The 57,671-nt window shown below is 68.6% G+C and carries 51 protein-coding genes and 1 tRNA gene (1 of these 52 running past the window's edge); 26 read left to right on the plus strand and 26 right to left on the minus strand.

Translation table 11 applies throughout. From position 1 onward, the window contains the following. Positions 1-70: 70 nt before the first annotated feature. Positions 71-994, plus strand: coding sequence for a LipP1 family hormone-sensitive lipase (lipP1, locus tag BST38_RS09320; RefSeq protein WP_083143011.1), 924 nt, complete (start codon positions 71-73; stop codon positions 992-994). Here lipP1 and BST38_RS09325 read toward each other — a convergent pair. Beyond that, on the minus strand, positions 959-2,209 hold the full coding sequence (locus BST38_RS09325; protein ID WP_083143012.1) for an NADH:flavin oxidoreductase: 1,251 nt from the start codon (positions 2,207-2,209) through the stop codon (positions 959-961). The two genes, lipP1 and BST38_RS09325, sit on opposite strands and share 36 nt — an antisense overlap. 101 nt (positions 2,210-2,310) lie before the next feature. Here BST38_RS09325 and BST38_RS09330 point away from each other — a divergent pair, with 101 nt between their 5' ends. Both BST38_RS09330 and BST38_RS09335 read left to right on the plus strand, forming a co-directional pair. Beyond that, on the plus strand, positions 2,311-2,652 hold the full coding sequence (locus BST38_RS09330) for a hypothetical protein (RefSeq protein ID WP_083143013.1): 342 nt from the start codon (positions 2,311-2,313) through the stop codon (positions 2,650-2,652). Continuing rightward, a complete protein-coding gene (locus BST38_RS09335) occupies positions 2,645-3,271 on the plus strand; it encodes a Dabb family protein (protein WP_083143014.1) in 627 nt (208 codons plus the stop codon). Before BST38_RS09330 ends, BST38_RS09335 begins: the two co-directional genes overlap by 8 nt. 8 nt (positions 3,272-3,279) lie before the next feature. Here BST38_RS09335 and BST38_RS09340 read toward each other — a convergent pair whose 3' ends face one another. Together BST38_RS09340 and BST38_RS09345 are read right to left on the minus strand one after the other, a co-directional pair. Further along, positions 3,280-4,167 (minus strand): SDR family NAD(P)-dependent oxidoreductase, encoded by an 888-nt coding sequence (locus BST38_RS09340; protein WP_083143190.1) that lies wholly within the window; start codon positions 4,165-4,167, stop codon positions 3,280-3,282. 31 nt (positions 4,168-4,198) lie between these two features. Further along, a complete protein-coding gene (locus BST38_RS09345) occupies positions 4,199-6,118 on the minus strand; it encodes a flavin-containing monooxygenase (protein ID WP_083143015.1) in 1,920 nt (639 codons plus the stop codon). A 102-nt stretch (positions 6,119-6,220) separates the two neighbouring features. Here BST38_RS09345 and BST38_RS09350 point away from each other — a divergent pair, with 102 nt between their 5' ends. The 8 genes from BST38_RS09350 to BST38_RS09385 all read left to right on the plus strand — a co-directional run bounded on the left by BST38_RS09350 (position 6,221) and on the right by BST38_RS09385 (position 15,675). Continuing rightward, positions 6,221-7,837 (plus strand): acyl-CoA synthetase, encoded by a 1,617-nt coding sequence (locus BST38_RS09350; RefSeq protein ID WP_083143016.1) that lies wholly within the window; start codon positions 6,221-6,223, stop codon positions 7,835-7,837. Positions 7,838-7,848: 11 nt separating this feature from the next. Further along, positions 7,849-8,955: a zinc-binding dehydrogenase gene (locus BST38_RS09355; protein WP_083143017.1), complete on the plus strand. Its 1,107-nt coding sequence runs from the start codon at positions 7,849-7,851 to the stop codon at positions 8,953-8,955. Between the two features lie 15 nt (positions 8,956-8,970). Beyond that, positions 8,971-10,404: an aldehyde dehydrogenase family protein gene (locus tag BST38_RS09360; protein ID WP_083143018.1), complete on the plus strand. Its 1,434-nt coding sequence runs from the start codon at positions 8,971-8,973 to the stop codon at positions 10,402-10,404. Positions 10,405-10,492: 88 nt separating this feature from the next. After that, positions 10,493-10,972, plus strand: coding sequence for a polyketide cyclase (locus BST38_RS09365; RefSeq protein WP_083143019.1), 480 nt, complete (start codon positions 10,493-10,495; stop codon positions 10,970-10,972). A 5-nt stretch (positions 10,973-10,977) separates the two neighbouring features. Continuing rightward, entirely contained in the window at positions 10,978-11,856 is an 879-nt protein-coding gene (locus BST38_RS09370; protein WP_083143020.1) for an SDR family NAD(P)-dependent oxidoreductase, read from the plus strand. An 11-nt stretch (positions 11,857-11,867) separates the two neighbouring features. Then, positions 11,868-12,815 carry an alpha/beta hydrolase gene (locus tag BST38_RS09375; protein ID WP_083143021.1) on the plus strand — a complete coding sequence of 316 codons (948 nt, stop codon included), beginning with the start codon at positions 11,868-11,870 and terminating at the stop codon, positions 12,813-12,815. Positions 12,816-13,012: 197 nt separating this feature from the next. After that, positions 13,013-14,089, plus strand: coding sequence for a hypothetical protein (locus tag BST38_RS09380; RefSeq protein ID WP_083143022.1), 1,077 nt, complete (start codon positions 13,013-13,015; stop codon positions 14,087-14,089). 5 nt (positions 14,090-14,094) lie between these two features. Next, a complete protein-coding gene (locus BST38_RS09385; protein ID WP_083143023.1) occupies positions 14,095-15,675 on the plus strand; it encodes an FAD-binding protein in 1,581 nt (526 codons plus the stop codon). Here BST38_RS09385 and BST38_RS09390 read toward each other — a convergent pair whose 3' ends face one another. Both BST38_RS09390 and BST38_RS09395 read right to left on the minus strand, forming a co-directional pair. Beyond that, on the minus strand, positions 15,676-15,963 hold the full coding sequence (locus BST38_RS09390) for a ferredoxin (protein WP_083143024.1): 288 nt from the start codon (positions 15,961-15,963) through the stop codon (positions 15,676-15,678). After that, positions 15,963-17,117, minus strand: coding sequence for a 3-ketosteroid-9-alpha-monooxygenase, oxygenase component (locus BST38_RS09395; protein WP_083143025.1), 1,155 nt, complete (start codon positions 17,115-17,117; stop codon positions 15,963-15,965). The genes BST38_RS09390 and BST38_RS09395 overlap by 1 nt, the downstream gene beginning before the upstream one ends. A 101-nt stretch (positions 17,118-17,218) precedes the next feature. Here BST38_RS09395 and BST38_RS09400 point away from each other — a divergent pair, with 101 nt between their 5' ends. Continuing rightward, positions 17,219-18,925 (plus strand): 3-ketosteroid-delta-1-dehydrogenase, encoded by a 1,707-nt coding sequence (locus BST38_RS09400; protein ID WP_083143026.1) that lies wholly within the window; start codon positions 17,219-17,221, stop codon positions 18,923-18,925. Here the strand turns inward: BST38_RS09400 and BST38_RS09405 are convergent. Further along, a complete protein-coding gene (locus tag BST38_RS09405) occupies positions 18,922-20,199 on the minus strand; it encodes an HNH endonuclease signature motif containing protein (protein WP_083143027.1) in 1,278 nt (425 codons plus the stop codon). The genes BST38_RS09400 and BST38_RS09405 overlap by 4 nt on opposite strands. Before the next feature lie 94 nt (positions 20,200-20,293). After that, complete coding sequence (locus BST38_RS09410) at positions 20,294-20,965, minus strand: PadR family transcriptional regulator (protein WP_083143028.1); 672 nt, start codon at positions 20,963-20,965, stop codon at positions 20,294-20,296. 125 nt (positions 20,966-21,090) lie between these two features. Here BST38_RS09410 and BST38_RS09415 point away from each other — a divergent pair, with 125 nt between their 5' ends. Genes BST38_RS09415 through BST38_RS09435 form a run of 5 tightly spaced genes read left to right on the plus strand, consistent with a single transcriptional unit; the run spans position 21,091 to position 25,616 of the window. Further along, the gene (locus tag BST38_RS09415) at positions 21,091-21,597 is read left to right on the plus strand and encodes a flavin reductase family protein (RefSeq protein WP_083143029.1); all 507 of its coding nucleotides are present in this window, start codon (positions 21,091-21,093) and stop codon (positions 21,595-21,597) included. Beyond that, positions 21,594-22,163 carry a hotdog domain-containing protein gene (locus BST38_RS09420; protein ID WP_083143030.1) on the plus strand — a complete coding sequence of 190 codons (570 nt, stop codon included), beginning with the start codon at positions 21,594-21,596 and terminating at the stop codon, positions 22,161-22,163. The genes BST38_RS09415 and BST38_RS09420 overlap by 4 nt, the downstream gene beginning before the upstream one ends. A 58-nt stretch (positions 22,164-22,221) precedes the next feature. Beyond that, on the plus strand, positions 22,222-24,426 hold the full coding sequence (locus tag BST38_RS09425; RefSeq protein WP_237160714.1) for a S15 peptidase family protein: 2,205 nt from the start codon (positions 22,222-22,224) through the stop codon (positions 24,424-24,426). A 10-nt stretch (positions 24,427-24,436) separates the two neighbouring features. Next, a complete protein-coding gene (locus BST38_RS09430) occupies positions 24,437-25,219 on the plus strand; it encodes an SDR family oxidoreductase (RefSeq protein WP_083143032.1) in 783 nt (260 codons plus the stop codon). Between the two features lie 13 nt (positions 25,220-25,232). Then, a complete protein-coding gene (locus tag BST38_RS09435; RefSeq protein ID WP_083143033.1) occupies positions 25,233-25,616 on the plus strand; it encodes a carboxymuconolactone decarboxylase family protein in 384 nt (127 codons plus the stop codon). Positions 25,617-25,624: 8 nt separating this feature from the next. Here the strand turns inward: BST38_RS09435 and BST38_RS09440 are convergent, their stop codons facing one another. Both BST38_RS09440 and BST38_RS09445 read right to left on the minus strand, forming a co-directional pair. Continuing rightward, positions 25,625-26,920 (minus strand): EAL domain-containing protein, encoded by a 1,296-nt coding sequence (locus BST38_RS09440; protein WP_083143034.1) that lies wholly within the window; start codon positions 26,918-26,920, stop codon positions 25,625-25,627. Between the two features lie 10 nt (positions 26,921-26,930). Further along, entirely contained in the window at positions 26,931-27,626 is a 696-nt protein-coding gene (locus tag BST38_RS09445) for a FadR/GntR family transcriptional regulator (protein WP_083143035.1), read from the minus strand. A gap of 155 nt (positions 27,627-27,781) precedes the next feature. Here BST38_RS09445 and BST38_RS09450 point away from each other — a divergent pair, with 155 nt between their 5' ends. From BST38_RS09450 to BST38_RS09465, 4 genes are all read left to right on the plus strand, one after another. Beyond that, entirely contained in the window at positions 27,782-29,158 is a 1,377-nt protein-coding gene (locus BST38_RS09450) for an SLC13 family permease (protein WP_083143036.1), read from the plus strand. Positions 29,159-29,342: 184 nt separating this feature from the next. After that, positions 29,343-30,566, plus strand: a complete 1,224-nt coding sequence (locus BST38_RS09455) for a CaiB/BaiF CoA transferase family protein (RefSeq protein ID WP_110781706.1) — start codon at positions 29,343-29,345, stop codon at positions 30,564-30,566. Beyond that, complete coding sequence (locus BST38_RS09460; protein WP_083143037.1) at positions 30,563-32,065, plus strand: carboxyl transferase domain-containing protein; 1,503 nt, start codon at positions 30,563-30,565, stop codon at positions 32,063-32,065. The genes BST38_RS09455 and BST38_RS09460 overlap by 4 nt, the downstream gene beginning before the upstream one ends. 155 nt (positions 32,066-32,220) lie before the next feature. After that, positions 32,221-32,688 (plus strand): hypothetical protein, encoded by a 468-nt coding sequence (locus BST38_RS09465; protein WP_083143192.1) that lies wholly within the window; start codon positions 32,221-32,223, stop codon positions 32,686-32,688. Between the two features lie 24 nt (positions 32,689-32,712). On the opposite strand, the gene BST38_RS09470 is transcribed toward BST38_RS09465, so the two are convergent. Then, positions 32,713-33,342 carry a TetR/AcrR family transcriptional regulator gene (locus tag BST38_RS09470; RefSeq protein ID WP_083143038.1) on the minus strand — a complete coding sequence of 210 codons (630 nt, stop codon included), beginning with the start codon at positions 33,340-33,342 and terminating at the stop codon, positions 32,713-32,715. 127 nt (positions 33,343-33,469) lie between these two features. Here BST38_RS09470 and BST38_RS09475 point away from each other — a divergent pair, with 127 nt between their 5' ends. From BST38_RS09475 to BST38_RS09485, 3 genes are all read left to right on the plus strand, one after another. Beyond that, the gene (locus BST38_RS09475) at positions 33,470-34,369 is read left to right on the plus strand and encodes a metal-dependent hydrolase (RefSeq protein ID WP_083143039.1); all 900 of its coding nucleotides are present in this window, start codon (positions 33,470-33,472) and stop codon (positions 34,367-34,369) included. 185 nt (positions 34,370-34,554) lie between these two features. Further along, complete coding sequence (locus tag BST38_RS09480; RefSeq protein ID WP_083143193.1) at positions 34,555-35,859, plus strand: histidine phosphatase family protein; 1,305 nt, start codon at positions 34,555-34,557, stop codon at positions 35,857-35,859. 216 nt (positions 35,860-36,075) lie between these two features. Continuing rightward, the gene (locus BST38_RS09485) at positions 36,076-36,906 is read left to right on the plus strand and encodes a L,D-transpeptidase (protein WP_083143040.1); all 831 of its coding nucleotides are present in this window, start codon (positions 36,076-36,078) and stop codon (positions 36,904-36,906) included. 926 nt (positions 36,907-37,832) lie between these two features. On the opposite strand, the gene BST38_RS09495 is transcribed toward BST38_RS09485, so the two are convergent. Further along, positions 37,833-38,312: a CAP domain-containing protein gene (locus BST38_RS09495; protein ID WP_083143042.1), complete on the minus strand. Its 480-nt coding sequence runs from the start codon at positions 38,310-38,312 to the stop codon at positions 37,833-37,835. A 182-nt stretch (positions 38,313-38,494) separates the two neighbouring features. Next, positions 38,495-38,568, minus strand: a tRNA-Met gene (locus tag BST38_RS09500). Between the two features lie 206 nt (positions 38,569-38,774). Here BST38_RS09500 and BST38_RS09505 point away from each other — a divergent pair. Next, on the plus strand, positions 38,775-39,575 hold the full coding sequence (locus tag BST38_RS09505) for a M15 family metallopeptidase (RefSeq protein ID WP_083143043.1): 801 nt from the start codon (positions 38,775-38,777) through the stop codon (positions 39,573-39,575). A gap of 31 nt (positions 39,576-39,606) precedes the next feature. Here the strand turns inward: BST38_RS09505 and BST38_RS09510 are convergent, their stop codons facing one another. The 10 genes from BST38_RS09510 to BST38_RS09555 form a co-directional block, all read right to left on the minus strand. Continuing rightward, positions 39,607-41,445 (minus strand): sugar phosphate isomerase/epimerase and 4-hydroxyphenylpyruvate domain-containing protein, encoded by a 1,839-nt coding sequence (locus BST38_RS09510; RefSeq protein ID WP_083143044.1) that lies wholly within the window; start codon positions 41,443-41,445, stop codon positions 39,607-39,609. Positions 41,446-41,485: 40 nt separating this feature from the next. Then, on the minus strand, positions 41,486-42,103 hold the full coding sequence (locus tag BST38_RS09515) for a 3-oxoacid CoA-transferase subunit B (RefSeq protein WP_083143194.1): 618 nt from the start codon (positions 42,101-42,103) through the stop codon (positions 41,486-41,488). Between the two features lie 65 nt (positions 42,104-42,168). Further along, a complete protein-coding gene (locus BST38_RS09520) occupies positions 42,169-42,858 on the minus strand; it encodes a 3-oxoacid CoA-transferase subunit A (protein ID WP_083143045.1) in 690 nt (229 codons plus the stop codon). Beyond that, entirely contained in the window at positions 42,855-44,036 is a 1,182-nt protein-coding gene (pcaDC, locus tag BST38_RS09525; protein WP_083143046.1) for a bifunctional 3-oxoadipate enol-lactonase/4-carboxymuconolactone decarboxylase PcaDC, read from the minus strand. The genes BST38_RS09520 and pcaDC overlap by 4 nt, the downstream gene beginning before the upstream one ends. Next, on the minus strand, positions 44,033-45,247 hold the full coding sequence (locus BST38_RS09530; protein WP_083143047.1) for a lyase family protein: 1,215 nt from the start codon (positions 45,245-45,247) through the stop codon (positions 44,033-44,035). Before BST38_RS09530 ends, pcaDC begins: the two co-directional genes overlap by 4 nt. Next, positions 45,244-45,813 (minus strand): protocatechuate 3,4-dioxygenase subunit alpha, encoded by a 570-nt coding sequence (gene pcaG, locus BST38_RS09535; RefSeq protein WP_083143048.1) that lies wholly within the window; start codon positions 45,811-45,813, stop codon positions 45,244-45,246. The genes BST38_RS09530 and pcaG overlap by 4 nt, the downstream gene beginning before the upstream one ends. Further along, the gene (gene pcaH / locus BST38_RS09540; RefSeq protein ID WP_083143195.1) at positions 45,810-46,604 is read right to left on the minus strand and encodes a protocatechuate 3,4-dioxygenase subunit beta; all 795 of its coding nucleotides are present in this window, start codon (positions 46,602-46,604) and stop codon (positions 45,810-45,812) included. The genes pcaG and pcaH overlap by 4 nt, the downstream gene beginning before the upstream one ends. A 21-nt stretch (positions 46,605-46,625) precedes the next feature. Further along, positions 46,626-47,969, minus strand: a complete 1,344-nt coding sequence (locus tag BST38_RS09545; RefSeq protein ID WP_083143049.1) for an MFS transporter — start codon at positions 47,967-47,969, stop codon at positions 46,626-46,628. A 41-nt stretch (positions 47,970-48,010) separates the two neighbouring features. After that, the gene (locus BST38_RS09550) at positions 48,011-48,910 is read right to left on the minus strand and encodes a shikimate dehydrogenase (RefSeq protein ID WP_083143196.1); all 900 of its coding nucleotides are present in this window, start codon (positions 48,908-48,910) and stop codon (positions 48,011-48,013) included. A 58-nt stretch (positions 48,911-48,968) separates the two neighbouring features. Beyond that, positions 48,969-49,610, minus strand: a complete 642-nt coding sequence (locus tag BST38_RS09555) for a TetR/AcrR family transcriptional regulator (protein ID WP_083143050.1) — start codon at positions 49,608-49,610, stop codon at positions 48,969-48,971. Between the two features lie 466 nt (positions 49,611-50,076). Here BST38_RS09555 and BST38_RS09560 point away from each other — a divergent pair, with 466 nt between their 5' ends. Next, entirely contained in the window at positions 50,077-51,045 is a 969-nt protein-coding gene (locus tag BST38_RS09560) for an autoinducer 2 ABC transporter substrate-binding protein (protein ID WP_237160720.1), read from the plus strand. A 25-nt stretch (positions 51,046-51,070) separates the two neighbouring features. Here the strand turns inward: BST38_RS09560 and htpG are convergent, their stop codons facing one another. The 4 genes from htpG to BST38_RS09580 all read right to left on the minus strand — a co-directional run. Then, on the minus strand, positions 51,071-53,026 hold the full coding sequence (gene htpG, locus BST38_RS09565) for a molecular chaperone HtpG (protein ID WP_083143052.1): 1,956 nt from the start codon (positions 53,024-53,026) through the stop codon (positions 51,071-51,073). 82 nt (positions 53,027-53,108) lie between these two features. Beyond that, positions 53,109-54,497 carry an FAD-binding oxidoreductase gene (locus BST38_RS09570; RefSeq protein WP_083143053.1) on the minus strand — a complete coding sequence of 463 codons (1,389 nt, stop codon included), beginning with the start codon at positions 54,495-54,497 and terminating at the stop codon, positions 53,109-53,111. A 166-nt stretch (positions 54,498-54,663) separates the two neighbouring features. Beyond that, positions 54,664-55,284, minus strand: a complete 621-nt coding sequence (locus BST38_RS09575; RefSeq protein WP_083143054.1) for a hypothetical protein — start codon at positions 55,282-55,284, stop codon at positions 54,664-54,666. Between the two features lie 175 nt (positions 55,285-55,459). Further along, positions 55,460-57,671 carry the 3' portion of an ATP-binding protein gene (locus tag BST38_RS09580; protein WP_110781707.1) on the minus strand. It continues 1,226 nt past the right edge of the window, so the window shows 2,212 of its 3,438 coding nt (coding positions 1,227-3,438); its start codon lies beyond the right edge, outside the window; the stop codon is at positions 55,460-55,462.

Below are 57,671 nucleotides of genomic sequence, written 5' to 3' on the forward strand. Positions count from 1 at the left end.
CGCGCCTGCGCGCCCGTCATCGTGTGCACCGCGGGGAAGCCGCCGCCCGCGAGAACGCCCTTCAGTACGCATGACGCTCGACCCCCAGATCGCCGGGCTGATCGACGCGCTCGACGGCGGCTTCCCCGCGGTGCACACGATGACGGGCGCGCAGGCGCGCGCGACGATCCGGTCCCGGTTCACTCCGGCGCCGCGGCCCGAACCGGTCGCGGCGGTGCAGGAGTTGCGGGTGCCCGTCGACGGCACGTCGATCCGGGTCCGGGTCTACCGGCCCGCGGGTGAGGGGGCCGTCCCCGCTCTGGTGTTCGCCCACGGTGGCGGGTTCGTGTTCTGCGACTTGGAAAGCCACGACGGGCTGTGCCGCAACCTGACGAATCGGCTTGGCGCCGTGGTGGTCTCGGTAGACTACCGGCGCGCACCCGAGGACCGCTGGCCCACCGCGGCCGAGGACATGTACGCCGCCGTCCGGTGGGTGGCCGACAACGCGGCCGAACTCGGCATCGATGCCGGCCGCATCGCGGTGGGCGGCGACAGTGCGGGCGGTAACCTCGCCGCGGTCACCGCACTGATGGCACGCGACCGCGGCGGACCGGCGCTGCGCGCCCAGTTGCTGCTGTACCCGGTGATCGCCGCGGACTTCGACACCGAGTCCTACCGGCTGTTCGGCCAGGGGTTCTACAACCCGGAGCCCGCACTGCGCTGGTACTGGGACCAGTACGTGCCTGAGCTCGCGGACCGCCGGCACCCCTATGCCGTTCCGCTGCACGCCGAGCTGGCCGGCCTGCCGCCGGCGGTGATGGTCACCACCGGCCACGATCCGCTACGCGATGAGGCGTTCGCCTACGCGCAGGCACTCACCGATGCCGGCGTCGCGGTGACCCGATGCGAATTCGGCGGCGCCGTACACGGTTTCATGACGATGCCGATGCTCGACATCTGCCACGAGGCGCGCCGCCGCTCAACCGAGGAGCTGGCCGCGCTGCTGCGCGGGTAGCGGCGGTGCGGGTAGCGGCTGAACCGCGCCGTACCGCTGGTCCGGGTCGAGCACGCAGTGCGTGCGGCCGAACACCGTGACCATGCACTTGTTGTTGTGCGTGCAGCGGCTGCGGGTCTGCGGATCGGCGGCGATCTTGTTGACCAGATCGGGTTCGCGCAGCAGTGCGCGGCCCATCGCGACGAAGTCGAACCCCTCCCGCAGGCCGGTGTCGATGTGGCTGCGGTCGGTGATCCCGCCCAGCAGCACGAGTTTGGTGTTGCGCATGACCGGGACGAACTGCCGTGCCGCGTCGAGCATGTACAGGTCCCGGTACGGATACACCCCCATGGTCTGCTTGCCGAACAGCCGCACTGCGGGTCGCAGCGCCGGCGGCATCACGGTCGCGAACTCCCGGACCGGGACATCACCGCGGAACAGGTACATCGGCTTGTACACCGACGACCCCTGGGTCAGCTCCAGCGCGTCGAGGTTGCCGTCGGCGTCGAGCAGCGCCGCGGTGCGCAGCGCCTCGTCGATCCAGATGCTTCCGGGCAGACCGTCGTCCATGTCGAGCTTGGCGATGACCGCGATCTGATCGCGGACGGTGGTGCGCACCCGTTCGGCGATCTCGCGGACCAGCCGGGACCGGTTGTCGATGGACCCGCCGTAGGAGTCCTTGCGTCGGTTGATCAGCGGGCTCAGGAACGAGCTCGGCAGGTACAGATGGCCGAAATGCAGTTCCACCGCGTCGAATCCGGCGTCGACGGCGATCTGCGCGGCGGCGGCGAACTGGTCGATCACCGCGCTGATCTCCGCACGGGTGATCTCTCGGCAGTACGCGAAGGACGTCGGGTTCACGAACCGGCTCGGCGCCAGCGCCGTGACGCCGGTGAGCTTCTTCGGCGCCACCACTCCCGCGTGGCCGAGTTGCGCCGAGATCGCCGCACCGGCGTCGTGGACGGCGCCGGTGAGCCGCCGCAGCCCCGGCAGTGCGGCCTCGTTCATCACGATCTGCCCGGGGGCGCTGGCACCCTGCGGCGAGACGCAGCAGTAGGCGACCGTGGTCATCCCGACGCCGCCCTCGGCGAACGTCCGGTGGAAGTCGATCAGGTCGTCGGTGACCAGGCCCTGCGGGGAGCGGCCCTCCGAGGTGGCGGCCTTGATCACCCGATTCCGCAGGGTCACCGGGCCCAGTGAGACCGGCTGGAACGGATCGGGAGGATTCTGCGTCACCTCACCAGGCTGGTCCTGTCCCGCGGTCGGCGTCAATGGCGGTCTCCCGATGTCCGGGAACGCCGCCGCGGCCACCGCCGCGCTGCCCCTAACCTCGCGCCATGGCTGAGGTTTACGTCGTCGACCGGGTGGTGACCCGCCCCGGTTGTGCACGCAGTTTCGTCGACCGGTACCTGGCCGAGTACGCCCCGGGCGCGGTCACCCGCGGGATGCGGCTGCGCGACGTCCTCGTCAGTCCCCCGATCTGGTTCGAGGATCAGCCCAACACCGTGACGATCACCTGGGTGCTGCCCAGCCCGCAGGCGTGGTGGCAGATGACGTGGCAGGGGCGTCCCGATCCGGCGCTGGCCCAGTGGTGGGACAGCGTCGGCACGCTGGTCAGCGACCGCACGCGCAACGTGGCCGCGGCCGCGGGCGACGTCGACGGGCTCTGCGATGTTTAGCGTCGTGCGACTGCTCGACGTCGACGAGTCCGCGCGCGAACGCGTGCTGGCCGACGTCGACGCGGCGGCCGCCCGCACCGGGGCGCACCGCAGGCTGGTGGCGCCGACGCTGTCCGGATCCCGCAACGGCGGCGACATCCTGGTGCACCTGCGCTTCCACGATGAAGGCGAATGGCGCCGCGGCGCCGCCGCTTTCGAGGAGACCCTGCGCGACGACGCGATCACCCGGGTCAACGGCGCGGCGTATCCGGGAGAGCCCCGGCAGGCCCACCCCGGCCCGTCCGGCGTGTACCGGGCGTTGCTGTTGCGCGTGACTCCGGGCACCGACGCGGAGACGGGGAGCCGATTCGAGGACGAGCTGCGGCTGATGACGCGCTATGTCCGCACGATCACCGCGTGGCAGCTCAGCCGTGCGCTCGATCCGGTCGGAGATACCGGCTGGACGCACGTGTTCGAGCAGCAGTTCACCGACGAGGCCGGGCTGATGGGCCCGTACTTGATGCACCCGATCCACTGGGCGGTGGTGGACCGCTGGTTCGATCCCGAGACCACCGACGTGATCATCCGGGACCGGGTCTGCCACAGCTTCTGCGAGCTGGCGGCCCCGATCCTGGACTGACCCCGCTGCTACATCCCGGCGGGCAGGATGTTCGGGTTGGCGGCGGCCGGCGGCTCCAGCGGCGGCAGCACCGTGGTGCCGTCGAGCGAGTGCACCGGAAGCTTCTGCGACCACGGGTAGTGCAGGCTGAACGCGACCAGACCGGTGCGCTCGGCCGCCGGGCGGTGACACATCGCGAGCACCGTCTCGGCGAGGTACTCCACCGGTTCGGTCGGGAACGTGTCCGGGATCAGCGCCGACGCCCCGGGGGTGCGCACCGCGCTGGACGGCCCCACCGCGTTCACCGCGATGTCGGCGTCGAGCAGTTCGGCGGCCACTCCCTGGGTGAAGCGGTGCAGCGCGGCCTTGCACGACGCGTAGATCACGTCGCCCGAGGACTTGTTGTAGTCGCGGTAGGGCCGCGCCGGCGCCAGCCCGGTGACCGATCCGATGTTGACGATCCAGCCCTGCCCCTGGGCCCGCATGTGCGGGATCGCGGCCTGGGTCAGCACGAACGGGGTGCGCAGATAGTGCTCGACGGTGCGGTCGAAGGTCTGCATCGACATGTCGGCCACCACCGAGTAATCCGCGAATCCGGCGTTGTTGACCAGGATGTCGATCCGCCCGGTGCGTTCGACGACCTGCTCGACGAGCGCGGCTCGCTGCTCGGCGTTCTCCAGATCGGCGGCCAGCCCGAAGGCTTTCCCGCCGGCCTGTTCGATCAGCGCGATCGTCTCGTCGATGGTGCCGGGCAGTGCCGCCGAGACCCCGGCCCGCACCGATTCCGACGGCTCGTATGCGCGCGCGGTCACCGCGACGGTCGCGCCCTCGGCGGCCAGCCGCTGGGCGATCGCCCGCCCGATCCCGCGGCTGCTGCCGGTCACCAGTGCGGTTCTGCCGTTGAGTTTTCCGGTCATCGCTGCATTTTCGGTCATCGCAGTACTCCGGTCATCTCAGTACGAAGTCCTCTTCTATCGGTGCCCGGTGCTGCTGCCAGAGGTCGACCAGCCGGAACGGGGTGGCCACCACGACGCGGCCCGAGCCGGACCGGTAGTAGGTGTGGGCGTTCGGGGTGTGGCACCACACGGTGCGGCTCATCGCGTCGTCGATGCCGTCCACGTAGGACTCGAAGGCCTCGCGGGTCACCTCGATCGTGGTCGCACCGCGCAGCGCCATCAGCTGCAGGCACTCGATGATGTAGTGCGCCAGTACCTCCATCGAGAAGTTCGCTCCCGCACCGTGTCCCGGGCTGTAGTTCGGAGCCGACGTGATGAACAGGTTCGGGAACCCCGGCACGGTGCCGCCGCGGTACGCGCGGGGGCTGTCGCCCCACTCGTCGGCGAGCTTGCGGCCGTCGCGGCCGCGGATGTCCACGGTGGACAGGAAGTCGAGGTGGTAGCCGGTGGCGTAGATGATCACGTCGAGGTCGATCTGGCGTCCGTCGGCGGTCACGATGCCGCGGGCGTTGATCTCGGCCGGCTCGGCGGCCTCGACGTCGACATGATCGCGGGTCAGCGCCGCGTAGTAGCCGCCCGGATCACGGATGATCCGCTTGCCGTACGGGGCGAAGTCCGGCGTCACCTTCTTCGCCAGTTCGCTTCCGGCGCCGAACATCCGATCGATGTAGCCCAGGCACAACTGCAGCAGCACATCGTTGGCCGGAGAGATCGACAGGTGCTCGGCCGCCCACTCCGGATCCTGCAGGATGACCTTGTAGTTGTTGTCGGCGGTCCCCCAGTACGACTTCAGCCGGTGCCATTTCGCGTAGTACGGCAGGTGCGTGCCCAGGTAGCGGCGGTGGTCGGGGACATCGTCGGTCAGCCGTTTGCGCGGCGCCACCCAGTGCGGCTGGCGCTGGAACACCGTCAGATGCTCGACCTCGTCGACGCAGGCGTCGACGATCTGCACCGCGGTGCAGCCCGCGCCGATCACCGCCACCTTCTTGCCCGCCAGATCCAGCGACGAATCCCATTGCGCGGAATGCACACTGACCCCGGCGAACGTATCGCGGCCCTTGACGTCGGGCCACCGCGGCCGGTTCAGGTAGCCGGCCGCGGTGACGACGACGCTGGCATGGCTGACCTCGCGCACGCCGCCGCCGTCGACGGTGTGGATCTCCCACTGGTTGCGCGCCTCGTCCCACCACAGCGCCTCGACCTCGGTGCGGAAGCGGATGTGGTCGCGCAGCCGGTGCTTGTCGGCCAGCGCGACGAGGTAGGACTGATATTCGGCGCCCTGCGGGTAGTAGTTCGTCCAGCCCGGGTTCACCTCACGGGACAGCGAGTAGTACGCCGACGGGGTGTCGACCCCGATCCCCGGGTACGTCGTCGTCAACCAGGTACCGCCGACCTCGTCGTTGCGGTCGAAGATCTGGAACGTCACACCGGCTTCCGCGGCCGCCAGCGCGACCGCGATCCCGGCGATACCCGCACCGATGATCGCCATCGACGTGGTCTGCGGGATCTCCACGGTGCGCGGCAGTGTCGGCTGCGACGGGCGGAAGCCGCCCTGCTCCAGCAGCAGGTCGACCTGTTCGTCGTCGACCTCCGAACCGAGCCCCCAGCGCAGCAGTTGCGCGAAGAAGTCGCGGTCCACCGCCCTCTCGGCGGCGTCGGGCGACGGCGCGGCAAGTGCGGCGACGATCTCCTCGGCCAGCGCGGCGAGGGTTTCCCGATCGGTGACACCGACCTGCTCGGGCGGATCGGCGACGAACTCGATCTTGCGCCCGAACCGCTCGAGCACACCGGCGTCGCCGGTGAGCTGTGCCAGCACGCAGAGCAACACCCCCGCATCGGCCAGCATCAGGTTGGCGCGCAGTTCGGCGGGGTCGTAGCCCGGCCCGGAGGCCGTTTCGGTGACAGCGGTCATGGCACCGAGTATCGCCAGCGCACCACCGGGGCGGACATCGCGCTGTCTACTGAGCGGGAGAACACCGGCACCGCGGGCGCGGGCCGCCCCTACCCTTCGGGCATGCAGTCCGCAGAGCTCGCCGCTGTCGTCGCGCGCGCCCGCAGCCACAGCGTCGGGGACATCCCCCGCCGGTCCGCCCGGCGCCAGCCGGACAAGACCGCGATCATCGACGAGGCCAACGGTGTCGAGCTGACCTTCGGCGAGTTCGACCGGATGGTCGATCGCGCCGCCGCCGCATTGGCCGACAAAGGTTTTCAGCCGGGGCACCGCATCGCGCTGTTGTCGCGCAACTGCTGGCAGTACGCGGTGCTGGCGTTCGCGACCGCACGCGCGGGGGTGGTCCTGGTGCCGGTGAACTTCATGCTGACCGCCGAGGAGATCGCATACATCCTGGGCCACAGCAAGGTCACCGGGTTCATCGTCGAAGACGAACTGACGCCGACCGCCGAGGCGGCGATGCGCTCCGCGGGACCGCTGTCCGCGAAGGCGGCGCTGATCGCACCGGGCCGCACCGCGCCCGCCGGCTGGGACGACTTCGGCGCGTGGCTGGACACCGACTCCCCCGCCCCGCGGCCCGACATCGCCGATGATCAACTGCTGCGGCTGATGTACACCAGCGGGACCGAATCCCGGCCCAAGGGCGTGATGCACACCAGCCGCAGCTTGATGTGGCAGTACATCAGCACGATAGTCGCCGGGTCGATGTCCGGTGACGACGTCGAGATCCATTCCCTGCCGCTGTATCACTGCGCACAGCTCGACAACTTCCTGGCCACCGACATCTATCTCGGCGCCACCAGCATCATCCTGCCGCGCCCGGAACCCGAGCTGGTGCTGCGCACCATCGAGCGCTACTCGGTGACCAATTACTTCGCGCCCCCGACGGTGTGGATCAGCCTGTTGCGCAGCCCGGTGTTCGACACCGTCGACCTGTCCAGCCTCGGCAAGGGCTACTACGGGGCGTCCCCGATGCCCACCGAGATCCTGCTCGAGATGCGTGAGCGGCTCCCGAACCTGCGGCTGTGGAACTTCTACGGCCAGACCGAGATGGCTCCGCTGGCGTCGGCGCTGGCACCCGCCGAGCAGGACGCCCACGCCGGGGCGGCGGGGCGACCGGTCGTCAACGTCGAGACGGCGATCCTCGACGAGGACGACCTGCCGGTGCCCACCGGGGTGGTCGGCGAGATCGCGCACCGCAGCCCACATCTGATGCTCGGCTACCTCGACGACCCGGACAAGACGGCGGAGGCGTTCCGCGGCGGCTGGTTCCATTCCGGTGATCTGGGCTTCTACGACGAGCACGGACTCCTGCACGTCGTCGACCGCAAGAAGGACATGATCAAGACCGGTGGCGAGAACGTCGCGAGCCGCGAGGTCGAGGAAGTCCTCTACCGCCACAGCGCAATCCAGGAAGCAGCGGTATTCGCGCTGCCCGACCCGGTGTGGGTGGAGGCGGTCACGGCGGCCGTGGTGCTGCGCGACACCGTCACTGACACCGCCGCCGACACCGACGCCGTCACCGAAGAAGACGTACTGCGCCACTGCCGCGAGCACCTCGCCGGATTCAAGGTTCCCAAGCGGGTGTACTTCGTCGACTCGCTGCCGAAGAACCCCAGCGGAAAGCTCCTCAAACGCGATCTGCGCGAGCAGTTCCGCACCCCGGCTACCGAACACTGAAGGGAATACCCGTGTACACAGGCCGTATCGCGCGTTTCGACGCGCCCGGCACACCGTTTCAGATCGACACCGTCACCCTGCCCGAGGTGGGGCCCGGCGAGATCCTGATCCGGGTCACCCGCACCAATATCTGCGGGTCCGACCTGCACGCCTGGCACGGCACGTTCGCCACCCGAGGTCTGGGTGGGCAACTGCCGACGGTGCTCGGTCACGAGATGGTCGGGTCGGTCGAGGCGCTCGGCGACGGAGTGTCCGCCGACTCCAACGGTGCCCCGCTGCAGCAGGGCACCCGGGTGGTGTTTCCGTACTTCTTCGCCTGCCACACCTGCCGCAACTGCCTGGCCGGGCGACGCAACGCGTGCCTGAACCTGAAGATGGCGATGCTGGGCCGCGCCGACGAACCGCCGTACTTCGTCGGCGGCTACGGCGACTTCTTCCTGTTGCCCGCCGGTGCCGTCGTCTACACCGTGCCCGACAGCGTGTCCGATGCGATCGCCGCGGGCGCCAACTGTGCGCTCTCCCAGGTGATGTACGGGCTCGACCGCGTCCAGCAGGGCCTCGGTGAGACCGTGGTGGTCCAGGGTGCCGGCGCGCTGGGCCTCTACGCGATCGCCGTCGCCAAGGCGCGCGGCGCCGCGCAGGTGATCGCGGTCGACGGCATCCCCGACCGGCTGGAGCTGGCGACCGCGTTCGGCGCCGACGCCGTCATCGACATCAACGAAGTCGGCACCCCGAAGGATCGCACCAAGGCGGTGCGCAAACTGACCGGCGGCCACGGAGCCGACGTCGTCGTCGAGGTTGTCGGGCATCCGTCGGCGATCGACGAGGGTCTACAGATGCTCGGCCAGTTCGGCCGCTACGTCGAGATCGGCAACATCAACATCGGTAAGACCTTCGAGTTCGACCCGTCACGGTTCGTGTTCTCCAACAAGACGATGGTCGGTGTCTCGCTCTACGATCCGGCGGTCCTGGCGCAGGCGCTGACCTTCCTTGCCCAGCACCAGCATTCACTACCGCTGGACCGGCTCGCCGCCGCCCAGTACCGGCTGGAGGACATCAACGACGCGTTCGCGGCCGCCGAGGACAAACGCGACGTGCGCGCCAGCATCCTGCCCTGACGAAAGCAGACTCTCATGCACAACTATGACCGCACCGAACTGTTCATCGACGGGCAGTGGATCACCCCGAACGGGACCGGCACCGTCGAGGTGATCGACCCGGCCACCGAAGAGGTAATCGGCGGAGTTCCGAGCGGGACCGCCGACGACGTCGACGCCGCGGTCGCCGCGGCGCGCCGGGCCTTCGATCCGCTCGTCTCGGTCGCCGAGCGCCGGGAACGACTGGCCAGGGTGATCGACGCGATGCAGAAGCGGCTCCCCGATATCGCCGAGACCATCACCCGCGAGATGGGCGCACCGGTGCGGATCGCCCAGAGCGTGCAGACCCAGGTGCCGCTGGCCGTCGCCCGCGGCATCGCCGACGTGCTGGAGAAGTTCGAATTCGAAGAGCGCGTGGGCAATTCCCTGGTCGTCCGCGAGCCGTACGGCGTGGTCGCCGCGATCACCCCGTGGAACTACCCGCTCTATCAGGTGGTGGCCAAGGTCATCCCCGCGATCGCGGCCGGCTGCCCGGTGGTACTCAAGCCCAGCAACGAGGCGCCGCTGTCGACGTTCGAGTTCGTCGAGGCCATCCAGGCCGCCGGCCTGCCGCCGGGGTCGGTGAACCTGGTGACCGGGCCGGGCCGGGTGATCGGCGAGCACATGGCCGCCCATCCCGAGGTCGACCTGGTGTCGTTCACCGGCTCCACCGACGTCGGCGCCCGGGTCGGTGAACTGGCCGGCAAAACCGTCAAGAAGGTCGCCCTGGAACTGGGCGGCAAGTCGGCCAACGTGATCCTCGACGGCGCCGATCTGGCCACCGCGGTCAAGGTCGGTGTCGGCAACGCGTTCCTCAACGGCGGCCAGACCTGCATGGCGTGGACCCGCATGCTGGTGCCGCAGTCACGCTACGCCGAGGCGCTGGACATCGCGGCCGCCGCCGCGGCGCGCTACACCGTCGGTGACCCCTGGGATCCCGGCACCCGGATCGGCCCGTCGGCCTCGCGCTCGCAGTTCGAGACCGTGCTCGGCTACATCGAACGCGCGCAACGCGACGGGGCCCGGCTGCTCACCGGTGGCGCCGAGAAGATCCGCGACACCGGCTATTTCGTCGCCCCGACGATCTTCGCCGACGTCGACCCGCTCTCCGAACTCGGTCAGGAGGAGGTGTTCGGACCGGTGCTGGCGATCATCCCGTTCACCGACAGCGACGACGCGCTGCGCATCGCCAATGCCACCCCGTACGGCCTGTCCGGCGCGGTGTGGGCCGCCGACGACGACACCGCGATCGCGTTCGCCCGCGCCGTGCAGACCGGCCAGCTCGACATCAACGGCGGCCCGTACAACCCGGTCGCGCCGTTCGGCGGGTACAAGAAGTCGGGCATCGGGCGCGAACTCGGCCGGTACGGCTTCGAGGAGTACCTGCAGACGAAGGCGCTGCAGCTGCCGGCCCCGAAAGCGTCGGCGTGAACGGGTCCGTGGTCGTCACCGCGACCGGTGTTCCACTCATCGGACGCCGGTGTGTGCCAACCCACACCGGCGCAGTTGACTCACTGTCATGAGCAACGAGATCACGCTGTCCGAGGTTCAGGAGTTCATCGCCGGTTTCTGGTACCACTACGACCAGGGCCACTTCGCCGAACTCGCCACCCGCATCGGCGACGAGATGGAGTACCTGAGCAGGTCGGACTCGGGCAACTGCCCGTTCGAGGAGCTGCTGGCCGCCGAGCTGCACGGCGGCAAGGCCACCCTGGAGTGGCTGACCCAGCACCGCAACGAGAACCCGTACCCGCTGCGCCACCACGCCACCAACATCTTCCGCACCGGCGTCTCGGGTGAGGTCACCACCGCGCGCTTCTACCTGTACGTCAACCAGGTGACCAACAACGTGCCGTTCGACGTGTCCAGCGGCGTGGTCGACGTCGGTATCCGGCGCGGCGAGTCCGGTCTGGTGTTCACCTCCATGAGCGTGGTCCTCGACGCCGAGGACTCGATTCCGTTCGCCGAGTACGCCGCGAAGAACGCGGCGAACGCCTGACCACGGTGAGCGCACGCGACACCTTCGCAGGCGGCGTCGCCGTCATCACCGGGGCGGGCTCGGGTATCGGCGCCGGCCTGGCCCGCCACGCCGCCACGCTGGGAATGACGGTGGTGCTCGCCGACATCGACGCCACCGCGGCCGCGCGGCTGCGCGCCGAACTCGTCGACGGCGGCACCGAGGCGCTCGACATGGTCTGCGACGTCCGCGATTCCGATGCGGTCGAGGCCCTCGCCGAGCGGGTCTACCGCGACGTGGGCCCGGTGCGGCTGCTGGTGAACAACGCCGGCATCGAACAGTTCGGCTATCTGTGGGACACCCCGGTGGCGAACTGGAACCGCATCATGGACATCAACGTCGGCGGCGTCTTCCACGGCGTCCGGGCGTTCCTGCCGCGGATGATCGCCGCGGGCACACCGGCGTGGGTGTGGAACATGTCGTCGATCGGCGGGGTGGCCGTCGTCCCGCTGCAGGCGCCGTACATCGTCACCAAGCATGCGGTGCTGGCGTTGACCGAATGCCTGCGACTCGAGGTCGACCACGCCGGCCACGATCACATCCGCGTGCAGGCGGTGCTGCCCGGTGCGGTGGTGTCGAACATCTTCGAATCGGCGGGCGGCGTCGACCAGCAGAACAACGCGGCGCAGGCCGCCGCCGAATCCCAGCGTGCCGCGATGCTCGACATCAAGGCTGCCGCAATGGATCCGGTCGCGGCAGCCGAGGTCGTGTTCGAGCAGGCGGTCGCCGGCGACGGCGACGCGTTCTATCTGCTGACCCAGCCCGAGTACGTCGGCTCCGCGATGACCGAACGTGCCCGCGTGCTCAGCAACCAGGAACCCCCGAGACTGCGCACCAAACCACGTTTCGATCCGGCCAGGCATTGACAGGCGCGCACGTGTCCTCGCCCGCACTGGATCCCGACGCGGCCGCGCGGGCCGCGTCGTTCGGGGAGCTGCCGCCGATGCGCACCCGCGGGTTGGCCGCGGTACGTGCCGGGCTGGAGAGCGCACCGCTGCCCGAGAACATGCCGCCGATGGCGTCGGTCGACGACTTCACCGTCGACGGTCCCGGCGGTCCGATCCCGGTCCGGATCTACCGCCCCACCCGTGCCGACGGTCCGGCACCGGTGTTGATGCATTTCCACGGCGGCGGTCTGGTGATGGGCTCGAACCACTCCTTCGAACCGATGGCGCGCGAACTCGCGGCGGCCAGTGGTGCCGCGGTGGTCGCCGTCGACTACCGCCTCGCCCCGGAGTGCCCGCCGCCGGCGCAGTTCGACGACTGCTACGTCGCCACCGAGTGGGTGTCGCGCAACGCCTCCGAACTCGGTCTCGACGCAGAGCGGTTGGCGGTCGTCGGGGACAGCGCGGGCGGTTCCCTGGCCGCTGCCGTCGCGCTCGCCGCCCGCGACCGCGGCGGCCCGCGGCTGTACGCACAGGTGCTGCTCTATCCCGGACTCGACCGTGACATGGCCGCCGAATCGATCGTGTCCATGCCGGATGCGCCGATGCTCGCTCACGAGGACATCCTGTACATGCACGAGCTCGCCGACAGCGGCGGCGGGGCACCGCATCACCCGTATCAGGTGCCCGCCTACTGTGCGGATCTGCGCGGGCTGCCCCCGGCGATCGTCGCGACCGGAGGCTGCGACCCGATCCGGGACTGGGGCGAGCGGTATGCCGCGCGCCTGCGCGACGCCGGTGTGCAGACGACGCTGACCCGTTATCCCGGAATCTACCACGGATTCATGATGCGCTCGGACACCACCGCGCGCGGCAGGCTGGCGATGGCCGAGACCGGGGCGCTGTTGCGCGCCAAATTCGCCTACCCCCTGCCGTTCTGACTTTCCCCGCGAGCAGACACCAACTCGCACGACACGCCCGCGACTCGCCCGAGTATGCGTCTGCTCGTCGGGCGTATCGCGGCGGCGGTCGCCGCGAAAGTTCGTCCCGATCAACGGTCATCGCCCCGTCGGGGTGCCGTCGCGGCTGCGACCATCGCCGCAACGCGATGAGACGTGCCAGGTAAAGGAGAACCAAGATGCTGACCGACGAACGCCGCAAGGCACTGTCCGATGTTCTGCGGCCCGTGGCGCCGCCTCGCGAGATCGACGACGTCTACACCGCCGACCAGAAGCGGCGACTGCTCGACGTGGTGCACGACCGCGGCCCGTGGAAGCTGATCATCGCGCAGCACTTCGCGTCGGCCGACGAGTTGATGGCGACGATGAGCGGCATGTTCCCCGAGGGTTTCGAACCGTCGATGGACCTGTTCCTGACCCCGACGTTCCGCGGCTATCTCGCCAACTACGGTGCGGTGCTCTACCCCGAACTGCACGACTGCTTCTACAACGAGACGTTCCTGAACCAGGCCAAGGACTACTGGGGCGCGGAGTACGCCAAGCCGGAGTTGATGCTGTTCAACATCAACGGTCCATGCGCGAATCGTGATCCGGGACATCTGGATTCGCCGAGCTTCCGGGGTGTGCGGCACGAGAACGCGCCGACCTGGCTGTGCAGCGTGATGGGCAAGTCCGGACTGTTCAACGATTACCTGATCAAGATGGCGCAGGTGATCACCTGGTTCTCCCTCGACGAGGGCAGCGGCTTCACCTACTGGCCGGACGGACCGCTGGAGGCGCCCAAGCGGGTGCTCCCCCCGATCAACAACCGTGGCGTGGTGGTGCAGAACGAGATGATGGTGCACCGCGGCGAGGCCAACGGCCCGCTGGAACAGCAGATGCCGGCCGGTCTGGCGTTCGACACCGTGTTCGCCGGAGATCCCGCCGACCGCGACCAGTGGGTGCTCAAGAACGGCGACGACGTGATCGCCCGCCACCACACCGACGACCTGCGGTTCCTGGTGCACTGGTCGGCCGAGGTGTTCTCGGACTTCGACGAGCTGAAGAAGAACATGGACGGCTCCGACGACCTCACCATCGACAAGGCCATCGACATGCTGGTCGACAACCTGAACAAGCAGGGCGTCACGCTCGACATCCCGGCCGAGCCGCTGCACGACGCCGCGTTCATCGGTGCGCTCAACGCCGCCTACGACATCGGCGGGCCCACCGCGTACCCCGAGGAAGCCCCGCTGAGCGCGTTCCAGCTGACCTGATCGGCATGGGCTCCGATTACGACGTCATCGTGGTCGGCTTCGGCGCGGCAGGCGCCGCCGCCGCGATCGAGGCCGCGGACCGCGGCGCCCGGGTCCTCGTCCTCGATCGCGGTTACGGCGGCGGCGCGACCGCGCTGTCCGGCGGGATCATCTACGCCGGCGGCGGCACCCAGGAGCAGCGGGACGGCGGCTACCCCGACACCGTCGAGAACCTCCGCGCCTACCTGAAGCAGGAAGTCGGTGACGCGGTCGGCGACGAGACGCTGGATCGGTTCTGCGCGCAGAGCCCGCACCTGATCGAGTGGCTGAAGGACCAGGGCGTCGAGTTCCGCGGCGGCAAGGTGTCGTCGTACAAGACCTCCTACCCCACCGACGACTTCTACCTGTACTACTCGGGCAACGAGAAGGCCCACCCCTACGTCGAGTACGCGGCGCCGGCCCCGCGCGGGCACCGTGTCCTCGCACGCGGCATGAAATCGGGCAAGGTGCTCTTCGAGCGGCTCAGCGCATCGGCGAAAGCCAAGGGCGTCACCGTGGTTCCGCTGGCGCGGGTGCACGAGCTGATCAAGGACGACGGCCGGGTCGTCGGCGTCCGGTACCGGGTGCTGGACCGGACCCATCCGCACGCCACACGGCACGCGGCGCTGACGAGGGCGACCGCGAAGCTGGGCACCTGGATGCCGCAGATGGTCAAGGGTGCCGCCGCCGAAGTCGAACGGGTCTGGGCCACAGGCGCTGTGGACGCCGAAGCACACGCACCGTCGGTGATCCTGGCCGCGGGCGGGTTCATCTACAACCGCGACTGGGTGACCTCACACGCACCGCAGTTCGAGAAGATCTCGCCGCTGGGCACCGCCGGCGACGACGGCGCCGGGATCGCGCTGGGCCTGGCCGCCGGCGGGAAGACCAACAAGATGGGCAATGTCGCGGCATGGCGCTTCCTGGCCCCGCCCAGCGCATTCCTGGAAGGTCTGACCGTCGGCGCCGACGGACGCCGGATCGCCAACGAAGACCTCTACGGCGCCACCCACAGCAATGTGCTGATGCGGCAGTTCGGCGGCACCGGGTGGGCGATCTACGATGCGGCGACCTGGCGGAAGATCAAGAGCCAGATCGTCACGCAGACACAGCTTTTCCAGCGCCTTCAGCTGATCTATCTGTTCACCACCGGACACCGCAGAAGCGCCACCCTGGACGGGCTGGCCCGCAAGAACGGGATCGACCCGGCGGGGCTGCGGCGCACCGTCGACGAGTACAACGACGGTCTGGCGCGTGGCACGGGCGACCCTGCCCGCAAGGACCGCGACCTGTGCGCGCCGATGAGGACCGGGCCGTTCTATTCGATCGACATCTCGGCCGCGTCGTCGATGTTCTATCCGGTCCCCGGACTCACTCTGGGCGGGCTCGTCGTCGACGAGGGCACCGGCGAGGTCGCCCACCGAGACGGCGGCACCGTCGCGGGCCTGTACGCGGCCGGCCGCACCGCGGTCGGGATCTGCTCGAACAGCTATGTCAGCGGATTGTCGTTGTCCGACTGCATCTTCAGTGGCCGGCGGGCGGGAGCCCACGCGGCCGGCGGCCGGTAGTCAGGTCCGCGCCGGCGCGCTGTCCACGATCGGCACCTCGCCGTTGAGCACGGCGTCGGTGACCGAGTCCCGCAGTGCCGAGCACGCGAGGAACAGACCCTGCTCGCCGTGGGCGGCCAGCTTGCTCGCGTCGTGGCGCTCCTCGCAGCGCGCCGTCGCCGCGGCGTTCCACTGCACGCTCGTCTGATCCCAGGTGCTCTTGCGCACCAGCACCTCGGCGGCGCACCGGTGGCACGTCACCGGCACCATCGGCGCGTCGGCGAGCCTGTTGTCCGGGCGCACCGCCATCAGGACGTCCCGGTGGCCAGTTTCGGAACGCGACCGGCGGCGATGTTCTCCTCCACCTCGCGCATCCAGGACTCCCGCGGCCTCGTGGTGTCGATCTCGAATTCGAACCGGTCGGTCATATCCGGTGTCACGTCCTCGACGTCGACATAGAACTGCTCGTACCACCGGCGCAGCTGGTACACCGGACCGTCCTCCTCGACCAGCAGCGGGTTGTCGATCCGGGCCTTGTTTCGCCAGATCTGCACGTCCTGCTCGAAGCCCATCTTGACGAAGTCGCCGAGCGCGATCGCCGACTGCATGGCGACGTCCTCGGGCAGGTCCGCCGACTTCTGCACGGTGATGCCGTACTGCAGCACAAAGGAATTCGCGTCGATCGGGTAGTGGCAGTTGATCAGTACGGTGCGGGTGTCGCCGTGCTCGTAGTGGTAGGTCAGGTCGTCGATCATGAAGGACGGCCCGTGGTAGGAGGCCAGCGACGAGGTTCCGAGCAGCTTGACGCCGCCCTCGACCGAGCCGAGATCGGGCCGACCACCACTGGTCATGAACTGGGTGGCGACGTGTCCCTCGAAGATGTTCTTGAACTGGGTCGGCAGTGACCCGTGGATATAGAAGAAGTGCGCCATGTCGACGACGTTGTCGATGATCTCGCGGCAGTTGGTGTTCACGACGGTGCTGTACCAGTGCCAGTCGGTCCAGTCGTCACTGGTCGCACCCTCGATGCGCGGGATGGTGACGTCCTCCGGCGGCGGTTTGCGCTGCGGGTCGTTCCAGACGAACAGCATTCCGTCCTGCTGCAGGGTCGGCCACGTCTGGGTGCGCGCGAGCCGCGGGACGCGACGCGCGTACGGGACGTTCTTGCATCGGCCGTCGCCGCCCCAGCGCCAGTCGTGGAACGGGCAGGCGATCTCGTTGCCTTTGACCTCACCCTGGGACAGATCGCCACCCATGTGCCGGCAGTAGCTGTCGAGGACGTTGATCGCGCCGTCCTCGGAGGCGAACACCACGAGCTTCTGCCCGAACGCGTTGATCTGGTGTGGCTTACCGTCCGCGAAATCCCGGATCAGGCCCAGGCAGTGCCATCCGCGGGCGAATCGGGTCGGTGCGGCTTCGGCCTCGATCAGGCGGACCTCGTCGACAGGGGGCTGCACAGTCATAGTCCCGATTAGAGCCCCGCACGCCGCGCCTGGACCCCCGCTGTTCCACTCATCAGGAGGCCGATTACCGCCGCACTGTGGCGCGTTCTAGCGTCGACGCCGTGACCGCTGTTTCTGCGACTATCCCCGCCGGCCTTCCCGTCTCGGACACCACCGTCGACCTGCTGGTGGTCGGGTCCGGCACCGGCATGGCCGCCGCACTGGCGGCCCACGAGGCCGGCCTGTCGGTGCTGATCGTGGAGAAGTCCGAATACGTCGGTGGGTCGACGGCCCGCTCCGGTGGGGCGCTGTGGCTGCCCGCCAGTCAGGTGCTCGACGCCGCGGGCGCCAACGACAGCGCCGAACGCGCTCAGACCTACCTGGACTCGGTGGTCGACGGCACCGCACCGACCGAGCGCTCGGCGGGATTCGTGAAGAACCTGACCGCGACCGTCGACATGCTGCGCCGCACCACGCCGATGAAGCTGTTCTGGGCTCGCGAGTACTCCGACTACCACCCGGAACACCCCGGCGGCAGCGCTGCGGGCCGTACCTGCGAGTGCCGTCCGCTCAACACCTCGATCCTCGGGGAGTACCTCCCCCGGCTGCGGCCGGGCGTGATGGAGGTGACGATCCCGATGCCGACCACCGGTGCGGACTACCGGTGGCTGAATTTGATGACCCGCGTGCCGCGTAAGGGTCTGCCCACCATCGCCAAGCGGCTCGGCCAGGGCGTCGGCGGGTTGCTGTTGGGCCGGCGCTACGCCGCGGGCGGGCAGGCGCTGGCCGCGGGCCTGTTCGCCGGTGTGCTGCGTGCCGGAATCCCGGTGTGGACGCAGACCGCGCTGGAAGAACTCACCGGCGAGGACGACCGGGTCACCGGCGCCGTGGTCTCGCACGGTGGCAGGCAGATCACCGTCACCGCACGGCGCGGCGTGGTGCTCGCCGCCGGCGGATTCGACCACAACATGGACATGCGCCGGAAGTTCCAGTCCGAAGCCCTGGACTCCGGGGTCAGCCTCGGCGCCGACACCAACACCGGTGACGGCATCCGCATCGCGCAGGACCGGGGCGCGGCAATCGGTTTGATGGACCAGTCGTGGTGGTTCCCGGCGGTGGCCCCGCTGCCGGGTAAGGCGCCCGCGGTGATGCTCGCCGAGCGCTCGCTGCCCGGCTCGCTGATCGTGGACCAGAACGGTGCCAGGTTCGCCAACGAGTCGGCCGACTACATGTCGTTCGGTCAGCGGATCCTGGAGTTGGAGCGCACCGGGCAACCGGTCGAGTCGATGTGGATCGTGTTCGACCAGAAGTACCGCAACAGCTATGTCTTCGCCGCGGAACTGTTCCCGCGGATGCCGATTCCGCAGAGCTGGTACGACGCGGGGATCGCCTGCCGCGCCGACGATCTCGGCACATTGGCCGACCACATGGGGGTGCCCCGCGACACCTTCACCGCGACGATGCGACGGTTCAACGAATCGGCAAGTGCGGGAATCGATTCGGACTTCCACCGCGGCGAGAGCGCCTACAACCGCTACTACGGCGATCCGACCGTTACCCCGAATCCGAACCTGCGCCCGCTGACCGACGGGCCGTTCTACGCGGTGAAGATGGTGCTCAGCGACCTCGGAACCTGCGGCGGCCTGCGCGCCGACGAGCGCGCGCGGGTGCTGCGCGAGGACGGCGCGGCGATCGAGGGCCTGTACGCGATCGGCAACTGTGCCGCCAACGCGTTCGGCGCGACGTACCCGGGTGCGGGCGCGACGATCGCGCAGGGGCTGGTGTACGGCTACGTCGCGGCGATGGACGCCGCCGGACGTGCCGGCTAGTTCCGCAGCGGCGGTTCGTAGGGGTTGTACCACCACCAGTCGGCGCGCTCTCCGGACGAACCCGGATATGTGCCGACGTCGGGTGGCGGCTTGGTCGGCGGGCGGGCCAGCGATCCGGGTTTGAGCGGTTGCCCGGTGTGGTCGCTGACGGCGAGTCGGTGGGCGGGTCCGGTGATGGTGATCAGGCCGCGGTGGTGGGCGCGGTGGTGGTACGGGCAGACCAGGACGAGGTTGTCGAGTTCTGTTTCCCCGCCGTCCTCCCAGTGCACGATGTGATGAGCGTGCAGGCCTCGGGTCGAGGCACAGCCGGGCACCACACAGCAGCGGTCACGGTGTTCGAGCGCGCGTCGCAGCCGGCGGCCGACGGTGCGGGTGGCCCGTCCGGTGCCGATCGGGCGGCCGTGGCGCTCAAACCAGACTTCGCAGGTGGCATCACATGTCAGGTGGCGGCGTTCCTCACTGGTCAGCAGTGGGCCCAGATGCAGTGCGGCGACATCGGTGTCTGCGTCGACGTGCACCACCACCGTGGTGTGCTGGCCGTGCGGGCGGCGATAGGCCTCGGCGTCCCAGCCGGCCTCGACCAGCGTCATGAACGCGTTGCCCACCGTCGGCCATGGCGGCTGCTGCTCGTTCGACTCGTCGTCGTGGTCGTGTTTCCACTGCGCGATCAGCCCGTCGTGGTGGGACTGCAGAGCGGCCTGGAATTTCGCGGAGTCCAGGTGTGGGAGTTTGAGTTGCCAGTAGACGTAGTCGGTGTCGCTTCCGGTGGAAGTGACCGTGGGCTGTGGCACCGGCGGTGGGGCGGGCGGTTTGTCATCGTCGAGCGGGTCGGCGACGGGTTCGGGTTCGGGTCTGGGCTCAAGCTTGAGCGCGGTGCGCAGCTGGCTGACCGAGGCGCTCTGGGCCAGTTGCGCGTAGTGGTCGTCGGACCCCTCGCCCGCGTGTTCGGCGATCACTCCGACCTGGTCGACGGACAGCCGGCCCTCTCGTAGTTGCGCGGCGCAGCGCGGGAACTCGTCGAGCCGGTCGGCGATCGTGACGATGGCTTTCGCATTACGCGGCGAGGTGCCGACCTTCCACGCGATCAACGCCGCCACCGACCGCGCCCCGGTGATCCCCAGTAGTCCTTCGCGGTCGATCGCGGCGGCGATCTCGACGATCCGGCCGTCGATCGCGTTGCGCTGACCGGCCAATTCCGACAGCTCCTCGAACAGCGTCCCCAACCGGTCCGACTGAGACACCTCAGCCGGTGCACCGCTGCCGGTTGTGGACATGACCCCAGTCAAGCACTCGGGTCCGACGACTAACGCAGACGAAAACACCTCGTGCACAACGCGAATGGAGTTTCACGCCGCGACCGGTGCCACCCTACTCGTCAGGTTCGGATTCGGCCTGCTTCTCGACTTCGTACCAGTACTCCGGCTTCGGCCACGCGACGGCGGCCTGGCCGTCGGTGCCGCGCGGGAACTCGGCCTCGGCGTCGTCGAGTTCCTTGATCATCTTCAGCGCCAGATCGCGTTCGTTGGCGTAGTAACGCTCCGCCCAGCGCAATGCGATCCGGGCATATGCCCATGACGGGTCCGCGCCCGCCAGCCTTGCGTCCTTGGCCGCCTCCCGCTCCATCTCATCGGCGTAGGCGATGTGCTCCTGCAGCAACTCCTTCAGCCGCGCGGGAGTGGACAGGTGCCCGAACGTCATCCGCAGCAGCGGCCCGTGCTTCAGCGACGGCGGATCGAACGACTCCTCGTTGGCCCAGCGGGTGACCTCGTCGAGCCCGGATGCGGTGATCTTGTACAGCCGCCTGCTGCGGGCGCCGCCGGTGTTCTCGACCCGGGACGTCACCAGGCCGAGGTGCTCAAGTTTCTTGAGCTCGCTGTAGATCTGGCTGTAGGCGGGGCTTCCGTAGTAAAACCGCATGGTCCAGCCGATCCACTTACGGACGTCGTAGCCGGACAGTTCCTGCTCGTAGGACAGCAGGCCGAGAAGCGCATAACTGGTCGCGGCCAGGCCCGGCTTGCGCCCAGAATCGCTGTCGGTCACTGTCCAAGGTTAACAATGCCCGAACCGGTGCATCGTGGCACCGACCGGTGGCCGGGACGGTGCCTTGTGCTCGACGGGGCGGCGTCCGACGCTGAAGCGGACGCCGCGACCCACCTGGGAGACCCATGACCACCACTTCGGAACTGCTCCTGCCCGATCCCGCGACCATGCGCGCGGTGTTGGGACATTTCTGCACCGGGGTCGCGGTGATCACCGGACACGACGGCACGCGTCCGCTGGGGTTCGCCTGCCAGTCGGTCACATCGGTGTCGCTGGAGCCTCCGTACGTGTCGTTCTGCCCGGCGGCGACGTCGACGTCGTGGCCCCTGATCCGCGCCACGGGACGGCTGGCGATCAACGTGCTGGCCGACGATCAGCGCGAGGTCTGCACCCAGTTCGCCACCAGCGGCAGGGACAAGTTCGGCGACCTCGCGTGGACCCCGGGGCGCAACGGCTCCCCCGTTCTGGACGGCACGGTCGCCACCATCGAGGCCGAACTCGAATACGAGCACGGCGCGGGTGACCACACCATCGTGGTGGCGCACGTGACCGGACTGCGCGCGAACCGAGATGTCAAGCCGTTGCTGTTCTTTCAAGGCGGCTACGGCGGATTCGCCGCGGCGGACCGGTGAGCCACGATCCCGCCGCCGCGCTGGCCGAATCGGTGCGTCACCTCATCGACGCGACGATCCGCACCCTCGCCGACGAGGAGACGATCACCGCTGCGCGCCACCAGATCGACGCCATCACAACACGATTGACCGCCGATGCGATCCCGGGCTGGTACGGCGTGCAACACGGCGACGGCATGCCGCCCGCGGCGGGCAACGTGGTGATCGGCGCGCGGAACGCGATCGCGGTCCCGCTGACCGTCGAGCAGCGCGACGACGGCGGCGTGGTCACCGACTTCACGCTGGGCGCCGGATATGAGGGACCGGCCGGACACGTCCACGGCGGCATCTGCGCGCTGATTCTCGACCATGTTCTCGGTGCGGCCGTGCATCAGCCCGGCAGGCCGGCGGTGACAGGCACGTTGACGGTGCGGTACCGCCGCCCCACCCCGCTGGGCCGCCCCCTCCGCGCCGAGGCGAGGATCCGTGACAGCGAGGGCAGCAAGACCTTCGTCGAGGGATCCATCTCCCACGGCGGCGATGTGACCGTCGAAGCCGACGGGATCTTCCTGTTCCCCAAGCGTTAGCCGCACCGGCATTTCCCGATCCCGTGACACAGCGGAACGGACACGGTAAGCACTTAGCGTGACTGCGGGGACGTATGTGGGTCGTGTCGGCGGGTTGGCGCTGGCACTGGGTATCGGGGCGGGAATCCTGGCGGGTGCCGGCGCGGCGTTCGCCGACGACGACGCGGGGTCCGGTCCGGGAACCTCGGCATCGGACACCTCGGCATCTGGCACCTCGGCATCGGACACCTCCGCGACGAAACCGTCGAAGACCATCGCGGACAGCGACCGGGGCACCGGCTCCAGCACCGACACCGAGGTCGCCGAACGCGATCAGGACGACACCGCCGACGACGCCGATTCCGCGGCCTCGCAGCGGCGGTCCGCGAAGCCGACGAGGGTTTCGACAAGGATCGCCGACGACACCGCGACCGACACCGACACCGAGGTAGCCACCGACACCGATGAGGCACCCTCGGACGCCGACGACAGCCCCGCTGTTCCCGGGGCAGTCGCGCTGTCCGCGCTGGCCACCGCTCGGGACAAGACCGAGGACGCCGGCGCCGCCGACAACCCGGCACCGGCGACCGTGGCGGCCGGCGAGTACGAGATTCCGACCGACGTCGTGGTCACCGAGGTCACCGCGCCGCTGGAGTGGATGCAGTACGTCCCGGTGCTGGGCCGGTTCGTGGTGACCCCGATCGTGAACGTGATCCACGCGATCCCGTTCGTGTCGGAGATCCTGCACCCGCTGGTCGGATGGCCGGTGGACCACGACGCCCCGCCCGGGGCGCCGCGGCCGCGCACCGTGCGGGTGAGGTCGTTCGATGGAGCCGAGATCTACGTCCACTTCATGCCCGCCACCGGGTTGCGGGACGGTGAGTCGGCCCCGACGGTGCTCAACGGTCCCGGCGTCGGCTTCCCCGGCTCGACGACACTCGGGCTCGACGTCGATCCGTTCCTGCCCGGCGACATCGTCGGTATCGGCATGCTGCGCAAGGCCGGCTACAACGTGGTCAGCTGGGATCCGCGCGGCGAGTGGCGTTCGGGCGGGCGGATGCAACTGCAATCACCGGATTTCGAGGGCCGCGACGTCTCGCACATCATCAGCTGGCTGACGACGCTGGACGCGGTGGCCAAGGTCGACGGTGATCCGAAGATCGGGATGGTGGGCCTGTCCTACGGCGGCGGCATCCAGTTCTCGTCGGCGATCGTCGACCACCGTATCGACGCGATCGTGCCGACGATCGCGTGGAACAGCCTGGTGGACGCGATCTTCCCGCGCCAGGCGGTCAGCAGCGTGTGGGGCACGTTCCTCAGCGCGCTGCTCGTCATCACCGGTGCGCGCCCTAACGAACGGATCCTGCCCGCCGTGGTCGGCGCGGTGCTGACCGGTAAGGCCTCCCAGTCCGACATCGATCTGTTCAACAGCCGCATGTTCGCCGATCGGCTCGCCAAGATCACCGCGCCGACGCTGCTGGTCCAGGGCACGGTCGACACGTTGGTCCCGTTGTCGCACGCCGATCTGAACGCCCGCGCCCTGCTCGAGGCGGGCACCACCACCAAGGTGGTGTGGTTCTGCGGCGGTCACGGCACCTGCCTGAGCAGTGTCAACGACGGGAAGGTGGTGTGGCGCGAGACGATGGAGTGGCTGGACCGCTACGTCAAGGGAGACGAATCCGTCGATCCGGGACCGCAATTCGAGTGGGTGGATCAGCACGGCGATTGGCATTCCTCGCCGACCTATCCGGTCGCGGCGGGCGAGTCGATCAGCGCGGAGCTGACAGGAACCGGCCAGTCGCTGGCGTTCGTGCCGTTCCTCGGTGGATCCGGCCCGAACCCGCTGATCCTGACCCGCGGCCTCGTCCGCACCTTCGTGGGCCTCCCGTCGGGGGCCAAGGCGTTCAACGCGGTGAACCTGCGCGTTCCGGATGCGACAGAGCTGACGCACCTGGTCGGAGCGCCGGAGCTGACGCTGACCTACTCGGGCACCGGCAACGCGAAGCACGTGTACGCCCAGATCGTGGACGACGAGACCGGCCTGGTTCTGGGCAACCAGGTCACGCCGATTCCCGTGGTGCTGGACGGACAGTCGCGCACCGTGACGTTCACGATGGAGCAGATCGGCCATACCCTCAGGCCCGGGGAGTCGGTGACGGTGCAGCTGCTCACCTCCGCGTTCAGCTTCCTGAACTTTTACTCCTACGGGGGGATCAAGGTCGAAGGCATGTCGGTGAAGCTCCCGACACTGGCTGCCGCCCAGGTGATCACCACCGCCGCCTGAGCGACGTCGAATGGACACGCTGCGTGACAAGGTGGCGGTGATCACCGGTGCGGCCAGCGGCATCGGCCGCGCGACCGCGGTTTCTCTGGCCGGCCACGGCGCCCGGATCGTCGCCGTCGACCGTAATACCGCCGGAATCACCGCCCTGGCAGACGAACTCGACGCCCTCGCGGTCACCACCGACGTCGCCGACCCGTCCGCCTTCAACGCCGTCCGCGATCGGGCGCTGTCCCGGTTCGGCCGGGTCGACATCGTCATGAACAACGTCGGCGTGCTGACCAACGGCCTGCCCCAGGACATTCCCGTGCACGAGTGGCGCCGCATCATCGACATCAACCTGATGTCGGTGGTCTACAGCAATGAGGCGTTCCTGCCTCTGCTGTTGGAGCAGGGCGAAGGCCACATCGTCACCACCGCGTCGTTCGCCGGGCTGTTCACCTATTCCTACGATCGGATGCCCTATGCGGCGACGAAAGCCGCCATCGTGCAGATCACCGAGGGGCTGGCGCTGTATCTGCGGCCCAAGAACATCGGTGTCAGCTTGCTGTGCCCGGGGCCGGTGCTGACCGACATCGCCACCGCGGTACCCACATTCGGCGCCGGAACGGCGCTGCGCACCCCGGGCACCCAGTACGAGCTGCTCGACCCGGCGACGGTCGGTGACCTCGTCGCCGATGCGATCCTGCGCAACCGGTTCTTCGTACCGACCCATCCGCACGTCGTCGAGGATCTACGACGCAGGGTCGACGACTGGGACGCCTATCTCGACCACCAGATTTCGCGTGAATCGTAGTGAAGGAGAACCGATGACCGACAACCGTGCCGAAGGCCTCAAAGTGTTCAAGGAGCTCCTTCCCGGGCTCGTCCCGGATGACGCGACGACGCTGCGCGACGACGGTTTCGCCGGTGAGATAGGCGAACTCGGCCTTGAGCATGTCTTCGGCGCGTTGTGGACCCGGCCAGGACTGGATCGGCGCTCCCGCAGCCTCGTCACCCTCGGCGCGCTGATCGCGCTGCGCGCGGACAACGAACTGAAGTTCCACTTCCCCATCGCGCTGCAGAACGGGCTGACCATCGAAGAGCTCGAGGAGGTGCTCTACCACCTCACCGGATACGTCGGGTATCCGGCGGTCAGCAGCGCGAGAGCCGTCGGCCGCGAAGTGCTCCCGCCGCGCCAGCATCTGACGTGAGGAACGGCCTACGGGCGCGACAGCACGGAGTCGCGTAACGCGGCGACGGACTGTGGCCGGGCCAGGTGATACCCCTGCCCGTAGCGGATTCCGATGTCGCGCAACAGCTGCATCTGCACATCGCTCTCGATGCCTTCGGCGACGGTCGCCGCGTCGATGTCGCCGGCGAAGTGCGACAGCGCCGTCGCCAACGCGCGCCTGGCCGGGTCATCCTCGATGCCGATGGTCAGCTCACGGTCGAGTTTGATGATGTCGGGCCGCAGCCGCAGGATCGTCGTCAGCCCGGCGAAGCCGCTTCCGGCGTCGTCGATGGCTAGTTTGATCCCGTGTCTGCGCACCGGCTCCAGGCTCACGCTGAGCAGCTCGGGCGCAGGCTCGTGCTCGGTGAGCTCGACGACGAGCTTCTGCGGATAGGCCAGCAGCACCTGCTGCACCTCGGCATCGGCCAGTGCCAGCGGGCTGAGGTTGACGGTGACCGAGTACCGGTCCGGGATCGCCAGCGCGGCGTCCAACAGACCACGCAGCGCCGTCAACTCCATGTCGACACCACGATTGACCTTGTGCGCCATCATCATCCACACATCGGGGGTCCGCACGGGTTCGCTGGCGAACCGGCTCAGCCCTTCGAAAGCCACGACCTGCCCGGTGGCGAGCTCGACGATCGGCTGGAACACCGGATCGATGCGCCCGTGCCGCAGGACCTCATCGATGACCCGTTCCAGTTCGTCACGCTCGGACAGTTCGGGGAGCACCACCGACGCGAGGAAGTCGGCGGCCGCGCGGTTGTGGCTCGGCGCGGCCGTGGAGTGCAGCAGATTATTCAGCAGCGTGGCGAGTTGGGCGTTCGAGTTGATCAACACCCCGAGGAATTCGGTGATCGACAAGATGGGTTCGACATTGGCCGGATCGAACGCGTAGGGCGTCGGAGCGACGACCGACAACGTGCCGATGGCCGCGCCCGCGTTCATCAGGGGGATGGACAGACAACTGCGGACCCCGAGCCGCTCGCTGATCGCGCGCACCTGCGGGGTCAACCGGGGGTCGGTGGCGGTGTCGCCGATGATCTCGGACTTGCCCGACTCCAGGGGGTAGACCTGGAAGGTGTCCGCGACCGGCACCACCCGACCCCGGATCGCACCCGTGTCACCGTGCGTGGCAAGGACTTCGAGGAATCCGCCCGCAGTCCTCAACGCGACCGAGGCGCCGGATGCGTTCGGTATCCGCGCGCACACCTGCTCGACGATCCGCTGAAGCAGCGACTGCGGGTCGATGGAGGCGATGAGTTCGCGGACGAGGTCCCGTATGCGCTGGGGCTCAGTCGCCGGCGCGTATCAGTGCGACGTCCGACACCAATCGGATGTGATCGGCCATCGCCTGGGCCGCGCCGACGGAGTCCTGCCGGCGTACCGCCTCGGCAATGCGCTTGTGCCCTTCCAGCGACGCCCGCGGACGGTCCTGTTGGGACAGCGACTCGATGCGTGTTTCCCTTACCAGACCGGAGATCTCGTGCATCAGCTTCGCCAGCAGCGACGAGTGCGCCGCCGCGGTGATCGCCTCGTGGAACATCTCGTCCCCGACCACCCCACGGTCGCCGGCCTCGACCTCTTCCTCCATCTTCGCGATCGCCGCGTCGATGGCGGCCATTTCGGCGTCGCTGCGCCGCGCCGCGGCCAGGCCCGCCAGCTTGACCTCCAGCGCTTCGCGCGCCTCGATGATGTCCGGGATGCGGTCAGCGTGTTCGCGCAGCGCCTTGATCGCGCGCTCCTCGGTCGGCCGCCGGATCAGGATCGCGCCGTCGCCGTGGCGCACCGACAGCACCCCCTGGACCTCGAGCGCGACCAGTGCCTGACTCAGCGATGCCCGGCTCACCCCGAGTTTCGCGGCGAGCTCACGCTCTGCGGGCAGCCGGCCCCCGGGGGTCATCGCGTTGTCGGCGATGTACGCACACAGCTGCTCGACGATGACCTCGTAGAGGCGAGGCCGGGTCACCGGACGCAGTTGCTCAACCACTAACTCACCTACTCTCTGAGCCATTTGCTGGCCAGCCTACCGCCGACCCCCGGGTATTACGGATCACATTCCCTGTTGACAGTGAGCCACCCCACTGGTGTACTGGCTAGGCCAGTAGTCCACTGGTGAGGACTCACGGATATCCGGAGACAGCCATGCCGCTTGAGCTCATACCAATCCTCGCCCTGATCGCGATGTTCATCTGCGCGACGCTGTTGCCCATCAACATGGGCACCCTGGGCTTTGTCGCCGCCTTCCTGGTCGGCACCCTCGCCGTCGGGATGAGCACCGACGACATCATCGCCGGATTCCCCAGCGACCTGTTCCTGACCTTGGTCGGCGTCACGTACCTATTCGCGATCGCGCAGAACAACGGCACGGTCGACCTGATGGTCCGCGGCGCTCTCCAGCTGGTCCGCGGGCGGGTGACGTTCATCCCGTGGGTGATGTTCGGCATCACCGCGGTGCTGACCGCCCTGGGCGCACTCGGCCCGGCCGCGGTCGCGATCATCGCGCCCATCGCGCTGACCTTCGCCAAGCGATACAAGATCAACGCCCTGCTGATGGGCATGATGGTGATCCACGGGGCGCAGGCCGGCGGCTTCTCCCCGATCAGCATCTACGGCGTCACCGTCAACAACATCGCCGAGAAGGCGGGTCTGGTGAACAGTCCGTTGACCCTGTTCCTGGGCAGCCTGTTCTTCAACGCCGGGATCGGCATCCTGCTGTTCGCATTCCTCGGCGGCCGCAAGCTGCTGGGACGAACCACCCGCGACCACGTCGACGACGAGGCTGACGGCGGATCCGGACCCACGCCGCACGGCGCGCACCGGCCGGGCGATCCCCCGGTGTTCTCCGGCCACGGCACCGGCGCATCCGCGGCCACCCTGGTGGCCCCGCCGAACACCGCACTGAGCCCATTGCCCCGTCGCACGGTGTCATTCGACCAGGTGTTGACCCTTGTCGGGCTCGCGGCCCTGGCACTGTTCTCACTGATCCTGGACCTCGACATCGGCTTCGTGTCGATGACGGTGGCCGCGGTGCTGGCACTGGCCTCCCCGAAGGCCCAGAAAGGTGCGGTCTCCCAGATCAGTTGGTCCACCGTCCTTCTCATCGGCGGAGTGCTCACGTTCGTCGGGGTGCTGCAGGAAGCGGGCAGCGTCGAGTGGGTCGGCAACGGGGTCGCCAGCATCGGCATGCCCCTGCTGGTCGCGCTGCTGCTGTGCTACCTCGGCGCGATCGTGTCGGCATTCGCATCCTCGGTGGCCATTCTCGGTGCCACCATTCCGCTCGCGGTGCCGTTGCTGCTCGCCGGCGAAATCGGTCCGGTCGGCGTAATCGTCGCGCTCGCAATCGCTTCCACGATCGTCGATGTCAGTCCGTTCTCGACCAACGGGGCGCTGGTGCTGGCCAATGCCCAAGGGGTGGACCGCGACAAGTTCTACAAACAGATCCTCAAGTACAGCGCGCTCGTCGTCGCCATCGGGCCGCTGGTTGCCTGGGCCGTGCTGGTGGCGCCCGGCTGGCTCTGACAGCACTCGTACCTGTGGCGTGCGCGATCTGAGATCGCGCACGCCACAGGCATTTTCGCGCACGGCCGCAGTGGCGTAAGTCATACCCGAGAGATCGGCGTGAACCGTTGACACCCCCACGGCCCGGCTGCTTTCCTAAATTGGCTAGGCCAGTAGGCCACCATTCCAATCCGAGGTGACGCCCATGACGATCTCGACACATCCCGCCCCTCCTCCCGACTCGTCCGGCCCCCTGGCAGGGCTTGTCGTCGTGGACCTGACCCGCGCGCTCGCCGGCCCGCACGCCGCGATGATGCTCGGCGACCTCGGCGCCGAGGTGATCAAGGTGGAGAATCCCGACGGCGGTGACGACACCCGCGGCTGGGGTCCGCCCTTCGTCGAACCCGACGATGGCACAAGGGAATCCACGTACTTCCTGTGCGCGAACCGCAACAAGAAGTCCGTCACACTCGACCTCAAGACCGCCGACGGCAAGACCGCGCTGGCCCGGCTGCTCACGCGGGCGGACGTGCTGATGGAGAACTTCCGCCCCGGTGTCCTCGACCGGCTCGGATTCTCCGCGTCACGGCTGGAGGAACTCAATCCCGGGCTGGTGACGCTGTCGATCAGCGGGTTCGGCCACGACGGACCGGAGGCCGGGCGCGCAGGATACGACCAGATCGCCCAAGGCGAAGCCGGATTGATGTCGGTGACGGGCTCGGGTCCGCACGACATGCAGCGGGTCGGGGTGCCGATCGCCGATCTACTCGCCGGAATGTACGGCGCGTTCGGTGTTTTGGCGGCGTTGCACGAACGGCAGCGCACCGGGCGCGGCCAGGTGGTCCGCGCGTCGCTGTTGGCCGCTGTCGTCGGCGTGCACGCGTTCCAGGGCACCAAATGGACGGTCGCCGGACAGGTCGGTGAGGCCACCGGCAATCACCATCCGTCCATCAGCCCCTACGGCTTGTTCGACACCGCCGATGGCGCTGTGCAGATCGCAGTCGGCAGCGAGGGGCTGTGGCAGCGGTTCTGCACCGGCTTCGGCCTCGACGCGACCGCGCCGGGGATGGCGACCAACCCGGACCGGGTCACGAATCAGAAGCAGGTCCGCGACCTCGTGCAGAGCGTCTTCACCCTGTACGGCACCGAGGAACTGCTGTCCAGGCTCGACGAGATCGGGGTGCCGGCAGGCCGGATCCGTTCCCTCCGAGAGGTCTACGAGTGGGAGCAGACCCGGTCGCAGGGTCTGCTCATCCAGGTCGAGCACGACACCCTCGGACCCATCGAATTGCCAGGTCCGCCTTTGCGGTTCTTCGATGCGGGCGGCACGGAACGCACCCGCACCGCGCATTCGGCTCCCCCGGTGCTGGGTGCCCACAACCACCTTCTCGCCCACCGTCTCGCCGAGGCCGGGACGGTGCGGCGATGAGCGGCATCAGCGCTTCGGCACTACTCGACGTGCTGATCGATCCGGGCTCATGGGAGTCCTGGGACGCCCCCGTCATCGACCCGGCCGGCGACGGCCGCTATCTCGAGGAACTGTGCAGGGCCCGCGCGAGGACCGGCTCGGACGAGGCGGTGCTGACCGGCGCTGCCGACATCCGCGGCCATCGGGTCGCAGTTCTGCTGTGCGACTTCGGTTTTCTCGGCGGCTCGATCGGCGTCGCGGCCGGCGACCGACTCGCCGCCGCCGTCCGGCGCGCAACCTCCGAGCGGCTGCCGGTGCTCGCACTGCCGACCTCGGGTGGCACCCGGATGCAGGAGGGCACATCGGCGTTCCTGCAGATGGTCAAGATCACCGCGGCGGTGGTCGACCACAAGGCCGCTCATCTGCCCTACCTGGTGTACCTGCGCGATCCCACGACCGGCGGCGTGTTCGCGTCCTGGGGATCGCTGGGACACGTCACGTTCGCCGAACCCGGGGCACTCGTGGGGTTCCTCGGCCCCCGGGTGTACGAGGCGTTGTACGGCGCTCCGTTTCCTCCCGGAGTTCAGACCTCGGAGAACCTGCAGGACCACGGAATCGTCGATGCCGTGCTGGAACCGGCCGACCTCGCCGATGCCGTCGACCGCATCCTCGGCATCCTCACCCCCGCGCCACAGACGAAGGACGGCGCGGGCGCGGTGGACGAAGGCCTCGACCTGCCGGCATGGCATTCGGTCGTCGCGTCGCGCCGTGCCGACCGGCCGGGCGTCCAGCAGCTTCTGCGACACGCTGCCGGTGATGCGGTGATGCTCAACGGAACCGGCCACGGCGAGAGGGACGCGGGAATCGTGCTGGCGATAACCAGATTCGGCGGCTTGCCGTGCATCCTCGTCGGGCAGGACCGGGCGTGCCGCACCGGCCCGCTCGGGCCCGCGGCGCTACGCCAGGCCCGCCGCGGGATGCGTCTGGCCGCCGACCTGGCGGTGCCGCTGGTGACCGTCATCGACACGGCCGGCGCCGCGCTGTCACGGGAGGCCGAGGAGGGCGCTCTCGCCGGGGAGATCGCCCGCTGCATCGCCGACATGGTGGCTCTGGACGCACCGACCGTGTCCGTCCTTCTCGGTCAGGGCACCGGGGGCGGCGCGCTGGCTCTGCTTCCGGCCGACCGGATGCTCGCCGCCCAGCACGGCTGGCTGTCCCCGCTTCCGCCGGAGGGCGCCGGCGCCATCCTGTACCACGACACCGGCAAGGCGCCGGAAATGGCTGCCGCCCAGCGGATCCGATCGACAGACCTGTACCGCGCCGGCGTCGTCGACCACGTGATCCCTGAACTACCCGATGCGGTGGCAGAACCCGTGACGTTCTGCCACCGTGTCGGCACGGTGCTGGGACAGACGCTGGCCGAGTTGGCCGAACGCGGCGATGCCGACCGCCGGGCCGAGCGGGCCCGCCGGTTCGACCGGTTGGGTGACGGCTCCCCGCTTCTCGCTCAGGCGGGATAGGCCGCGACTACCTGGTCGGGGCACCCCGAATGTGGGCCTTAAGTACGCGAATTCTGTGGATTGTGTACATAGGGCCCACATTCGGCCGTACCAGTGCATCGAGCGTAACCAGGGGTTGACGCGCATGACACCGTAGGAGCGTGCACGTCGAGAAGATGATCCGCCGAGGCGCCACGATCACCGCTGCCCTCGCCCTGACCACGCTCTCCGGTGCCGTGGCCGGTGCCGAACCGCCGCCCGGGGCAGACGTGATCGACGACTACCCCGTCGCCGAAGGATCCTTCCGCCCCGGTCCGCCACCGAACTACCACGTGTATTTCCGCACGCCGGACGGCCTGTTCTGCGGCATCGGGCCCAACGGCGGGCCCATCGGCTGCGACGGCGTTCCGCTGGACGCCCCACCGGGCACCAACCAGACGTTCCTGACCAGCGGCGCCCCGGCCGAATACCGCTACTCCCCCACGCCGACGTTCACCCAGGACGGTGTCGACGTGCTGCCCGCCGGTCAGCGGCTGGAGAATTGGGGCGCCAGTTGCGGTGTCGGACATCAGGGCACCGTGACCTGCAAAACCTACGGCGGGCACGGCTTCGCGATCTCCAGCGTCTACGGGCTTCTCTGGTAGTCGAAGTGAGGGCTCATCAGGCGCTCAGGGCCGGGCCAGGGGTAGCGCGGAGGACGCAGCCCACTCCCGCACCGCCGGGCCGAGCCAGCGCCGCAGATGCTGCCGCAGTTCGTCGGGCGTGCGGGCCGGATCACCCGGGTTGGTCAGGAAGGACTGCACGATGCGCAGCGCCCATTCCACGAGCTCGTCCAGGCCTGCCGGCTCGGTATCGACCTGCGTCCAGTCGATCGAGGTGCTCTCCAGCAGCATCCGGCGACCGATGTCACGTGCGGCGTCGGAGGTGACGCTGCGCAGCAGCGTGTGGGACGGCTCGTCGAGCAGCAGCTGCAAATAGGGCTCGTGCGGCACCGCGGCAACGGTCTGCACCACACCCTCGATGATCGCGTCGGTGATGTCGTCGAAAGACTGCAGCTCCTCACCCAGCCGGCTGAGAAAGCGTCGCGTCCCGTCTTCGGCCGCGGCGCGCAGTAGTGCGGTGGTGCTCGGAAAGTACCGGTAGACAGTGGCTCTGCTGACCCCGAGCGCGGTCGCGACATGCGCGATGCTGGTCTGGGCGCCGCGCTCGGCCACACACCGGTGGGTGGCGGCGATGATCCGCGACACGGCTTCGTCGTCCGTGGACGGCGGTTCACCCTGCCAGCCGTGCGTGCGCATGCTGCGACTGTAGCGCCGCGACCCCTTTACCTCGGCGATACACCTCTGCTATGACTGTATCGTCGATGTTTCGGTACGGCCCGATAGGCAAGGGGCGATCAGTGGATCCACGCACAGGCGAAAACCGATGACGGCCTTGCAGATCCGGCGCATCCGGTTCGACTTCGACGACGCCGTGCCGTTCAACTGGAACCCGGCCAACCCGGCGTTCTCGACGTACATGAACATGGTCTCGATCATGGCGATCTGCTTCGAGAAGATGATCGTCGCGGCGGTGCGCGAGGCGATGCCGCTGATCAGCGATCCGGCGGTCGCCGAGGAGGCCGAGGCATTCCTGCGGCAGGAAGCCCAGCACGCCAATTCACACCGTCAACATGTACGCGCACTGATCCGCTCCTACCCCGGGCTCCAGGAGACGTTCGACGCGTCGAACGCCGCGTACGACCAGGTCACCGAAACGACTCCGCTGCGCTACCGGTTGGCCTACATCGCCGACCTCGAGGCCACGTTCACACCGTTCTTCAAGATGCTGCTCGACTATGAGGACACACTCTTCCGCACCGGTGACGACCGGGTGGCGTCACTGTTCGTGTGGCACTTCGTCGAAGAAGTCGAGCACCGCAGCTCGGCGCTGATCGTCTATGACGCCGTGGTGGGCAGCAAGAGCTACCGGATGCGGGCGCTGCCCGGGATCGTCAAACACCTGACCGAGGTCAGTTCGTTGATCATGGACGGCATCAACGAACATGTCCCGCTGGCCGAACGGGCGATCGACGTCAACACCATCAAACCGCTCAACGGCCTGATCGACGCGGTCCGCAGCCGGGCGACGCGACAGCCGAGGGTTCCTGCTGCGTTCCACGCGATCCCGTGGAAACGTAAGATTCACACCGCATCTCGGGTGCTGCTGAGCCAGACCCCGCTGCACGACCCAGCGCACGAGCCGACGCCGGAGTTCGCCGACCGGTGGTTCGCGCGATTCGAACGCGGCGACGACGTCGCGCACTGGTACGCGGGCGCGCGTTAGCCTCGGTCGCCACGCGCCGTCGCGGCGAACGCCCACACCCCGTCCACCGACCACTGGTCGTCAGCATGACGGCGTACTCCGCAGGCCGAGGCGACGGTGGTCGACCTGCACCGCTGTTTCGGCCCTTTCCGCACCGTGCGCGTCGTACCGTGAGCGAACGCAACGGCGCGAGGAACGGAGTGGTGATGCGAGATCCACTGACACGTCGAGTCCGGACAGTCCTGATCGCGGCGCTGTCCGCCGTGCTGCTCGTACTGGTCTCCGCGATTCCGTCGTGGGCCATGACGCTGACGTTCGTGCGTCACGCCGAATCACTGGCCAACGCGGCGGGAATCATCGACACCGGGGTGCCTGGTCCCGGATTGAGCGAAAAGGGCTGGGCGCAGGCCGAGGCCGTCGCGCCCGCCCTCGCCGGCATTGGCTTCGACGGTGTCTACGTGTCGTCGATGCTGCGCACCCAGCAGACCGCCCAGCCGATGCTCGCGCTGCTGCCCGGGTCCGGCGTTCAGGTCCTGCCCGGTCTGCGGGAGATCTCGGCGGGCATCTTCGAAGGCGCGTCCGAGGACGAGGGCCTGGGCCGCGTGGGCTACGCGCTGGCCCCGGTCCTCTGGATGCTGGGCGCCCGGTTCCTGCCCGTGCCCGGCGGGGAGGACGGCAACGCGTTCGACGCCAGGGTGGACGGTGCGATCCAGCAGATCGCCGACAACGGCGACGAGAACGCGGTGGCCTTCGCGCACAGCGCCACGATCATGTTCTGGGTGATGATGAACGTCGACAACCCCGATCTCGGCCTGATGCTCCGCCATCAGCTCGACAACACCGAGTCGGTGGTGATCGACGGCAGCCACGAGGAGGGCTGGACGCTGGTCAGCTGGGCGGGCCAGCAGGTCTCCGCGGATCCGTCGCTGGTCACCAAACTGCTCGTCAACGTGCGGGACGTGGTGGTCGCTCCGCAAACCGCGCTGTACAACATCGGCAAGGCGTTCGCCTCGGGTGACTTCGAAGCGCTGGTGCGCGCGGTCCGCGACGGCGTGGTCGAGGTGACCCGCGCGGTGGTCAACTTCATCCCCGACACCGTGCGCGACATCGCCGACGAGTTCCGCCCGGCCGCGTCGACGGTCACGGCGACGGTCGCGGAGGACACTGCAGAGGCCGGCCTGGACCAAAGCATCGCCGCGGCCGCCCCGCAGCAGCCGAACGACGACGAGAGCGAATCGCAGTCCGTCACCGTCGCCAAGAAGCGCGCTGAGTCGGACGGCACGGAAAGGGCGGACGGCACGGAAGAGGCGCTCGATGCCACGCCGGGCGACGAGGTCACCGAGGAGGTCGACGACGAGACGGCGGAGTCCACCGACGAGGTCGCTGACTTGGACGTCGCAGAGTCCGACGAGACCGATGCTGGAGACGACGCCCCGGCCGACGACGTGGACGGCGATTCGGACGACAGCGGCGACGCCGGAAGCGCGACGTCGGAACCGGCCGCCGCGTAAAGTGCGCCCGGCCGAATGCGAGAAACTTCGCCAGATCGGTCACACCAGTCCCGAGTAGCCGCCCGCAGCATCCACCGAGTACCCCGTGCGCCGTTGCCGAAGTGTGACAGATACTTGATTGTTTCGAAGGAAGACAACAGGTTTCGACCACTATTGTTGAGTCTCCGGCATCACGGATTATCGCGATGCTGCAAATTCGAAAGGGTGCGGAGTCCAATGCGCGTGGCTGTTCGGGGTGCCCTCGTTGTCGGCATAGTGGCTGTCAGCACGGTTACCGCACCGATCAGCACTGGTAAAGCGGCGCACTGGTCCCCGCTGCCCGATATCGCATCACTGCTTCCCGCGGAGGGCGCAGTGGTGGGTGTGGCGCATCCGGTGATGGTCACCTTCGACAGCCCCGTGGTCAATCGGCGCGTTGCCGAGCAGGCTTTGCGCGTCAAGTCCGAGCCCGCGATGAGCGGCCGGTTCGAATGGGTGGAAAACAATGTCGCCCAGTGGATTCCGGATAAGTTCTGGGCAGCGCACAGCACGGTCATGCTCAAGGTGGGCAACCTGCCCGAGAGAAGTTTCAACATCGGCCCAGCCGTCATCGGAGTCGCGAACCTCTCGGAGCACACCTTCACCGTGACTATCGACGGCGAACCCCCCACAGCGCTGCCGGCGCCGCACCACCGGCCGAACTGGGGCAAGAACGGGGTGTTCCCGGCGTCGATGGGCCGTCCGGAATATCCGACGCCCGTAGGTGTCTACTCCGTCATGGCCAAGGAACGCGACGTGCTGATGGATTCGAGCAGTGTCGGCATCCCCATCGATGCTCCCGACGGATACCTCCTCGACGTGGAATACGCCGTCAGGTTCACGTCGCGCGGTCTCTTCGTGCATTCAGCGCCGTGGGCTGTCAATCAAATGGGCTATGAGAATGGCAGCCACGGCTGCATCGGACTCAGCACCGAAGATGCCGAGTGGTACTTCGACAAAGTCAACGTCGGAGACCCGATCATCGTGCAGGAGAACGGCGTCGAGGTTCCTCGCGTCGTCTCCGGCTAGATACCGGCTCGGTTGCGGAGACACCGGACATCCTTCAGCGTTGCGGCTCAGGCGGTTTGAGCTCACGCCATGAGCAGGCACGGGCTACCGGACGCAGGCCTGGACAGGAAAAGCGTTAGTTACCAGCTGACTTCACCGTAACGCGCCGTGGTGTGCGCTTCGTCGGCGAACCACACCGGCGGCCCGCTCCCACCTAGGGAGCGAGCCGCCGGCGTAGGTTTCAGTGCCCGGTGGAATTGCCTGGGCCAGGCATGATCGGCTGACCCGGCAGCGGCGCTCCACTTGGCGCCGGACCCGTCAGATCACCCTTCCCGGCGAGACCGCCCATGCTGCTCAACGGAAGGCCATCGGCCGCAGCACCAGCCAGCGGAACCAGAGGCGCGGCCGGCGGGGGCGGCGGCGCGATCGGCGGCACAACCGGAGGGGGCGCCAGCGGCCCGGGCAGGGCCATCGGAACGCCTGCCATCTCGGTGATCGGCGCACATACGGTTGCGGCTGCCGGATCCACCCCCGCAGAGTTCTGAAGGCACTCGGCCCCGCCCGCTTGCGCGACAGCGGGGCTCAACCCCAAGGCCACACAGCACATCCCGGCCCCGACCGCCGCCGCTCTGATGCTGAGCCGATCAAAGATCGCCACCGACCACCACTCCATCCGTTTACGCGCAGACTTCCGCTCCGGGTCGCGCAGCGGAATGTCTGTGATACCAAGGCAACGTCGCCGTCACGACGACGTCGTCAATTTATCGCTCCAGACAGCAGCAGCGGAATACTCTGCGCGAGGCTGTACCCGAACGGTGACGTTCGGCGCCGCCGACGCGCGTAGCGCAGCAAATCCCCTGCAGAAGATATGGTTTCGAGACCGATACGTTGTCGTCGGTTCATCCAACCGCTCTACGCGGTCCGGGACGCCCGTGCCCAGTTGCGAGTTACGGACCGGCGAAGTCGCCGACCGCGGTCATCATGTTGCCGTCCCAGGCGGTGGCGAAGCCGCCGGCGGTGAATGCGCAATTGAGGATGATCGCTCGGTGCCCGGGACTTTGCATCCAGAAAGCGATAGCTGCGTCCGCCGTCGCCGCAGACCCGGTGGCCCAGAAAACGATCTCACCGGTGGACCCGGCGGTGCCGTAGCCCGCCTCGGTCATGCGCGCCCGGGGTGACGACCCGTCCGAGCCGGCATGGCTGAACACACGGTTCCGCAGCATGTCATCGGCATGCCGCTGGGCCGCCGCGGTCAGACGCGCGTCCTCACCGATCGCCCCGCACGATTGGCGTTGCTGGTTGACGCCGACATATATCCCAGCTGCCCGGTCGTCGGCCTGCGCAGAAGGACCAGCGGTGGTGCCGAGCGCCGTGGTGACGACGGTGCAGATCGCGAAGACACGGACGAACTTGGCCTTCGCGATCATGTTGTCTCTTGGCGCCCCACCTAACCGCACAGTTGTTTTTCGCGACGTCGCAGCGGTTCGTTACACAAACGTGATGAGACCGCTGATGCCGGCTTAGGGCGCGTTGGTCGTTGGTACCACACACAGATCACGCGCCCATGAGAAAAGCCCCCGGAGTTTCCTCCGGGGGCTTTTCCAACTAGTAGCGGGGACAGGATTCGAACCTGCGACCTCTGGGTTATGAGCCCAGCGAGCTACCGAGCTGCTCCACCCCGCGACGGGTAGAAGCTAGGTTACCGGGATGCGAAGGAGGCACCAAATCGCCTGCTCAGAGCCCCCGATCGCTGTGATGGACCCCCTTTCGGCCACCCCTGCTCAGCGCACCCGGTCGCCCACCCGACGTGCTGCCGCCTAGACCGCGCCCGGCGCCGGTGGCTTTCCGGGCGACGCTGCGGCGATCGCCTTCGAGTGCTGCAATGGGGAATGCGCGCGAGACCGACGTGGGCGGCTCTGGCCGCCTCCTTGTCCCTGATTGCCGTCACATCGGCGCCGACTTCTGCGGCGCAACCCGAACCCGTCGCTCCCCCGGAGTTCGTCTCACTCACCGACGTGGATCCCTCCATTCTGTTGGACATTCGCTACGTCACTCCGCACAACTTCACCGGCAAGCCCGTCGACGGCTACCAGACCCCGACGTGCATCCTGACCCGCCCGGCGGCCGAAGCGGTGCAGCGCGCCCAACAACAGTTCGTCGCCCAGGGTTACTCGCTGAAGATCTATGACTGTTACCGGCCGCAGCGCGCCGTCGACTCATTCGTCGCCTGGGCCAACGATTTATCCGACCGGCAGATGGAAGCGGAGTTCTATCCGCGGGTGGACAAAACCCGACTGTTCGCCGACGGCTACATCGCCGAACAGTCCGGCCACAGCCGCGGCAGCACCGTCGATTTGACGCTGGTCTCGCTGCCGCCGCGCGCGGAGCAGGCGTACGTGCCGGGGCAGCCGCTGGTGGACTGTGCGGCGCCGGTCTCGGAACGCTTCCCCGACAACTCCCTCGACATGGGCACCGGATACGACTGCTTCGACACGCTGTCGCACACTCTCGACCCGCGCGTCCAGGGCGACCAACTGAAGAACAGGCTGCTGCTGAAGGACGGCCTGGAGAAGCAGGGCCTACAGAACTACGAGAACGAGTGGTGGCACTTCACCTACAAGCCGGAGCCGTTCCCCGACACCTACTTCGACTTTCCGGTCGACCCCGCGTCGCTGGTGAGCCCGCGCTGACGCGCCGGCCGGCGGACCCCCGGCACAGCGGTCAGAAGTGCGCCTTTGCGCGTCGCGCGGCGACGTGGGCGGCCATGCGGACCGGGGCGTCGGCGAGCGGACGGCCCCGGTAGTCGCCTCGCCGCTCGACGATCTCGAAGTAGACCTGCGAGCCGATCACCGCGGTATAGGCATGCAGGTATTCGCCGTCGGCGCTGCGGTCGTACAGGATGTTCAGCCGGCGGATCCGGTCCACGAACTCGTCGGTGAGATCCAGCCGGGCCTGCAGATCGACGTAGTAGTTGTCAGGGATCCGCAAGATCGGGGCGTCGGCGGGTAGCGCGCCCAAGGCGGCGACGATGTCGTCGGTGAGGAACGCGATGTGTTGCGGGGTCTGGACACCCGGGGTCCACTTCCCCCGGCGCAGCAGCGGACCGTCCAGCGCCACACCGAATCCCGACGGCTGCGGCGCGCGGAGCAGATGACTGCGCACCAGGCCGTAGGGCCCCGGGTACTCCGCGACCTCCTCGGTGCGCATCCCGAGCACGGAACGATAGAACAACACGCTTTCGTCGTACCGGTCGAAGGGCGCGGTGACCGAGACGTGGTCGATAGCGGTGAGGCCGGCGTCGGCGGCCACGCCGGCCGGTGACTCGACGTCGAAGTCGCGGCGCCAATCCAACTCGGCGCGCTCGGCGGAGACGAAGAACACCGATACGCCGTCCGGCGCCGCGACGGCGGGCAGATCCGCCTCCCCCGGCCGCACCACCCGCGGCAGGGCTGCCACGTTGAGACCCTCGGCCGTGGCGGCGAAACCGGTGGGATCCTCGGTGTCGAACCCGATCGCGGCAATCGCCGTGGAATCGTCCTCGGCGGCATCGGTGACCACGGTCACCAGGATGGTGACATCGTGTTGCGTCCACGCCGTCACCTTTTTGGTGCGGTGCGTCGCCGAGGGCGCGAATCCCAGTGCGGACAACGCGTGTTCGGCCGTGGTGAGGTTGGTCGGTGTGACGCTCAACTCGACGAACGCCACGTCGAACCGCTGCCGCGGCAGTGCGTGGTCGAGGCCGGCTTCGAGCGCTCCCAGCGACCGCACCGCGTCGATGGCCGTCCGGACCGGCGAGGACTGCCGGAACACGTCGTTGAACACCTCCAACGACAGCGGGCCCCGGTACCCGGCGTCCAGCACGGCTGCGGTGAACGCGACGAGGTCGAAAGCCCCCTCCCCCGGAAACAGCCGGTAGTGCCTGCTCCACTGCAACACGTCCATGTCCTTGTGCGGCGCGTCGGCGAGCTGGAGGAAGAAGATCTTGTCGCCGGGCACGTCGGCGAGTTCGGACATCGTCGACGATCTCGACAGGATGTGGAAGCTGTCCAGGCACAGGCCGACGGCCGGGTGGTCAGCCCGCCGGACCGCCTCCCAGGATTGCTGCCACAGATCGACCGTGCGCCCCCAGGCCAAGGCCTCGTAGGCGATGCGCATCCCGCGGCGCTCGGCGAGTTCCCCCGCCGCGCGCAATTGCGCTGCCAGCTCGTCGATGTCGGCCACGGCGTCGCCTGAGGCGTTGGAGCAGACCAGGATCAGATCGACGCCGAGCTCGGCCATCACGTCGAACTTGCGGTCGAGACGGATGAGGTTGCGTTCGAACTGTTCGCGGTCGGTGCTGTCGAGGTCCCGGAACGGTTGGTACAGCACGATGTCGAGCCCGAGTTCCTCACACCGCTTCCGGACCTCCGCCGGACTCGACGTCGACGCGACGAGATCGGGTTCGAACAGTTCGATCCCGTCGAACCCGGCATGGGCGGCGGCGACGAGCTTGTCGTCGAGCGTCCCGGACAGGCAGACCGTCGCGATGGTCTTGACGTGCCGGTTGGGGGTGAGAGTCATGATGTGAGGCCTTCTTTCACGACGAGATGGTCGGCATCGGTCACTCCTGCACGCGGCGGAGCGTGGGGTCCAGACGCTTCTGGAGTTCGGCGAACGAGGTTCCGTAGGTCGCGATCACCCGGATCCCGTCCTGGCCGACGGCGAACATCGCCAGTTCGGTGTACACCCGGCTGACACACGCCAGGCCCGTCAACGGATACGTGCACTGCGGCACCAGTTTCGGTGTGCCGTCCTTGGTGAACAGCGTCATCATGACGAAGACGTCCTTGGCGCCGATCGCCAGGTCCATGGCCCCGCCGACGGCCGGGATCGCCCCCGGTGCACCGGTGTGCCAGTTGGCCAGGTCCCCGCGCTCGGAGACCTGGAACGCGCCGAGAACGCACACGTCGAGGTGCCCGCCGCGCATCATCGCGAACGAGTCGGCATGGTGGAAGTACGAGGCGCCGGGCAGCTCGGTGACCGGGATCTTGCCGGCGTTGATCAGATCCGGGTCGATCTCGTCGCCGACGGCCTCGGGGCCCATGCCCAGCATGCCGTTCTCGGTGTGCAGGACGATCCCGCTGTCGGGGGCGAGGTAGTCCGAGACCTTCGTGGGCTGTCCGATGCCGAGGTTGACGAACGACCCGGGCGGGATGTCGGCGGCGACCGCCCTTGCCATCTCGTCGCGCCCGAGGGGTCCCCGGTCGACGTTCTCGACGGTCTCCGACACGGTGAGGGCGATGGTCACGAAGCCTCCAATACCGGGGTGGTCGCCGCGGAGAGGTCCAGCACCCGGTCGACGTAGATGGACGGCGTCACCACCACTTCCGGGTCGATGTCGCCGGTCTCGACGACCGCGGACACCTCGACGATGGTCAGGTCGGCGGCCGTCGCCATGACCGGTCCGAAATTGCGTGCGGTCTTGCGGTAGACCAGGTTGCCCATCCGGTCGCTGCGATGGGCGCCGATCAGGGCCACGTCGCCGCGGATCGGATACTCCAGGACGTAGTCGCGTCCGTCGATGGTGCGCGTCTCGCGCCCCTGGGCCAGGTCGGTGCCGAACCCGGTGGGACAGAAGAACGCGCCGATCCCGGCGCCCGCGGCCCGCATCCGTTCGGCGAGGTTGCCCTGCGGCACCACCTCGAGGTCGATCCGGCCCGCACGGTAGAGCTCGTCGAACACATGGGAATCGCTTTGTCGCGGAAACGAACAGATGATCCGGCGCACCCGCCCGGCGGCCAGCAGTGCGGCCAGACCGGTGTCGCCGTTGCCGGCGTTGTTGCTGACGATGGTCAGGTCGGTGGCGCCGTGGTCGATGAGCGCGTCGATCAGCACGGTGGGCATGCCGGCCATGCCGAAGCCGCCGACCAGGACGGTCGACCCGTCGGCGATGCCGGCCACCGCCTCCCGGGGGTCACCGGTGATGAGCGTCATCGGGCACCGCCCGCGGCGTCGTCGTCGGACAGCACGTCGGCGGCGATGCGGAACGCGGAGTTGGCGTCGGGGACGCCGCAGTAGATCGCGGTCTGCATGATCAGCTCCTTGATCTCGTCGTCGGTCAGGCCGTTGCGGCGTGCGGCGCGCAGGTGCATCGCGAATTCCTCGTGGTGGCCCCGCGCGATCAGGGCGGTCAGCGTGATCATCGAGCGACTGCGGCGGTCCAGCCCGGGTCGCGTCCAGATGCCGCCCCAGGCGTACTCGGTGATCATGCGCTGGAAGTCCGCGGTCAGGTCGGTGGTGGCGGCGGTGGCGCGGTCGACGTGGGCGTCGCCGAGCACCTCGCGACGCACAGCCATGCCGGCCCGGTAGACGTCGTCGACGGTGCCGGCGGCGGGAGCCGGCGACAGCCCGACGTTCTGCGCGATCAGTGCCGCGACCCGGTCGGGCGCCTCGGCGGGCGCGAGGTGGGCGACACCGTCGAGCACCACGAGCTCGCCGTTCGATACCCCGGTCGCGATGCGCTGCAACGACTCCGGTGGGGTGGGCACGTCGTCGCGGCCCGCGACCGCGAGGACGGGGATGGCGATCTCGGTCAGTCGCCGCGCGACGTCGAATCCGGCCAGCGCCTCGCACGTCCACGCGTAGGACTGCGGATCGGTGCGGCTCAGGCTGTCCAGGAGCGCCGCCGCGACGCCGGGGTGGCGCTCGACGAAGCCGGGTGCGAACCAGCGCTGCGGGGCGGCGGCGACGATCGGGGCGATGCCGTCGGCGCGCACGGTGGCGGCGCGTTCGTGCCAGCCGTCCGGGGTGCCGATCACCGCGCCGGTGCACATCAGCGTCGCGGTGCTCATCCGGTGCGGCGCATCGAGGGCCACCTGCAGGCCGACGGCGCCACCGACGGAATCGCCTGCGTAGTGGAAAGTCTGGGCACCGAGCTGGTCCGCGAGCGCGAGGACCGCGGCGGCGAGGTCGGCGATGGTGAATGCCGCGGCGGGGGCGCTGCGGCCGTGGCCGGGCAGATCCCAGCCGACGAGGCGGGCGCGGGTGACGAGCCCGTCGGCGACCCCACCCCACAGGGTGGCCGCCGAGGTCCCCAGCGATGGGCCGAGCAGGATGAGCGGCCCGTCGACGGGCCCGCCGAAGTCGACGGCGGCCAGCGTGGGAACGGTCACGAGGACTCCTCGAGGAAGTGGCGGGCCCGGCTCAGCGTCGCGTCGACGACGCGGTCCGCTGCTCCCGTGTAGTCGGAAAGTCCGGGCCGACCGGTCAATTCGGTCATCGTCTGCTGTTCGGAAAGCAGGCCGTCGGCGGCGGCAAGGTTCGCGGCGGCAAGGTTGGCGGCGGCACGGCCCTCGTCGAATCGCAGCCCGCAGACGAGGTCGGACGTGTGCGCGGCGGCGACGACGGTGCGCCGCGCCAGCGTCCGCAGCGTTGCCCATTCCGCGTGCCAGGCGCCGTCGGAACGTTCGTCGACGCTCGCGGCGGATGCGGCGTGCAGAGTGGCACCGAGTGGTCCCGCCGTGAGTGCCGCGCGCCGGATCAGCACGGCGCGTACGGGATTGTTCTTGTGCGGCATGGTCGACGATCCGCCTCCGCTGCCCTCGGCCAGCTCGCCGACTTCGGGGCGGCTGCCCGTCGTCACGTCGGCGGCGAGGTGTCCCCAGCTGTCGCAGCACGTCACCAGCGCATCGCCGATCCGGGTGATGGGCGACCGTGTGGTGTGCCACGGCAGCGCGGGCGCAAGCATCAGACGGTCGGCCAGCGCGTCGCCCAGGGCCAGCGCCGCGTCGATCGACCCGGCGAGTTCGGTGGTGGCGGCGAGCGTGCCCACCGCGCCGCCGACCTGGACGGGCAGCGACGTGCGCAGGCCGGCCAGCGGCTCGGCCGCGTCGAGCACGCCTGCGAGCCAGCGGGAGATCTTCGCGCCGAGTGTGCTCGGCAAAGCCGCCTGGGTCAGCGTGCGCGCCAATGCCGGTGCGTCACGGTGGGTTTCAATGAGCTCTGAAAGCGCGCGAACCTGCGCGGCGCACTCGACGCCGACCCTGATGAGCACGTCACGCACGCAGAGGATCACCGCCGTGTCCAGGACGTCCTGGCTGGTCAGTCCGCGGTGCAGCCACCGTGCCGTCTCCGCGTCCGCGCGGTCCCGAAGCACGGCGATCAGGGCGCTGACCGGGTTGCCGTCGACGTCGGCGCGCCGCGCGATCGTCTCGACGTCGCCGTCGGCGACGGACAGGTCCGCCCGGGCGTCGGCCGGGGCGATGCCGGCGTCGACCAGAGCGCCGAGCCAGGCCTGCTCGACGGCGACCATCGCGGCGAGGAACGCGCCGTCGCTCATCAGGTCACCCGCGAGATGGTCCCCCGGCCAGAAGAGATCGGTCACCGTGGCTGCCCGGGATAGCGCAGGAAGACGGTCTCGGGCGCGCCTGGCGCGTCCTGCAATTGGACGTCGAAGTGCAGGCCGGCACCATCGCGGGTCGCGATCAGGGTCTGGCGCCGTTCGGGTGGCAGCGAGGTCAGCAGCGCGTCGTCGGCCAGGTGGTCCCCCTGCATGTAGACGCGGGTGAACAGCCGGTTGAGCAGTCCGCGGGCGAACACGGTCATCAGGATGAACGGAGCCGCCCCGGGCCGGACCGGGCCGGGGATCACGGTGGAGAACGAGTACCGGCCGTCGTCGCCGGTGCTCGCCCGGCCCCATCCGGTGAAGGTGAAACCGTCCCGGTGCATTGACCCGGCGGAGGTGGGGACCGCACCGTCGGCGTCGGCCTGCCAGATCTCCAGCAGCGCATCGGGTACCGGGCGGCCGTCGCCCGCGGAGACGACGCCCGACAGTTGAATGGCGTTCGGCGAAGCGGGAGGAACGAGTTCGTGGCACCGGTCGAACGGCAAGGCATAGCCGAAGAACGGGCCGACGGTCTGTCCCGGGGTCGCGGTCAGCAAGGAGCTCATGCGTGCTCGCCTGTCAGGTCGGCATTCTCGGTCGGGGTGGGTGTCGCGCCGGTGAGCACGATGTCCCAGCGGTAACCCGTCGCCCACTCGTGGGTGGTGACGTCGTGGTCGTAGGCGGCCACCAGCCGATCACGGGCCTTGCGGTCGGTGATGGCCTGATAGATCGGGTCCAGGCCGAACAGCGGATCGTTCGGAAAGTACATCTGGGTGACCATCCGCTGCGTGAATTGTGTTCCGAACAGCGAGAAGTGGATGTGCGCCGGCCGCCAGGCATTTCGGTGGTTCTTCCACGGGTACGGTCCCGGCTTGATGGTGGTGAACCGGTAGGTGCCGTCGTCGTCGGTCAGGCAGCGGCCGACACCGGTGAAGTTGGGGTCGATCGCCGCCGGATGCTGGTCGCGCTTGTGGATGTAGCGCCCACCGGCATTGGCCTGCCAGATCTCGACGAGCTGGCGCCGCACGGGCCGGCCGTCGCCGTCGAGGACCCGGCCGGTCACCACCATCCGCTCACCGATCGGTTCACCCCCGTGCTGGATGGTGAGATCGGCTTCGAGCGGGTTGACATCGCGCTCCGAGAAGCACGGCGTCCACAGTTCGACGCCCTCGGGGTCCGCGTGGTGGAGATCCTTGGTGGGATGACGCAGCAGGCTGCTGCGGTACGGCGGGTAATCGAGCCGGGGCTGTGTCTCCTCGACCCCTGCGCGCTCGTAGTCGGTGGCGATAGCTGCCATCTCCGCGCTGATCGCCTGCTGGTCGGCGGTGGCGCTGTCGGAGTCGGTGACGGTCGGCATCAGGTTCTGCACGGTCGCTCCTCAGTGGTCGACGAGTTCCCGCGCGGAGCCGGGCGTCGTGCCCAGCAACGCGGTCGGGACGTCCTTGGTTTCCCTGGCCGTCAGCGCGGCACCGCTCGCGATCAGGCAGACGACCGCGGTGAACACGGTGATGACCACCCAGCCCCCCTCCTCTACCCCGCCGAGTGCCGTCACGATCGCCGGCGCGAAGCCTGCGACGAGGAAGCCCAGCTGCGTGCCGATCGCCAACCCGGAGAACCGAACCCGGGTGGAGAACATCTCGCCGTAGAACGACGGCCACACCGCGTTGGCGGCGGCATAGCCAAACGAGAAGGTGGCGATCGCCAGCGCGAACATCAGCAGCGTGTTTCCACTGCTCATCGACAGGAGATAGAACGGCATCAGCACCGCCGAGGACAGCGCACCGTAGATGAAGACCGGCTTACGGCCGACGCGATCGGCCAGCTTTCCGAAGAGCGGCTGCGTTCCCAGTGCCACGATGTTCGCGACCACGACAAGCCACAGCGTCACGTCCGAGTCAAGCCCCATTTTCTTGCCGTAGGCGATCGCCAGGTTGGCGAACACCGTTGACACAGCGGCGATGAAGGCACAGAAGATCACCCGCAGGACGTCACGCCAGTGATTGCGCATCAGGGGTTTCAGCGGCATCCGGGCGATGGTGCCCTTGCTCTTGGCATCCTCGAATTCGGGCGTCTCGTGCAGCCGACGGCGGATGAAGTAGGCGACCACGACCACGAACGCGCTCAGCCAGAACGGAACTCGCCAGCCCCAGGAGTACAGGTCGTCGTCCGGCAGTGCGACGATCGGGATGACGACGAGCGAGGCCAGGATCAGTCCGCCCTGGGTTCCGGTCAGCGTCCACGAGGTGAAGAACGCGCGCTGGTTGTCGGGCGAATGTTCCAACGTCAGCGAGCTGGCACCGGCCTGCTCGCCCGCGGCCGAGAAGCCTTGCAGCAGCCGGCATGTGACCAGCAGGATGGGTGCGAGGACCCCGGCCGTGTCGTAGGACGGCAGGCAACCGATCGCGAACGTCGAGACGCCCATGAGGACGAGGGTGAACATCAGCACGTTGCGGCGCCCGATGCGGTCACCGTAGTGGCCGATCACGAAGGCGCCCACGGGCCTGGCGATGTAGGCGACCCCGAGTGTGGCGAACGACTGCGCCAACGCGACCGTGTCGTTGCCCTCGGGGAAGAAGACCTTCGGGAAAACCAGCGCGGCGACGAACCCGAACACGAAGAAGTCGTAGTACTCGACGGCGCTGCCCATGAAGCTGGCCAGCGCGGCCTTCTTCGGCGTCCGTTCGGGTGCGCTGTCGGGCGGGTTGCTGTCGGTGAAGCTCATGGGTTCCTCCTACATTCCTCGTGAAGTCAGACGGCTGCGAATTACGTGGCAAGCGTTCGGAAATGGCGTGACATGCGGTCGGCATCCGGGGTGATTCCGGTGATCAACTCGAAGGCGATGGCCGCCTGGTGTACCGCCATGTGGCCGCCGTCGAGCGTCCGGCAACCGGCCCGGCGGGCGGCGGTGAGCAACTCGGTGTCCAAGGGCCGGTAGACGATGTCGGCCACCCACAGGCCGGGATGCAGAAGACCGGCGTCGAACGGCAGCCCGGGGTGGTCGGCCATGCCGGTGGGCGTGCAGTGCACCACGCCGTCGCTGGACGGCAGCAGGATCGAGAGCTTGTCGGACGGCGACACGTCGACGTGCGCGTCGCGGTGGCGCGCGGCGAGTTCGCCGGCCAGGGTGGTGGCGCGCTCGACGTCGACGTCGACGATGGTCAGATGGGCGGTGCCCAGGTCGAGGAGCGCGTGCCCGACCGCTGCACCCGCGCCCCCGGCACCGAGCAGGACCACGTGAGAGGTGGCCGCACCGGGCAGGCCTTCGGCGAATCCCCGGGCGAAGCCGGGTGCGTCGGTGTTGTAACCGACGGTGCCGGTCGTCTGGAACACCACCGTGTTGACCGCCCCGAGTGCGGCGGCACCGTCGTCCAGCCGGTCGAGGTGCGGGATCACCGACCGCTTGCACGGATGGGTGATGTTGAGGGCGTCGAACCCGAGGGCGCGCGCCCAGGTGAGGATCTCCCCGATCCGGTCGGGAGTGAGTCCGGCCGCGTTCAGATCAATGGTGCGGTAGACGTAGTTGAGCCCGTGGGCCCGCGCCTCGGCCATGTGTAGTGCCGGGGTGAGCGACGGTCCGACGCCTTGTCCGACGAGACCGACCAGATACGGGCTGGATGTCACTGCTTCACCGTTTCTCCTTAATGTACTAACTAGTACGTACATCCAGTAGAGCACTGTGGTCTGCGTCTCGTCAAGGATTTGGTGTGAGCTGAGTCGCTCGTCAGCGCGCGGTGAGCCAGCCGACGACGATGTCGCCGATCATCCGCCGCAGGTGGGCGCGTTGCGCGGCCTCGGTGAAGTCCACGTCGAACAGGAACCCGAAGGTGTAGCGGTTCGCCACCTGGAACACGCAGTAGGAACTGATCAGCAGGTGCACGTCGAGCGCCTCGACGTCGGCACGGAACACCCCCTGCTCGTGGCCGCGGGTGAGAATCTCGTCGAGCAGCGACGTCGCGGGCCGAGCCAGGCTGCGCAGCGAGTCGAGGCGCCCGATGTACTCACCCCGGTGGATGTTCTCGATCGCCACCAGCCGAATGAAGGCCTGATGGTCGAGGTGATGGTCGAAGGTGAGCTCGGCGAGCTTGCGCATCGCGTCCACCGGATCGACGTGGTCGACCTGCAGCCGCTGCTCAGCCTCGCGGATCCCGCGGTAGGCGTTCTCCAGCACGGCCAGGTACAGGCCCTCTTTGCCGCCGAAGTAGTAATAGATCATGCGCTTGGTGGTGCGGGTTCGCTCGGCGATCTCGTCGACCCGCGCGCCGGAGTAGCCGGATTCCGCGAACACCTCGGTCGCGACGGCCAGAAGCTCGGCGCGGGTTCGTTCGGCATCACGCTGCAGTTCGGGGCGGGGCTCGCCGGTCACGCCGCGAGCTTACTGGCGCCCCTGCCCGCGCCTTGCGCGGACATTCCCACGGCGAGCAACAGACGGTTCGTCGGCGCCATCCGACCACCCCAGGCTTCACCCGGTGGGCGCCTGAGCTGATCGCCACCGACGATGAACCGCGACGACTCGGCGCGCGGGCTTCGGGGAATGACACCGCTGGCGCTGCGCCACGAATTCCCCTGTCATGCAACGCCAGACGCATCAAAAGTGCAATGATGCTGAATTTTCCTCTGTCGCAGTGCGATCCAAACGGCATCGCGCTGATCCCGCTCCGCTGCCCGTGAGCGCCCCGCAGCGTGGGGTACTCCGCGGCGCGGAAGACGGCAATCCTCCTGCGCCGAGGGCCGAAGTAGGTCAATCTGATACCCAACCCCCGCGGGGTCCACGAATGGAGTAGTGAATGCGGCGCAGTCGAACTGTCCTTCTCGGCGCGGTAGGCGTGGTCATGACGCTGATCGCCGCGTCTGCCGGAGTCGCCAACGCCGCCCCGGATGCCAATGGCCTGACGATGGTCAACGTCGTCAAGGTCAAGGGTCTGCCCTGGTTCAACCGGATGGCCGTGGGCGACGAGAACTTCGCGCAACGCACCGGCGTCCACACCAGCCAAGAGGGCGCAGACGACACCGACCCGCAGAAGCAGGTCCAGCTGATCGCGGATCTGATCCCGCGCCGGCCGACCGCCATCACCGTGGTGCCCAACTCGGTCGAAGCGCTGGAGGATGTACTCGGACAGGCTCGCGCCCAGGGCATCACGGTCGTCTCGCACGAGGCCACCGGAATTCAGAACGCCGACATCGACATCGAGGCGTTCGACAACGCCGCCTTCGGCAGGCAGATCATCCAAAGCCTCGCCCAGTGCATGGGCGGACAAGGCGACTACGTCCAATTCGTCGGTAGCGTGACCATGACGACGCACATGCAGTGGGTGGACGCCGCGCATGACATGCAGCTGGCCGATTTCCCCGGCATGACCCGGGTCGAAAGCCCGGTCGAAACCGCCGACGATGAGTCGACCGCCTACGCGAAGGCCACAGAGCTGCTGGCGAAGTACCCGAATCTCAGGGGCTTTCAGGGCGCGGCCAGTACCGATGTGCCGGGAATCGCACGTGCCGTACGAGACGCGGGCTTGCAGGACCGGATATGCGTGATGGGAACCGCGGTTCCCTCCTTGGCGTTGCCGTACTTCTCCGACGGCTCGGTCGACAAGATTTTCTTCTGGGATCCGGCGATGGCCGGGGAAGCGGCATTGCAGATCGCGCTGATGCTCGTGCAGGGCGAGAAGATCGAGGCCGGCACCAATCTGAACGTCCCCGGCTACGAGTCGCTGACCAAACTCGACGGCTACGACAACGTCTTCGTCGGAAATGCCGCGCTGGAAGCCGACGCCAACACCATAGCCGGGTACCAGTTCTGAAAGACCCGAGGTCGTCCCGTCCCGTCTAGGACTGCTCCCCGATCGTGCGCGTCAGCCGGTCGGCGAGCAGGCCGGCGAACTTCGCCGGATCCTCCAGCGCCCCTCCCTCGGCGAGAAGTGCGGTGCCGTAGAGCAGTTCGGCGGTGCCGGCCAGCTCGGCGTCCGCGCCGCGGTTCTTGTACGCGTCCCGAAGACCGACGATCAGCGGGTGGTTCGGATTCAGCTCGAGGATCCTCTTCTCCACCGGGACCGGCTGACCCGATGCCCGGTACATACGGGCCAGTGCGGGTGTGATGCCGAAGGTGTCGGTGATCAGGCACGCGGGCGAATCGGTCAGCCGCGTGGACAGCCGCACTTCCTTGACGTGGTCGCTCAGGGTGTCCTTCAGCCAGGAGATCAGGTCGGCGAACTCCTGCTCCCGCTCCTGGCGTTCGGCTTCGCTGGCTTCTTTGTCGGCCTCGGAGTCGAGGTCGACCTCGCCCTTGGCCACCGACTGCAGCGGCTTGCCGTCGAACTCGTGGATCGACTCCACCCAGACTTCGTCCACCGGATCGGTGAGCAACAGGACCTCGTACCCCTTGGCCTTGAACGCCTCCAGGTGCGGTGAGTTCAGCAGCTGCTGACGGGATTCGCCTGCGGCGTAGAAGATCTGGCCTTGCCCCTCCGGCATGCGTGCCACGTAATCGGCCAGCGTGGTGGGTTCGTCGTCGCTGTGCGTCGAGGCGAACGAGCACAGCCGCAGCAGCGTCTCCTGGTTGTCGGTATCGGTCAGCAGCCCCTCTTTGACGACCCTGCCGAACTGCGTCCAGAAGGTGCGGTACTTCTCCGGCCGCTCTGTCTGCATCTCGGTGATGGTCGAGAGCACCTTCTTGGTGAGCCTGCGCCGGATCGCCCGGATCTGGCGGTCCTGCTGCAGGATCTCGCGGGACACGTTGAGCGACATGTCCTGTGCGTCGACGACACCCTTGACGAAGCGCAGGTACGGCGGCATCAGCTGGTCGCAGTCACCCATGATGAAGACCCGCTTGACGTACAGCTGCACCCCGACCGCGGCGTTCTGGTTGAACAGGTCGAACGGCGCGTGCGACGGGATGAACAGCAGCGCCTGGTATTCGAACGTGCCCTCCGCTTTCATCGCGATGATTTCCAGCGGCTCGTCCCACGCGTGCGCGATGTGCTTGTAGAACTCCGTGTACTCCTCGTCGGAGACCTCGTCGCGGGGCCTGGCCCACAGTGCCTTCATCGAGTTCAGCGTCTGGGTCTCGACGGTGACCGTCTCCTCGCCGCCCTCCTCGGACGCGGGAGTCCGGCGCTCGACGTCCATCCGGACGGGCCAGGCGATGAAGTCCGAATACTGCTTGACGAGTTCCCGGATCTTCCACTCCGAGGTGTAGTCGTACAGCGCGTCCTCGCGGTCCTCGGGTTTGAGGTGCAGCGTGACCGAAGTCCCGACTGGCACTTCGCCACCGGACTGGTCCACGGTCTCGATGGTGTAGCTGCCCTCGCCGGTGGACTCCCACCGGGTCGCCTCGCTCTCGCCCGCCTTGCGGGTGAGCAGCTCCACGCGGTCGGCCACCATGAAGCTTGCGTAGAAGCCGATCCCGAACTGGCCGATGAGCTCCTCGGAGGCGTTCGCGTCCTTGGCCTCCCGCAGCTGCTGGCGCAACTCGGCGGTACCCGACTTCGCGAGCGTGCCGATCAGGCGCACCACCTCGTCGCGCGACATACCGATGCCGTTGTCGCGCACCGTCAGCGTGCGCGCGTCCTTGTCGACGACGATCTCGATGTGCAGATCGGAGGTGTCGACGTCGAGGTCCTTGTTGCGGAACGCTTCGAGCCGCAGCTTGTCCAGCGCGTCGGAGGCGTTCGAGATGAGCTCGCGCAGGAACGAGTCCTTGTTGCTGTAGACGGAGTGGATCATCAGATCCAGCAGTTGCCGTGCCTCCGCCTGGAATTCGAGCTGCTCAACCTGCGGTGCCATGTGCCCTCTCCTTCGACAAAGCGATCTCAGATGCCGGGAGACAAATATTAGCGAGGCCGCTCCGCAGTGCTGATGGCCGCCGTCAGACCAGCGTCCGGATCACCTGGCCGGTGGCCAGCACCCGGGCCGGGTCGTAGCGGTCCGCCAGGGCGGCCAGCCAGTGCAGCGTGTCCTCGCTGTACACCCGCGCCGGACGCGCCGGGTCGTAGGACGGCGCGAAGTTCGGCCACTGCCCGCCCGTGGACCACGCGGCAACGGCATGGGTGACCGAGCGGGCATGCTCGACGACCGCGCCGGCGATCTCCGGCGCCAACGCACCGATGACCGTCAGCGAATAGGCGGCGTCCCGGTGGCAGAACGCGCTGCGGTGTTCCGGTTCGCGCGCCAGCGCTCCACCGAGCATCCGCAGCTCGACCAGCGCCTGCGGCGACCCGGACTCTGGGCCGGCCGCCGCGAGCACGGCATCGATCGCCTCGGCGGGTAGCTCCGACAGCAGGGCGTGGGCCTCGTTGCACGGCATCGGATCGACCGGGTCGGCGTGCACCGCACCGATCGCCGCGTAGGGCATCACCGCGACCGCGTCGATCAACGGCGTCGCCAGTGCGCGCATCGGGGCCAACAGCCGCTCCCCCTCCGCGAGGTCGCCTACGGCGGTGTACCGCACCGAAACCGTCATCCTGCCGGCCAGTGGTTCGGGCACGCCGGGCAGCGGGGGCAGCTGTTGGATCGCGATCGAGGTGTTCACCGTCTCGGGTAGCGTCGCGCTCCAGGCGCGCCAGGCGTGCAGCACCGTCGCGGCCTTACTACCGTCGAAATACAGTGCCCCTCCGTAGAACTCGGCGATGGCGGGCATCTCCATCTCGACCGAGGTGACGATGCCCAGCGTCGCCTTGCCCCCGCGCAGGCCCCAGAACAGGTCCGCGTTCTCGTCGGGGGCGGCACGCAGCAACCGACCGTCCCCGGTCACCAGCTCGAACGCGCGCACATGGTCCGAGGACAGGCCGACAGTGCGCACCAACGGCCCGATCCCTCCCCCGGTCAGGTAGCCGACCACGCCGACGGCCGGCGACGACCCGCACAGCGGCGCGAGTCCGTGCGGGGTGGCGGCGTCGATCACGTCCTGCCAGCGTGCGCCGGCCTGCACCTGCGCCGTGCCGTTGAGGGGGTCGACGGAGACGCGCTTCATCGCCGACGTCTGGACCAGGATCGTGTTCGGCCCGATCCCGACCGCGCCGTGGCCGGTCGCCTGCACCGTCACCGTGAACCCGTGTGCGGCGGCGAACCGCACCGTCGCCGCGACGTCCTGCGGGGACGTCGCCAACACCACGGCCGCCGGATTGACGGGTGCGGCCACGTTCCACGGGGCGCAGCGCTCGTAGCCGGGCTCACCGGGCAGCGCGACGTGCGTCGTGACCTGATCGCGCAGGGTGCGCAGCGCTTCGTCGCGGCTCAGGTCCGTGGGTGCGGTCATCGATAGGGTCCTTTCTCGGATTCCTGGTGTTGCGCAGCAGCATCGCCGAGCGGCCTTGGCGGCCACTTGGCGCCGGACACCAAGAAAAATCCAAGCGGAACCTACCGCGTGACCTGCGATTTAGCGCGCGCTCGGCGGCGGCGAGCGGAAAGTCACGCGGGACGAGCTAGACCAGTTCGGGGACGCGCAGGTGGGCCAGCACCAGGTCGCAGTCGCAGGAGTCGAGTACCTCGGCTCCGGCGTCACGCACCGTGACCAGCTCCAGTTCGTCGAGAGCCTCCCGGTTGTGGCGCAGCGCGTCGGAGCTGTCGAACGTCACCGACGCGACGCCGAAGCCCGAATCACGGTCCGCCATCAGGCTGGCGCTGCAGAAGCCGTCCAGTTCCTCCAGCGCCGGGATGGTCGCCAGCCGGAACGCGTCGATGGCGCGGTCGACGTTCTCGGCCGCCACCCGTGCCCACGTGACCCGCACGCAGGCGCCCGGTGACGACCGGTGGTCGCGGTGCAGCGCCGCGATCTCCCACTCGTCGACCGTGGGGCTGCCCCCGAGGATCTGCGCCGCGCGGTCGCGATGCTGGTCGGCGACGGGCCTGCTGGCGTACATGGCCTGCTCGGACTCCCAGGCGGTCGTCGCGATGCAGCGGCCGGTCTGACGGTCGACCAACAGCGACAGGCCGATATAGCCGTCCAGTCCGGTCAGCGCCGGCCACACCGTGTCGTGGATGTAGGCGATCCCGCGTTCGACAGCCGAGGATCGCGCGTGGATGGTCGAACTACGCGCATACATATCTGCCTCCGTAGTACGTGGCAGCGTCCCAGCGGCGCCGCCGGACGTCCTCATCGTCCTCCGCGGGACACCTCGGGGCAATGGCCGAACCGGCCGCGACGCCTCGCGAGACCGCCATCCCGGTAGTGACTACCGCGTGGTGGCTACCGTGGGGGCGGTCTCGCGAGACGGCAGGTCAGGTCAGCCGTGACGCCGCGGCCGCGACCGCGGCCATCCCGACCCCGGTGGCCTCGGCGGCCAGTGCGGCGGCGTCCGCCGAGCGCTGCGCCGACGGCGCGGCCAACTCGCAGTCCAGCAGCCGGCACCGCAGCAGCGTCGGCACGCCGTCGGTACGCTCGGCGATCGCGCGGGCGGTCGCGAGGTCCGCCCTCGCCTGTTCGGCATCCCCGCGCAGCGCATGCAGCCGAGCGGTCGCCAGCGCCACCGGTCCCGCCATCCCGACCTGCCCGATCACCGCGATCCGGTCGCGATACGCGTCCAGGTGTGCCAGCAGCAGTTCGGCGAACTCGGGGAGGCCGTGATCGGCGGCCAGATGCGCCAGCAGGGTGTGATGACCCAGCGTCGTCCAGATATGGGACCGGTCGGTGTCCTCCGCCCACCGGCGCAACGTCGCCAGCGCCTCGTCGTGCGCCTTCGGACCGGTCAGCAGCGTCAGCACCCCGGTGCGCACCACGCCGACCATGCCGAGACCGCCGGATCCTTGCGCGTCCAACGCCTCCCAGCTCGGCTCGACCGGTCCGCCGCGCTCACGCAGCAGCGTCGCCCGCGCCAGCAGCCCGCTGCCCGCCTCGTACAGCTCGGTCTGCTCGTGGACGTGCGCGGCGATCGCGTGATGCCGCTCGGCTTCGGCGAAATCGCCGTGCCACACCGCCAGCACGGCCTCCATCCAGCGCAGCTGCGCGCGCAGCACCGGCAACCGCAGCTCCTCGCTGCCCGCGATACCCGCCTGCACGTGGCGGCGGGTCGCGGCGACATCGGCGAGGTTCATCGCGGCCATCGTCGCGACCGAATGCGCGATCACCGAATCCTCACGAGACCTGCTGTGCCCCAAAGAGTTCAGTCTGTCGACCCACTCCAGCGACTGCGCGCTCAGCGCCGCGACACCGGAGAACGTGATCAGCCGGCCCACCAGTACGTCGGCGATCACGTCCGGATCCCCGCTGTCCTCGGCGAGCCGCTGCGCCCGGTCAAGCAGCCCCGGCGCGATCGCCGGATCCGGGTGGTAGCAGTGCCCGACGGCCAGCGCCGACAGCACCCGGGCCGACGACGCCGGTTCCCCCTCCGTGAGCGTCGCCGCCCGCATCAGCAGGGTCAGCAGCTCCCCCGGATCGTTACCCGGGGCCAGCCACGGCCACCCGCCGCTGGCCCGCAACAGCGCGCTGGCCACCCGGCCCGCGCTCGCCGCCCGCCCGGTGCGCAGCGCCTCCCCGAGATAGCGCTGCACGCTGTCGAGCACGAGTTGGCCGCGCCCGGCCCGCGAATGCGCTTCCAGCAGTTCGACGGTCAACGCATCCCGGACGGCGTCGTCGCGCTCGGACACCGGCAGCCGGTCGTAGGCGTCCAGCGCGGCCTGCCACCAGCGCGCGGCGATGTCCGAACTCCATTGCTGCGTCGCCTCTTCGGCCGCCAGCCGGCAGGCCTGCACCACCACCGTCGGCTCCACCAACGGCTGCGCGGCGACGAGGTGCTGCGCACGCCAGGTCGGCGCATCCGGTAGCGCGCTGTCGGCCAGCACATCGGCGACCTTGGCGTGTACGCGCTGCCGGCGCAGCGCGGGCATCCCGGTGAGCAACTGCTCGCGCAGCAGACCGTGGGCGAACACGTAACCCTCACCGGTGTGCGAGGAGACGATGATGCGTTCGTCGGCCGCCTCATCCAGATAGTCGGCCAGCGTGTCCAGATCCAGCGCCGTGGTCTTGGCCAGCAGCGGAACCGTGACCGAGTCGAGGACATCGGCGATCACCGCCGCGGCGCGCAGCACCTGCATCACCGCCGGATCCAGCGCGGCCAGGCGACGGTCCAGCACCGAGCGCACCGCGTGCGGAATCTCGTTGCCCGCGCGCTCCTCTCGGGGCAGCCGGGCGTATTCGGAGACGAAGAACGGGTTGCCGCCGGTGCGGTCCGCCAACTGGGCAGCCTCTTCGGCGGTGACGACCTCCTCGGCCACCTCGTTCGCCAGCACCGCGACGTCCTCCGACGACAGCGCGGGCACCTCGATGAGCCGGTTGTCCTTGCCGCGGGCCACCGTACTGAGCAGTCGCGCGACCTCGGGCGTGCGCTCGCCGTCGCGCACCGTGACGATCACCAGCACCGGGTGGTCGCGCAGCGCTCCGGCGATGTAGGCCAGGCACGCAGCGGAGGTGGTGTCCGACCACTGCACGTCGTCG

Origin of the sequence: Mycolicibacterium parafortuitum, from assembly GCF_002086815.1 — a bacterium.
GTDB lineage: Bacteria > Actinomycetota > Actinomycetes > Mycobacteriales > Mycobacteriaceae > Mycobacterium > Mycobacterium parafortuitum.

Coding starts and splice junctions, on each gene's coding strand:
- lipP1 (WP_083143011.1), top strand. CDS start 71: ATGACGCTCGACCCCCAGATCGCCGGGCTGATCGACGCGCTCGACGGC.
- BST38_RS09330 (WP_083143013.1), top strand. CDS start 2,311: ATGGCTGAGGTTTACGTCGTCGACCGGGTGGTGACCCGCCCCGGTTGT.
- BST38_RS09335 (WP_083143014.1), top strand. CDS start 2,645: ATGTTTAGCGTCGTGCGACTGCTCGACGTCGACGAGTCCGCGCGCGAA.
- BST38_RS09340 (WP_083143190.1), bottom strand. CDS start 4,167: ATGACCGGAAAACTCAACGGCAGAACCGCACTGGTGACCGGCAGCAGC.
- BST38_RS09345 (WP_083143015.1), bottom strand. CDS start 6,118: ATGACCGCTGTCACCGAAACGGCCTCCGGGCCGGGCTACGACCCCGCC.
- BST38_RS09350 (WP_083143016.1), top strand. CDS start 6,221: ATGCAGTCCGCAGAGCTCGCCGCTGTCGTCGCGCGCGCCCGCAGCCAC.
- BST38_RS09360 (WP_083143018.1), top strand. CDS start 8,971: ATGCACAACTATGACCGCACCGAACTGTTCATCGACGGGCAGTGGATC.
- BST38_RS09365 (WP_083143019.1), top strand. CDS start 10,493: ATGAGCAACGAGATCACGCTGTCCGAGGTTCAGGAGTTCATCGCCGGT.
- BST38_RS09380 (WP_083143022.1), top strand. CDS start 13,013: ATGCTGACCGACGAACGCCGCAAGGCACTGTCCGATGTTCTGCGGCCC.
- BST38_RS09385 (WP_083143023.1), top strand. CDS start 14,095: ATGGGCTCCGATTACGACGTCATCGTGGTCGGCTTCGGCGCGGCAGGC.
- BST38_RS09390 (WP_083143024.1), bottom strand. CDS start 15,963: ATGGCGGTGCGCCCGGACAACAGGCTCGCCGACGCGCCGATGGTGCCG.
- BST38_RS09395 (WP_083143025.1), bottom strand. CDS start 17,117: ATGACTGTGCAGCCCCCTGTCGACGAGGTCCGCCTGATCGAGGCCGAA.
- BST38_RS09405 (WP_083143027.1), bottom strand. CDS start 20,199: ATGTCCACAACCGGCAGCGGTGCACCGGCTGAGGTGTCTCAGTCGGAC.
- BST38_RS09415 (WP_083143029.1), top strand. CDS start 21,091: ATGACCACCACTTCGGAACTGCTCCTGCCCGATCCCGCGACCATGCGC.
- BST38_RS09430 (WP_083143032.1), top strand. CDS start 24,437: ATGGACACGCTGCGTGACAAGGTGGCGGTGATCACCGGTGCGGCCAGC.
- BST38_RS09435 (WP_083143033.1), top strand. CDS start 25,233: ATGACCGACAACCGTGCCGAAGGCCTCAAAGTGTTCAAGGAGCTCCTT.
- BST38_RS09450 (WP_083143036.1), top strand. CDS start 27,782: ATGCCGCTTGAGCTCATACCAATCCTCGCCCTGATCGCGATGTTCATC.
- BST38_RS09455 (WP_110781706.1), top strand. CDS start 29,343: ATGACGATCTCGACACATCCCGCCCCTCCTCCCGACTCGTCCGGCCCC.
- BST38_RS09460 (WP_083143037.1), top strand. CDS start 30,563: ATGAGCGGCATCAGCGCTTCGGCACTACTCGACGTGCTGATCGATCCG.
- BST38_RS09465 (WP_083143192.1), top strand. CDS start 32,221: ATGATCCGCCGAGGCGCCACGATCACCGCTGCCCTCGCCCTGACCACG.
- BST38_RS09470 (WP_083143038.1), bottom strand. CDS start 33,342: ATGCGCACGCACGGCTGGCAGGGTGAACCGCCGTCCACGGACGACGAA.
- BST38_RS09475 (WP_083143039.1), top strand. CDS start 33,470: ATGACGGCCTTGCAGATCCGGCGCATCCGGTTCGACTTCGACGACGCC.
- BST38_RS09480 (WP_083143193.1), top strand. CDS start 34,555: ATGCGAGATCCACTGACACGTCGAGTCCGGACAGTCCTGATCGCGGCG.
- BST38_RS09485 (WP_083143040.1), top strand. CDS start 36,076: ATGCGCGTGGCTGTTCGGGGTGCCCTCGTTGTCGGCATAGTGGCTGTC.
- BST38_RS09495 (WP_083143042.1), bottom strand. CDS start 38,312: ATGATCGCGAAGGCCAAGTTCGTCCGTGTCTTCGCGATCTGCACCGTC.
- BST38_RS09505 (WP_083143043.1), top strand. CDS start 38,775: ATGCGCGCGAGACCGACGTGGGCGGCTCTGGCCGCCTCCTTGTCCCTG.
- BST38_RS09510 (WP_083143044.1), bottom strand. CDS start 41,445: ATGACTCTCACCCCCAACCGGCACGTCAAGACCATCGCGACGGTCTGC.
- BST38_RS09515 (WP_083143194.1), bottom strand. CDS start 42,103: ATGGCAAGGGCGGTCGCCGCCGACATCCCGCCCGGGTCGTTCGTCAAC.
- BST38_RS09520 (WP_083143045.1), bottom strand. CDS start 42,858: ATGACGCTCATCACCGGTGACCCCCGGGAGGCGGTGGCCGGCATCGCC.
- pcaG (WP_083143048.1), bottom strand. CDS start 45,813: ATGAGCTCCTTGCTGACCGCGACCCCGGGACAGACCGTCGGCCCGTTC.
- pcaH (WP_083143195.1), bottom strand. CDS start 46,604: ATGCCGACCGTCACCGACTCCGACAGCGCCACCGCCGACCAGCAGGCG.
- BST38_RS09545 (WP_083143049.1), bottom strand. CDS start 47,969: ATGAGCTTCACCGACAGCAACCCGCCCGACAGCGCACCCGAACGGACG.
- BST38_RS09550 (WP_083143196.1), bottom strand. CDS start 48,910: ATGTACGTACTAGTTAGTACATTAAGGAGAAACGGTGAAGCAGTGACA.
- BST38_RS09560 (WP_237160720.1), top strand. CDS start 50,077: ATGACGCTGATCGCCGCGTCTGCCGGAGTCGCCAACGCCGCCCCGGAT.
- htpG (WP_083143052.1), bottom strand. CDS start 53,026: ATGGCACCGCAGGTTGAGCAGCTCGAATTCCAGGCGGAGGCACGGCAA.
- BST38_RS09570 (WP_083143053.1), bottom strand. CDS start 54,497: ATGACCGCACCCACGGACCTGAGCCGCGACGAAGCGCTGCGCACCCTG.
- BST38_RS09575 (WP_083143054.1), bottom strand. CDS start 55,284: ATGTATGCGCGTAGTTCGACCATCCACGCGCGATCCTCGGCTGTCGAA.